The sequence below is a fragment of the Blastocatellia bacterium genome, assembly GCA_016713405.1.
Lineage (GTDB): Bacteria > Acidobacteriota > Blastocatellia > Chloracidobacteriales > JADJPF01 > JADJPF01.
In genome coordinates, this window is record JADJPF010000027.1 from 346029 (window position 1) to 403699 (window position 57671).

Here is a 57671-nt window from a genome sequence, read left to right on the forward strand (position 1 = left end):
TTATTACCTACAGCACTTTTGGTAATTAAAAATGGTCAAGTTATTGCTGAAACACCTAAAGTAGAAACAAAAATACATATCAAAAACTTAACGGAAGAAATAAATTTTACTTTTCTAGCTGAGAAATAAAATTTTTTGAAAAATTAACACGATAGCGTGAACGACCTAAATAACTGGGGTTTGATTCAACTATTGCTCCTAATTCTTTTAATAATTCTGCTGCTTGCTCTTCAGTAAATTTTATTGGTTTTTGACCAAGCATAGCTTTATTTAGACTAGGTAGAATTTTTAGTAATGGAATATGTGTAGATAAATTATTTTCTTTGGCTAAAAAAATTTTTAATCTATTAATAAATATTGTTAATAAAACTTCTCTTTCTTTAGCAAAGTTAGGTTCTTGATGATTTTCTAGAGGAGTTAGATCAAATGGTAGTAAAGGTGTATAAAAATCCCGCTTATGTCTCATAAATGAATACTCCTTTAAAAAATTTTTCTATTTTAAGGCAAGAAAATTATTTGACAGATAAATCAGGGATTGCAAGTAAACTTTTTAAGTCGTAAAATCAAAAAACTACAAATTAAAACACCAAAAACTTAATTCCGCGCACAGGTAAAAACGTGTTGAAGCAAAAAAAGTTTAGGCTGACTAGCTTTCTTTGTATCTTGTTGTTTACTCTGATTGTTAGACTAGGAAACACTGTAGTATTTGCCCAACAGGATACTAACTTAAAAAGCAATGCCGCTAATAGCGTTGCTAATGATATAACAACCTCTCTTGCCCCCTTGGAGAGTAATAAAAAATTAGCTCCTACAGAGCTAGTTGAGCGTACTCGCCAAGCAGTTGATTTGCGTATCAAATGGCGGCTTAGTGAGGCTGAAAGCCTTTGGCATGAAGTATTAAGATATGATAATAATAATTTAGAAGCTTTAATTAGTTTGGCTGAAATTGAACGCACTAAGTTAAACTATAAGCAAGCAATGCTTTACTTAAAACAAGCTAGCCAAATTCCTCCAGAAATGTTTTTTTCTCCATCTCAACTTCTAACTGCTTATGGAACCCTTCACTTAACTTTAGAGGATGCTGATAAAGCCCAAGAATATTTTCTTAATGCTAGAAAATACTCTTCCAATTATTATGGAGCTATTCTTGGTCAAGCAGGTGTTGCTCTCTTAAAGCGTGATTATCTAAAGGCTGAAGAATTATTACAAAACCTAATTAGTAGCGAACCCGATCGCATAGAAGCCAGGGTATTGCTAGCTAGAGTTTACTTAGAACAGAATCGTAATCAATTAGCTGCTCAAGAAGCACAAAAAGTTTTAGATGTTGATAAATACAACGTTGAAGCTATGGCGGCTTTATGTGCTGTTAGAGTTGCAGAAAAAAAACCAGAAGCTGTTCGTAAGCTAGCAAAAAATATTTTAGAACTAAACCCTTATAATAGTGGAGTTCGCCGTCTGCTTTCTCAATATCTTAATAGTCGAAAAGGCGCAATTAGGCTTTCTGCTGAAGGCCAAGCATTAATTACTAGTGCTGATAACCTAAAAGAAGCAGGAAAATATCGAGAAGCTGCTAACCTTTATCAAAAAGTGGTTTTATTAGATTCTAAATCAGTTCGTGCTTTATTAGGTTTAGGTGCTTGTGAGCTTTCATTAGGCAATCATCTAAAAACAGCAAAAATAGCAGCAGAAACTTTAGAGCTAGATCCTGACAATGCTTTAGCTCATTTACAACTTTCACTAGCCTACAATGGTTTGCATGAAAAAGCTCGTATTGAAGTAGGTGCAACAGATTGGCGAGAGTACTATCAAACACCTGCTAGTAGTTTACCTTACCTTGCAGATGTTTTTGTTAACTATAATCGTCTCTCTCGTACTGAACAACAAGTTATTGAACAAGCTGTTTTACCTTTTGCCCATTATTTAGCAGAACTAAAACATAAGGGAGCAAAACATTATTTATTAGCTGTAGATAAAAAACTTTCAGATGTTATTGGTTATGAATCCTTAGATAACCGTATTACTTTTGATGGCCGTTATTATGCTAGTGTTAGGGGTGTAGGTGGATTAGTCACCGTTTCTGGGATTGAGTATTTAGATGTAGCAATGAGAGGTGGCTTTAATACCATTGCACATGAATTTGCTCATCAAGTTCATACTTCGGTTTTGTCTAGTGAAGTTAATGAGCAGATCCGCAAACTTTACCAAACAGCCGTTAAATCAGGAAAAGTTTTAGATTATTATGCGGCTTCTAATGAATGGGAATATTTTGCTCAGGGCTATGAAGCTTATGTATCTGACTTTAAGCGTCCAAATGTTGGTGTAACTGCTAGACATACTCGTAAAGAATTACTAGATTTAGATCCAGATCTATATAATTTCTTAGAAGAATTAATTGGAAAAAAGAACAACTTAAAAATAGCAGCCAGTAATTAAGATTATTGATGAAATTGTCAATTTTCTGTTTGTTAAAATATGGCTTTTGTTAATAGGGCTGTGATATATTTAGCTTGCTTTGCTTGCTTGATAAATTCTATATTCACAAACAAGCTAATTAAAAATTTCTAAATTTAAGATAACTATAAGGTTTGACCCGTTTCTATTGCAGAGAAAAGGAGTTGTAGAGATGATCTGTCCCAGATGTGGAGCGGAAAATCAGCCAAGTGCGAAAATCTGTCGGATGTGTGCCACTCCATTAGAATCTGTTGGTTCAATGGCTAATGCTTCAGCTAAACCTAGTCCTTATATGCCAAATATGGCTATGCCCCCAATGGGCAATGTCAAGGCTGCTGCTCCTGCAACAGGCCAGCACCTGGCCAGGAGAACTACTTTGTCCCACTTGTAAAGCTGTAAATGATGCTACTTGGGCTTACTGCCAGCAATGTGGCTCCCAATTACACAAAATGGGAATGCCTAAAGCCTCTGCTCCTCCTGCTTCACCACCCATGCCAGTAGCACCACCAATGCCACCTATTAGTAACAAACCAGCAGCACCTGTTGTGGGATCACCTGCTGTAGCTGCTCCTAGACCTATGCCAACACCAGCTATAGATGTTGCTCCAAGACCAACACCTGCTAGTAGTGGGATGGTCAATTGCCCTAGTTGTAGTCGTATTAATACACCTGGAAGTAGTTTTTGTGCTACTTGTGGATCGGCTCTAATAGCAGGTGAACAAACAGTACCTATGCAATCTCGTGGTTCCTCTCCAAAACTAAGGCTTATTCAAGAAGGTGGTGGAGATGGCGAAGTTTATAAACTTGATACAGATGAAACTATTATTGGACGTAATAATGGGGATATACGCTTCCCCCACGATGGTTATATGTCTGGTCGTCACGCTCGCATTATTCATCGTGGAGATCGATTTGTTTTAGTAGATGAAAATTCTCGTAATGGAACTTTTAAGCGTATTGATGGAGAAGTAGAGCTTAAAGCAGGCGATATTATTTTAATTGGAAAGCAGCTATTTCGCTTTGAGTTATAATACTTAAGACATTATAAATTTCTCAACCTTTAATAATTTAGGGGGAAAAAGTGGATTTATCAGTTTTACCAGAAGGTATAACTGTTTATGTTTATGCCCGTACAGATGTTGGTATGAAAAGACAGGGCAACGAAGATAGCTTTTTGGTTGCTGATCTGTCTAGTGGGCGTTTGGGTCTTGGGCCTGAGGTTATAGAACATCAGCTTGGATCTCAAGGAAGCCTAATGATAGTGTCTGACGGTTTAGGCGGGGCCGCTGCTGGTGAAGTAGCCTCAGCTATGGCAGTTCAAACGGTCTGTACAGAATTAATGAAAAGTACTAAATCTGTACTCTCTCCTAGTGATCGCTTAAAACGTGCTACAGAACAAGCTAATGAACAAATTTGGGCATGCGCTCAGTCAGATAACTCTCTAAGGGGAATGGGCGCAACTCTTACGGCTGCCTTTGTTTATGGTTCTAGTGTTTATATTGCTCAAGTTGGTGACTCTCGTGCTTATATAGTAAGAGGTGGACGAGTTAAACAAGTAACAGAAGATCAATCCTGGGCTAATGCTGTTAAAAAAGCAGGACTTGAAATTGCTGATGTTCCAAATAATGTAATTTTACAGGCTCTAGGAACTCAACCTAAAGTTCATGTGGAAGTAACCAGTGTAGACTTACTAAATAATGATGTTTTGCTAATGTGTTCTGATGGTCTTTCTAACAAAATAAAAGACCTAGAAATGAGAGAAATCGCTAGTAGTAGCAAGGATTTAGCAGAAAATTGTCGCCACTTAATAGAATTAGCTAATAAACGGGGTGGGGAAGATAATATTACAGTTATTTTAGCCCGTTTTATTGGTAAAAGCTTGTCATTAGGTTTAGAGAGAGATTTAAGTATTACTTCTACTTTTAAGATTGTTGCACCATTAGACTTTGGTGAGTCATTAGATGACAATGAGACTATGAGTTTTCAGGCAGAAGGCCCAGATTCAAATCAAAGTCTTGATCCAATGGCAATGACACAAAGTGCTTTACTAGATGGTATTCCTACAGTTTCTGATCTACCAAAAATTCCAGTAATACCTAATACAGCAAATAATTTAGCTACAACACCCCTAACTAGTCCCTCAAGCAAAGATGAAAATAAAGGAGAGACTACCCCATTTTTATCAAAAGAGGACAACCAAAAAATAGGTAAAAAGCCTAGTTCACCTGAAAAAACTGCTTTTCGTCAAGCCGATACTAAAACAGATTTGCCTGCTGTACCTGTTTTTGATTTAAGTAAAGAACCACCTACTGTAGAAACAAAGATTAGTTCAGAACCAGAAGTTAAAATTGAATTTATACCTACACCAATTAATGAGCCTAAAGTTTCTAGCTCTCCAGTTTTAGAAACACCTAGTAAAAATGCTAAATCTGATGTTGTAGCAATACCACTTAAGCCTATTGAAAATAGAATACCACCTCCAATTGCACCACCTAAATTAGCACCACCTAAATTAGCACCACCTAAACTAGAGATGCCTGTATTAAGTACACCAGGAATAGGAAATACTTCTAAAGTTGATGCCGTACCATTGCCTATTAAAGCTCCACAAACTCCAATTGTGCCACCAAGTTTAGCAAGTTCACCTAGTAAGACTGCATTACAAGAAAATAAAACACCACCAGTTACTACAACCAAACCTTCAGCCCCGGTAGTTCCTGTTTTTGCACCACCACCACTAAAAGCACCAGTTCCAACAATACCAGGCTCTGCTCCTGCTACAAAACCAATGCCACCAGTTATGCCACCAAGCGGAATAATCCCACCTCCATTAGCTCCTTCATTAGTGGGAAGTCCAAATATTCCTGCTGATTTACAAAAGAAACCAGATATTGTGCCACCAGCACTATCAGCTAATTTATTTGCACCACCTCCACCTAAGACCGGTCTAGTAACACCCCCAATAGCACCTCCACTTGATAAGCCAGCAATGGCAAAACCTATGCCTCCACCAGCAACATTACCTACTACACCGCTTAATTTATTTGGAGGTGATAACACTAGTCCATTAGCTCCGCTTCCTGCGCTTCCTGAAGCACCTAAGCCTACAGTACCAAAACCTTTAACTCCAGGAGGATTATTTGCTCCTCCACCTAAGGCTTCTTCACCAAACGCGCCTAAAGTTGATGACTTTTTAGAAAATTCACTTTTTACACCAGCAGATCAACCACCTGCACAATTAAAAGGGGCATTACCCCCCTTAGGCAAAGGACAATTTCCATCTGTTAAACAGACAGGAGAAAATTCTTTAGAAAATTCTTTATTTTCTCCATCACCAAAACCAGGAATTTCTTTAGAAACAGGGGCAAACCCTACAGGGTTAATCTTTGCAGAAAGTTTTAAGGAAAAACTTTCTACCCCTACACCAAAAAAGCTAGATGATGAACCAGAGCCAGTAATGTTAGAAACACTTTCGGTTGCTGCTCCTGTAGAAGAAAATAAAATTCCAACAAATAACTCTTTATTTGCTCCTCCAGCAATTGTGCCACCACAAAATCCTTTTGCACCACCAGCATCAAAAGCAGATGTTAAAGCTCCTTTATCAGCACCATTATTTGCTCCTCCTATTGCTAAGGCACCTGCTCCCACTAGCCCAATATCAAATCCAGTTGCAAAAACAGAAGCTCCAGTAGATACAAAAAACAATAAAACTGGAGTAGAAGTTTTAGCTTCTTTATTTTCTGCACCAGCACCAAATAAACCAACACCAACGTCTAATGCACCAGCAAATATTCCACCACCTCCACTAGTTAAAAGTGATATTGCTAAAGTTGATATAGGAGCAAAAGATTCACTAAAACCAGCACCACCAGCTTTGGTTTTACCTCCATCTCCTAAAAAAGCAGATTTAGCTCCTGTAGTACCGCCATCTCCATTAAAGCCAGCAATGCCACCAATAGCACCACCTCCAAAAACTGTGCCTCCTGCTCCAAATATGCCACCAATAGCACCACCTCCATTAGGGACAGCTAAAGACGAAAAAAATGTTAAATGGGCAACAAAAGAAGATCTAACACCCATAACCCCAAATAAGAAAGAAGAGCCATCAGATCCGAAAAAACCTTTATTTGTACCGCCTCCAGTTCAAAATAAACCTGTTAATTTACCACCGCCTCCAACACAAGCGGTTGGGGCAAAACCACCTGTGCCTGGGCTAGCTGCACCACCCCCAGCTAAATTAGACTTGCCACCAGCACCTAAACCAGCACCTAGCTTTCCACCAACGCCATCAGGCTCTAAGACGGACACACCTTTTCCACCTCCATCAAGTGGAAGTGCTAAAGCTGATTCTTTTGATGAATTTAAGACTAATCCTCCAGTTAATACGGAAAGAAATTTTTCTGAAGTAACTAGTGGAGCAACTAAAAAGGGAAGCCAACTTAATCCTAAACTAATAATTGCATTAGGAGGAGTTATAGTTGTTATAGTTGGAATTGTAGTAGGAATATTTATGTTATCTGGAAAAAATACTCAGGTAGCAACTAATGACCCTGCAAAAAATACACCAATAACAAGTCCTTCACCTATAGAAACACCTGTTCAACAAACACCAGTAGCAACACCTTCACCAGTAGCAACAGCTAGCACAAAACCAGTTGCTAGCCCTACACCTGTACAAACAGAAGTTGTGTTACCAAAAGATACTCCTGGCTTAGTTAAATATGCACTAGAAGAAGTTAGTAAAACTCTAGAAAGAGCGCAAAAAGAACTTCCAGATTCTAACCCTGGTAAAGAACCGCAAATAAAAGGGTTAAAAGCTTATAGAGACCAATTAACAGAATATTCAGCTAAAAATATTGCTACAGAAGAAGCCCGTAGTTATGCAGAAATAGCCATTAATCGGGTTAAATCTCTACGAACACAACTAGATGCTTTACCAAAATCCACAGGTGGTAGAAAAAGATAGGTAATTTATCTGGAAGTTGAAAAATAAACGAAAGTATTTATAATTAAAACCTAGGAAGTCTTGCTTTAGTAGAATATAAGATTTCCTAAGTTTTAATTATGGAAATTGGCTAAAACTTGATGCAAATGCAATAGAACAAGCTTTAAGCAAAAAAGCTATTTTATAAACACTTTTAACTATTAGGATCATAAGTAGTTATAATTTGGGATTTTTCTTTGTGTCTTTCTATTGCTAGTTCAATCAATCGATCAATTAGATTTGGGTAGTTTAAACCGCTTGCTTCCCATAATTTAGGGTACATACTAATAGAAGTAAAGCCTGGCATTGTATTTATTTCATTAAGTAATAGTGTATTAGTATCACGATCTAAAAAAAAATCTACTCTTGCAAGTCCGCTCCCATCAATAGCTTGAAAAGCTTTAATTGCTAGTTGCTGCATTTCTTCTACAAATTCTTGTGAAAGTTTAGCAGGAATTTCAAATTGAGTTTTGTTATCAATATATTTGTCATTGTAGTCATAAAACTCTGCACCTGGTATTACTTCACCGGGCAAACTAGCTATAGGGTTATCATTACCTAAAACGCTAATTTCAAACTCACGAGCATTAACGTTAGCTTCAACAATAATTTTTCTATCATATTTAATAGCTAGATCAATAGCTTGTTCAAGTTGTAGAAGGTTTTTAGCCTTTGAAATACCTACAGAAGAGCCTAAATTAGCAGGTTTAACAAACATTGGAAATTTTAGCTCAGTGTCTAGTTTATCTAAGATTGCTTGTCGGTTTTGCTCCCAATTACGACGCAAAAACCAAGAAAATTTCCCTACAGCTAAATCATTAGCAACAAACAAGTTTTTCATTGCTACTTTGTCCATTCCTGTAGAAGATGCTAAAACCCCGCAACCAACATAAGGAATATCGGCAAGTTCAAATAGCCCTTGGATTGTGCCATCTTCGCCATAAGTTCCGTGTAGAGCAGGAAAGATCACATCTAATTTTTCTCCAACGGCTAAATTATCACCGTTAAGTTTAACAAGCCCTGAGTAAGCAGGCGCACCAACTAGGGCTACGGATTCTGTTTTGGGATTAGACATTATTGCTTCAGGAATTAAACCAAGGGCTGCATTAGCTGTAAGCCAATTTCCTGACTTAGTAATTCCTATTGGAATTGCTTCATATTTATTTTTATCTAAAGCTTGAATTATAGAATGAGCAGAACGCAATGAAACTTCATGTTCTCCTGAACGACCACCAAAAATAACTCCTACTCTAAGTTTAGACACTAGGTTAATCTCCTTAAACTTTTGCAAAATAAAAATATTTTCTTTGATGTTTTACTGATTAGTTATATTGCCAATAGCATTAAAATATCCTGTATAAAAGCTAATTACAATATAAGCAATGTAGAGGGCTACAGCCAGGTAAACCACTATTGGAACGGCTGCAAGTATTGCTTTAAAAGCTTTATCCGCTTCAAATTCATAATATTCTGCTACTTTATGTAGCATTTTATCTATATCTCCGGTTTGTTCTCCAATTGCAAAAGCTTGCACAAAAGCTTCAGGAAAGACATTTGCTGCTTGAAGTCCCTCAGTAATAGTTCTGCCTTCATCTAAGGCTACAGCTATGATTTTGCTACGATTTTCTAAATAGCTGTTAGACATAGATTTAATAGCTAATTTGATACCTCGTCGCAGGTCAATACCAGAAGAAAATAAAACAGCTAAACTACGACCAAAACGCGCTAAGGCTAATTTTTTAAGATTTGTTCCTATTATTGGAATTTGTAAAATTACATAATCTAATGTATCAGGCCCATAAACCTTAAAAGCATAATAACCTGTATAAATAGCAGTTATCGGTATTGCAAGAGTAAAAAGTTTTTTTGTTACAATTGATACATAGGCAGAAAGACCATCTGTAAACCAAGCAACTATAGGAGGCAAAAAGATTGCCGCTCCTAGTAGAAAAGTTGGGTAAGCCATAGCAAATAGAAAAATTTTAATATCTTTATATTGGCGTTCATAAAGTTGTGAAAGATCCAATAGGGTTTGATCCAAACGGCCTTGAGATTCACCTACTTCAATAATTGCTAAATCAAATTCTGGAAAAAGTGTTGGACTTTGAGCAAGACCTTCTGTAAACGTACTACCATTAAGAATATAGCTTTTAGCTCGATCTAAGCTTTGACGGAGTTTGGTATTACTTATATTCATTGATGCTAAGCTTAATGATTCTATAATAGGTAGGCCAGCACGATAGCTTTGAGCCATTTTTTCATAAAATGTTGCAATTTCTTTAGTTTTATTAAACCACATAATTAATTTACTTTAAGTTAGATTTTTACTACTTAGTTTGGATTATAAAACTCTTAATGGCTAAATAAGTTGCAGAAAACTACACTCTATGCTTAAAAGACTTACTAAAGCAACTCGATTAGACCAAAGTTTTTTTGATACTTAATTTCTGTTTTAGGCTGTAATTTAATTTTATGCAGATTGCAAAAATAATAGGTTCTAATTCTCATATTGAATACATTGCGCGTGTGCTAGACACTTTAGACGTTGCCAATCCTCCAAAGACAAATGATTATATTTTTGGTCAATTTGTTAAGGTGGAAATAGAAAATCTTTCTATTATTGGTGTAATTGCTAACACACAATTAATTAATCCTGATTATGGTAGTTTTGCACCAAGACTTTCTTCTGAGTCTGCAAATTTATTATTTGCGCCTGATTATCTTCATCAACAAGGCGTAATCATCAATATTTTGCTTCTAGGTTATTTAGAAAATAATTTTGGTATCCATCAAGTACCGTCAGAAGTTTTACCTGTGCAATCTGTAGTTAAATTGCTATCTCAAAATGAAATACAAACTTTTCATCAAAACCAACAAGGGAAATTACAATTAAACTACTATAGTCAAGTTACAAATAGTGGCGGATTTATGGCTAATTCGTTATTGATAACTATTATTAATAAAATAGAAAAACTTATTTCTGTAGCAGAGAAAAATCGACTTAACTTGCTAAAACAAAACCTTAACTGGCAACAAACTTTAGGTTTTTTACCAAAAAAACGCTAAGAAAGTAGCAAAAATTTTCTTGCGCTAAAATTAAAAAATAGCTTGTAAATTTATTTTTAGACAAAACAAATTTTGGTGGTAATTAGCTCTAAATAAAGGTATTTTAGCACTTGATAAAGATATGGTTATGTTATATTAAATTAAACCATTCTAATGTAATTAACTTTTAACCAAAATTAATTACATATTTATATTCTAATAAAATTAATTAAAAATATATAATTATTAGCTAGTGATTTTGCTATTAGCAATATTAAAAACATGAAAAATTTTTCTAAAATAAAACCTCGTATTGGTGTAACTATTGGAGATCCGGCAGGCATTGGCCCAGAAATTATATTAAGAGCTATTATTGATGAAGAAGTGCTAGATTGTGCAAGCCCAATAATAATTGGTGATGCTCAACACTTATCACATCATGCCCGTAAATTAGACTTAGTTTGTGGATTAGATATTTATAATGCTGGGGAAGAACTACCAAAAACTTTAAATACACCTGTGCTTTATAATGTAAAAAATCTTTCTGCTACTGTAGAAATGGGTAAAGAATCGCCAGAATATGGACAAGCAGCGGGCCAATATGTTGAGGCAGCCGTAGAATTAATTAGGTCAGGTCAGATAGATGCAATGACTAATGGCCCAATTAGTAAACGAGCTTTACAACTAGGGGGCTATCCTTACCCAGGACATAGTGAAATGCTAGGTTATTTAACTAATGTTAAAGACTATGCAATGGCTTTTGTCTCTTCTTCACTTAGAGTAGTTTTGCTTACAACACATCTTCCATTAGCTAAAGCTCTTACTTATGTAAAAAAAGAAAGAGTAGAAAGAACTATTCGTTTGGTTGACCGAGAGCTACGACGTTGGGGAATTAAACGCCCTCGAATTGCTGTTGCAGCAGTAAACCCACACGGGGCGGAAGGTGGGCTTTTTGGTATTGAGGAAGCTTCTGAATTAATTCCAGCAATAGAAGTTTGTAATCGTGATCCAGAGTTTGATGTACGAGGGCCATTTTCTGCTGATACTGTGTTTTTACGTGCTGCACGTGGTGAATTTGATGTAGTTTTGTCTTGCTATCATGATCAAGGAATGATTCCTGTTAAATGTCTTTCTTTTGGTGAAGCAGTAAATGTTACTTTGGGATTGCCTTTTATTCGTACCGCAGTAGATCACGGTACAGCCTTTGATATTGCAGGTAAAGGACAAGCCGATCCACGCAGCATGGTTGAAGCAATAAAGCTTGCTGCACAACTTACTTTGTCTAGCTCAGAAGCAGAAGGTGATCCTATCAGGATATAAAAGTTAATTTGTTATATAAAATATTGGCTTCTTTCGATCTTCTTTATTAATAAGGTTATGTTGATCATACATTATGTAGATTTATTTTAAGTCTGATAAATATGTCATTACTTAATAACACCACATTAGGACTTCAACCACAACTTGATATATTTCAAGATGTAGGCAATTTTTAGATAAAATTGAAATTTTTAGACTAGATGCAGCGCGAAAACTTAACCCAAAACGCCGTTCAGAACTAGGGCAATTTTTTACACCTTTAACCATTGCTCGTTTAATGGCTTCTATGTTTCAGCAACCAAAGCCCTTGATACGCTTACTTGATGCTGGTGCGGGAGTAGGTACTTTATCCGCAGCATTTCTTTCTCAAGCTTTGAAGTGGGGAAGTAAACCTAAAAGTATTTCTATTGCTGCCTATGAAATTGATCCATTATTAGTTGATTATCTAAATGATACAACAAAGGCTTTGGCTTTTGTTTGTGAACAACAGGGTATTAAATTTTCTACTAATGTTTACCAGCAAGATTTTATAAAAGCTGGGGTTGAGTTTTTATCTAAAGGATTATTTTCAACACAGCCACCAACCTTTAACTTTGCCATTTTGAACCCGCCATATTTCAAAATAAAGAGTGATTCAGAAACGCGACGTTTATTACGTTCAGTTGATATTGAAACCACCAATCTTTACACTGCTTTTCTATCAATTGTCATCTGTCTTTTAGAGCCAAAAGGCGAGTTAGTAGCCATTACACCAAGAAGTTTTTGTAACGGCCCGTATTTCAAACCATTTAGAAAATTGCTTCTTAGCAAGATGAATATTCGCCGGATCCATGTTTTTGAATCTAGAAAAACAGCTTTTCAGGATGATGATGTTTTACAAGAAAACGTGATCTTTCATGCTGTCAAAGATATAACTCTATTTCCTAAAGTAACTATAACTACAAGCAATGGGATTAATGATGATATTAGCGTGAGAGAAATAGATTATAACCAAGTAGTAAAACCAGATGATCCAGATTACTTTATTCATATTGTTCAAGATGGCTTACAACATCAAATAGCCAATCAAGCCAATACATTTAATACAATGCTTGCAGAGATAGGGATTGCAGTATCTACTGGCAGAGTAGTTGATTTTAGAGCCAAAGAGTATTTGCGATCTATGTCTGAAGAAAACACTGCACCGCTTATCTATCCTGGACATTTTTACAATGGCTTTATTAAATGGCCGAATGAAAAAATCTCAAAACCTAATGCTATAGCAGTAGCTCCTGGAACAAATAATTTAACCGTACCAGCAGGAGTTTATGTTTTAGTTAAGCGGTTTTCATCAAAAGAGGAACAACGCCGAGTAGTAGCTGCTATTTATGATTCTGATTTAATACCTTCGCCTGTTGTAGGTTTTGAAAATCATCTCAATTATTATCATCAGAATGGCAAAGGCTTGCCGATAAATTTGGCAAAAGGGTTGTGTATTTTTCTAAACTCAACCTTGATTGACTCATATTTTCGTCAATTTAATGGGCATACCCAAGTAAATGCTACTGATCTAAGAAGCCTTAAATATCCGACACGGCAACAGTTAGAGCATCTAGGTAAAACTGTAGGAGATACTTTCCTAAAACAGGATGAAATTGATAATCTTATAAGCACTTACTTCTTTAGTATGACAAATAACGAAACTACCCCAGATCCAATCCAAGCCAAGAAAAAAATCGATGAAGCTTTAAGCATTCTTAAAGATCTTGGTTTTCCGCGAGAGCAACAAAACGAACGGTCAGCTTTAACTTTACTCGCTTTGCTTGATTTGCGGCCTGATATGTTTTGGGCAGAATCTAAAAACCCGCTTTGTGGTATTACGGAAATGATGAATTACTTTACTAAACACTATGGCAAAACATATGCCCCCAATACCCGCGAAACGGTAAGACGGCAAACCGTTCACCAATTTTTAGATGCTGGTTTAGTTTTGCTAAACCCTGACAACCCAAGCCGACCAGTCAATAGTCCTAAAGCAGTTTACCAGGTTGGAGAACCAGCTTTAGCTTTATTGCAAACCTTTGGTACAGAACAATGGGATAGCAACTTAAAATATTTAACCTCTGTTGAGACTCTGCAACAGCGTTATGCTAGAGAAAGAGCAATGATGCGTATTCCAGTTAAAACTTCATCTGGTCAAAGCATCGAACTTTCCCCAGGCAGTCAAAATATTCTTATAAAGCAGATTATAGAGGAATTTTGCCCTTGTTATACACCTAATGGGAAGTTGGTTTATATTGGTGATGCAGATGAAAAATGGGCTTATTTTGACAAGAAACTCTTAGGATCTTTAGGAGTGGTGTTTGATGCACACGGAAAAATGCCTGATGTTGTCGTTTACTATGAAAATAAGGGATGGCTTGTTTTAATAGAAGCCGTTACCAGTCACGGCCCAGTTAATGCCAAAAGACACGCCGAGCTTAAAAAGCTCTTTGAAAAATCAAAGGCAGGATTAGTTTTTGTTTCCGCCTTTCCCAATAGAAGAACAATGGTTAAATATTTGGGTGAAATATCTTGGGAAACGGAAGTGTGGGTAGCGGAAGCCCCAACTCATATGATTCATTTTAATGGAGAACGGTTTTTAGGCCCATATTTATAAAAAATTTGTTCTTATTATGCTAAAAGATAAAAAATAAAATAAATATGAAGAAAGTTTCTTTACAAGATTTAAGACAATATAAACTGCTCGTTAATTTTAGGAGGTAATCTAGTGAACATCAAAGATATGTTTAAGCCAGCTAATTTCCTAAACTGGTTCTTGATATTTATTCCTATTGGAATTGCATTACACTTTATGCATGCTTCTGGAACTTGGGTTTTTATTGCTTCAGCACTTGCAATTGTTCCATTAGCAGGGCTTATGGGACATGCAACAGAAGCTTTGGCTGAGGAAGTAGGCGAAGGCGTAGGAGGACTACTTAATGCTACTTTTGGTAATGCCGCAGAGCTAATTATAGCCTTAATAGCCTTAAAAGCTGGTAAATATGAGGTTGTTAAAGCTTCTTTAACAGGATCTATGATTGGTAATGTTTTATTGGTGCTAGGAGCAAGTATTTTAGCTGGTGGCTTAAAGTTTCCAACTCAAACTTTTAACCGTACCGCCTCTAGTTTAGGCTCAACACTTATGACTTTAAGTGCTGTTGCTTTAATCATTCCTGTGATTTTTCACTCTCTTAATCAAGGACATCCACAAGCTGTTGAGCAAGAATTAAGTTTAGAAATTGCTATTGTTTTATTTATTACCTATGTTTTAAGCTTAATTTTTTCTCTTAAAACCCATAAACACTTATATGATGGCTCTGAGGGTGCAGAAGACAAGGCAGAAGATGCTGGTGGAGCGCATTGGTCAAGAACTACTTCTTTGATTGTTTTAGTAGTTGCTACTGTATTAATTGCTATTATGAGTGAATTCTTAGTAGGTTCTATTGAAGAAACAGCAAAGCAATTTAAGCTTTCTGATGTGTTTATTGGTGTGATTTTAGTAGCAATTATTGGTAATGCTGCTGAACATAGCACAGCAATATTAATGGCAATGAAAAATAAAATGGATTTGTCTATGAATATTGCAATAGGTTCATCACTGCAAATAGCAATGTTTGTTGCTCCAGTTTTGGTTTTTGCTAGTTATTTGTTTGGTAAACCTATGGATCTGCTTTTTACACCAATGGAAGTTATTGCCATAATAATTTCTGTAGTTGTACTAAATGTTGTGTCCTCTGATGGTGAATCTAATTGGATGGAAGGAGTTCAAATGCTAGCTGTTTATATCATTTTAGGAATAGCATTTTACTTCTTACCTGGTTAATTTCTAGTTAAAATTTTTTAAGTAAACTAATTAGTGTGGTAGCTTTGCCAGCGTAAACTAATTTTTTTGCCTTAAACTTAAGCTATCTCAAAAATTTGAGGCAGTTTTTATGAATATTTACTTAAGACGTATAGCAGTATTTTTTAGCTTAATAGTTTCTTTTATTGTTTTAGTTCCATATTATTTTTTAGATTCAAACCTTGGCTATAGAGCTAAAGTAGCTTTTCCTCTAGCAATTTTAGTGGTGATTTTGCTAACTATTAGTAAAATCACTACTAAAAATGAGCAGCAAAAAACAAACCTTTCTAATTTTAAGAAGATATGTTCTTTTATCGCTACTTCAACTTGTTTTGTTAGTGCTTTAGTAGTTTTACTATTTCCCTTTGCAGTACTTCTAAAAAAACAACTTACTCTAAAAGATCATTATTGGCAATATAGCATTAATAAATATACTGGAGGTTTTGGATTAGCAAGCTGGGTAGATCTTTATAATAAAGACCTTGGGCCAACACTTCTTTATCAACCTGTAGTTGTAGAAAATAAGCTGACAGAGTTAAAAGGTAATTATTGGCGGCTTGGAGATGTTTTAGATAGTCGTCAAGAGTGGCTTTTATGCTATTTAGGTTTGAAACTTCAAGGTTTAAGCGATGATCAAATTTTAGATAAAGAACAAGGTAAAAAAATAATTTTAGGGCTAATAGCCGCAGAAATACATCCGCCTGTTTGGTGGTCAGAAGCTAGCTGGTTAAAAGAAAAAATTACTCCTAAGCCTTCACAATACCTTAATTTAGGAGTAATTAGCCCAGAAAAAGCAAAAAGCTTAGTGCAAAAAATATTAAACTCCCAAGATAAACTAGAAAAACAAGAAGCTTTTGCACTTATTTATATCCTAAGTAAATACTATGGTTTAGCTTCTCAGTCTGATAAATCTAATTTACTTATAACTTGGGCTAAAATAACTTCTAAACAAGCAGATTACAGTAATTATAATTACTTTACTACTTTGGGAAATGCTTTAACCGCAAGAGATGAATTTATTGACCTAGCTGATAAAGTGGCTATAAATGGTAAGTTAGGTGTGACTTTAAACTTTCCAAATGATCTTAGTAGCAAGTTTAAAGAATACTACAAAGACGTAATATTTGGGTTTATTTCTCTATGTGGATATACCCCAGTTGTAGGGGATCAACTAACTATTAATGCTACTTTAGAATTAGAGCAGTTTGATGTAATACCAATTACTGAATATATAGTTACAGAAAAACTGTTAGAAGATCACGTACTACTACAGTAGGTAAAACTAGAAGCACAACTTACTATGATGAAAAGGTAAGAGATGTAAAAAGCGAGTATAAAGATATTAGCGAAAAGGCACTTGCATTAGTATTAAATATTAATACTAATGAAGAAAGTGCAAGGCTTGTTGCTCCTCCATGTGGTTTAAGTATTTCTAAAGAAAGTGTTTTGGAGTCACATAAGTATTTTAATTTAGCAAATCTAAATAATAGTGATAAGTTTTCTGTAGAATTTTATCTAAAGAATTATCTTGCTAGCCCTTGGCAATTTGGGGTTATAGACTGGAAGCATGTTGGGCGAGAATAGAAATTTATCAAATAAAAAGGCTGAGTGTTTCTAAAAACAAAAGTCGTCTGTTTTGCTAAAAACTGTTATCATAAAAGTTTGTTTTTCACTCTTTTCTAAGTTTATTTTTCGAGAAATGTTTACTTTTTCTTACGCTAAATTAGTTAAGTTAATTTTGATTATAGCACTTTTAAGTGTTAGTAATTTATCTATCTTAATATCTACGGCTAGAACTTTTGAACCAGCAAAGAAAACTCTATTAAATAAATCAACAAAAGAAATTGCTGAAACAGGTAGGATAGTTTTTCGGTTTTTTGATGATTCTCATGGGATACCTCAAAATACTATAAACACAGTTACTACAGATAAAAAAGGTTATATCTGGGTTGGGACTCAAGATGGGGCAGCTTACTACAATTGTCAAAGCTGGTTGAGCGTTAATATGCCTAATCGAACGCTTTCAAATTGGGTTTACCAAATTTATATTGCTAAAGATGGGAGCGTTCTCTTTTGCACTAATGGTGCTGGGCTATCTTCTTACAAAGATGGGATTTGGAAAACTTATGATACAAAATCGGGGCTGCCTAATGACCAAGTTCGTAGCGTTTTAGAAACTACAAACCTTAATGGTAAAGAAGTTCTTTGGATAGGGACATCAAATGGACTGGCTCGGTTTGAAGAAGGAAAATGGACTGTTTATACCACATCATCAGGTCTTCCTAACAATGTTATAAGACATTTAATTGAAACTACGGACAACAATGGTAAAAAAGCAATCTGGGTAGGCACGGATGGGGGGCTAGCCCGGTTTGAAGAAGAAAAATGGACTGTTTACACCACATCATCAGGTCTTCCGAATAATGTAATTAGAGGACTTAGCAAAAGCCAAAGTAGCATTGGGCATTCGCTTTGGGTAGGAACAGAAGGCGGTGTTGGACATTTTGATAATGGCACTTGGACAATTTATCAAGATAAAGATGGTTTAGCTAGCAATGAAGTAAGATGTGTGCTGGAAACTACTTCTGCTGAAGGAGAGCCTATTCTTTGGGTTGGGACAGGTGGATTTGGACTTTCTCGTTTTGAAAAAGGCCATTGGATAACTTATACCACAAAATCAGGTCTCCCCGATGACTCGGTTTGGAGTTTACTGGAAACTACTTCTACTGCTGGAATTAGGACTCTTTGGATTGGAATGGCAAGCCGAGGAGGGCTAGCAAAATTAGAAACAGGTAAATGGATTTCTTTTAATACAGAATCAGGACTACCTAATAATGCTGTATTTAGCATAATGGAGAGTAAAAATAGTGAAGATTCTAGCTCTTTTTGGATAGGCACAGATGGGGGATTAGGTTATTGGGAAAATGGCACTTGGACAATTTACAATGTTAAATCAGGATTGCCAAATAATACTGTTAGAGCTTTACTAGAAACGAGAGAAACAGATGGTAGAAAAATAATTTGGATAGCGACCGAAGGCGGCCTAGTAAAAATTGATAAAGGTGTTTGGAGGGTCTTTGATGTTAATTCAGGGCTGCCTAGCAACCGAATTTACTGCTTACTCTCTACCATAAATCTAAAAGGGGAATTAGTTCTTTGGGCAGGTACACGCGAAGGTTTAGCCCGTTTTGAAAATGGAATTTGGCACAACTACAACATAACTAATTCCAAACTTCCTAATAACATTGTTAGATCTCTAGCCATAACTTATGACAAAGATGGTAAAGAAAAAATTTGGATTGGTACGGAAAGCGGCCTTGCTTGCTTAAAATCTGGTGAATGGCTTGCTAATAACTTACCTGATCAAAGAATCAGAACATTACTGAAGGTTAAAGACGTAAATAAAGATTGGCTTTGGGTTGGAACAGATGGAGGAGTTTTTTGGACAGAAATAAAAGATAGTTTTTCTGATTGGCAATGGCTTTCTGATTCAACTACTCCTGCTATACCTAATAATACTATTTATCAAGTTATGTCTGATAAGGAAAGTAGAATTTATCTTTCAACAAATAAAGGAGTTGTAAGGTTAACTAAAATAAATCCTAATAAGGCGACTAGGGATAACTACAGTATTTATAATTTTACAATTAAAGATGGACTTCCTAATAATGAGTGCAACAGTGGGGCTTCTTTAGTAGATAGCCTTGGTCGTATCTGGGTAGGAACAATTGGAGGTGCAGCACTTTTTGATCCATCTAAAGAGACATTAGACAATGTTTCTAAACCATTTTATTTGGAAAAATTGCTGGTTGCTGGAAAAGCTCAAAAATTTGATAGCTTAACAACTGATCTTGGTAATCTTTCTTACAACCAAAATAATATATCTTTTGAATATGCACTACTTAGCTATTTTCGGGAATCAGATTCCCGCTATAGATTTCAATTAATTGGGTATGATAAAACTCTTTCTGAATGGACAAACGAGCCAAAAAAAGAGTATCAAAATCTAAGTTCAGGAGAATATACTTTTAATGTTTGGGCAAAAGATTATTTAGGCAATATTTCTGGGCCAATTATAGTTAAATTTTATATAAAACCTGCTCCTTGGCATAGTTGGGAGCTTATTTATTTTATTTAATTGTAATAAGTACAATTATTTACCAGCTTCATAACTACCAGCTAAAAAGACTAGCTAAACAAAATATGTTGTTAGAAGCTAAGGTTGCTGAACGAACAGATCAATTAGGACAAACTAACAAAGAGCTTTTTGTCGCATTAGAACAAATAAAAGTTTCTCAAAAGCAAACTGAAGAAAAAAATCAAGAACTTTTACTAAAAAATCTAGAGCTTGATAAGAAAAATGCTGAATTAGCTGATAAAAATGTTGAATTAATTGAGTCTCATAAACGTGCTGACCGAATATTTTCGGCACTGGCCCAAGCTTTACCTGGAACGGTGCTAGATGAAAAATACAAGTTGGAAGAAAAAATTGGCTCAGGGGGTTTTGGTGCTGTTTATCGTGCTACTCATTTATCGCTTAAAAAAGCTGTTGCAATAAAAATATTTCGTCCTGCGCCAGGAAATGATTCTGTTGAAGCTTTAGAACGCTTTCAGCTTGAAGCTATTTCTTCTTGCCGTATAAATCATCCAAATTCTGTTGCTATACTTGATTCTGGTACTTCAGAAGATGGAATTGCTTATTTAGTTATGGAATTATTAAAAGGGGAAACTCTTAAAGGTGAAATAGTAAGGAAAAGACGGATTCCCCTTAAACGTACTATAGAAATATTACTACCTGTATGTGAGGTTTTAGAAGTAGCACACCAAGCAGGGGTAGTTCATAGAGATATAAAACCTGACAACATTTTTCTTCATAAAGATGAAAAGTGTGAAATTATTAAAGTAGTAGATTTTGGAATTGCCAAAATAGTTGATATGATTGATATTAGTGGAAATTTAACTAATACAGGTGGTTTAATAGGAACACCTGCTTATATGTCTCCTGAAAGACTAACTAGTCAGCTTTATGATGGACGATCTGATGTTTATAGTCTAGGAGTTACATTTTACCAAATGCTTTCTGGACACTTGCCTTTTTCAACACAGGAAAATAACCTTTCAACAATAATCCTAAAACATTTAACAGAAACACCACCCTCATTAGAGAAATTTAATGTAAGAGTACCAAAAACAATCCATGAAATTATTCTTAAAATGTTGGAAAAAGACCAAAATGAGCGTCCAACTGCTCAAGAAGTTGCTCAAGTTCTTAAATCAGTTTTAGAAACGCTTATAGATTCTAGTGAAGATACTTCGGTATTTTTAAGTGAACTTGATGATGATACACCAACAATTAGCCGTTCAATACCTTCTATTGAAGGGGCAAATCCTTCTATTGAAAAAGCAAATTAAGGAAAAATATGTATTTTATTGCAAGTTTTGGAATACTGATGATGTTGCTTAGTACAATAATGGTAATTAATCCATCTTATTTTTCTAAAGGTATAATTTCATTTAGCGAAAAAGGTACTTCCATTTGTTTGAAATTTGTAGCCGAATTATTGCAGGAATAATTTTTGTTATTTATGCAAAAGAAACGCTTTACCCATCAATATTTAATGCTATTGGATATATATTAATAGTTGTAGGAATAGGTTTATCAATTACACCACCTAAATTTGTTGGAGATGTCTTTTTAGTGACTGTAAGGCTGTATAAATTTTTATAACTTTCTTGATATTCATTTAAAAATTTTTCTTGTGTAAAAAGATTTAATGCTCGCTCTTTAGCAAGCTGCCCTAATTTCTGTCGCTCTTCAGGTGATTTTAATAACTGAGTAATAGCTTTTGCTAGTTCTGTTGGTTGGTGAGGTTGTGCAAGTAGTCCAACACCTTCTAAGGCTTCTGGTACACCGCCAACAGCAGTTGAAACAATTGCTGCTCCGCATAACATAGCTTCAATTACTACATAAGGAAAACCTTCTGAAATACTAGCCATAACAACAATATCAGCTTGGCTATAAACTTGGCTAGGTTTGTCCGTAGGCCCAGCAAATATTACAGTGTTTTCTAAGTTATTGATTTTGACTTGGTTTTGGCATTCAGCAAAATAATTTTGATCACTTGCCGAACCATAAAGACGAAATTCTACTTCAGGAACCTCTTTTCTTACTAAATTTGCTGCTGTGATTAAATCTAGCGTTCCTTTTAAGGGAAAAATTAGTCCTATGTTAGCTACGGTTGGCCTAGGATTAGGAGAGCATTCAATAGGGTAAAATTTTTTAGGGTCAACTCCGTTATAAATTACTTTAATTTTATTTTCAGCAACTCCCCACCATTTTTCCAAACGAGTGTTATATTTACAAACTGGGGAAATTTGATCTGCAAAGTGATAATTAACTGCAACTACAGCACCTATTAATTGATAAAGAAACCAGCGAACAAAAAAAGATGGAATATATCGGCTTAGATTTAAGTATTGTTCTCTTAAATAAGTTCCATGTTCTGTTAATAAATATGGTGTACCTCTGGATAATTTAGCAATAACACAAGGCAAACCACAAAAGGCAGCAGCAGCAGAATGAGTAAGATCAGTAGTTGGAATAGGAAAATGTAGCACTAGCAAAAAATGATAAAGTAGTCTTAATGCTTCAGTTAATTCACTAACACTTGGAGCAGGAGTATTACTAAATTTTTCTTCCCATTTGATTGTTGCTATTTCAGAAAAGCTTTGCCAAACAGCACAGGATTTCATTGTTTGATGGTAATCATGGTTTTGGAAATAGTTATGTAATATTAAAAGTGTTTTACCTAGCTTGTTTCGGTCAAACTCAGGGCTAAAAATTAGGTCAAGGAAGTTTTCTAAAATAGGGATAAATTCTTTATAAATCACTTGTTCAACAGTGCTAAATTTAATTTTTATTGCACGGGAAAAAGGGAAGTGCCAAGAATATTCTACAGGGTCGCTAATCCCCCAAAGCGGAACTTTTAATAATTGTTGTACATTGGGTGGTAATTCATAATGTTGCTTTAAGTAAGGGTGCATCATTACTGTTAGCAAAGTAAAATCAATGTTAGGTAAATTGCGTAGTAGAACATCACACCAAGTGCTTACCCCTCCTTTATGAAAAGGATAAGTTCCTTCTGTAGCAAGTAAAACAGAAAAATCAGCCATTATTTTGATAAAAATTTAACTTCTGCAGATTGACCAGCCAATAAGGAATTTGTAGTATTTTCAAATTCTATTTCTACCATATGAGTTAAATTTTCTGCTGGTAAGGGATTGATGGTAATAATTTTACCTGTCACAGTTTGATTATTAATAGGTAATTTAATGGTAGCATTTTGATTTAGTTCTAAAGAATTGATTAATCTAGCACTTACTGGAACAGCAACAATTAATTGGTCAAGCTGTGCTAATCGTCCTAGCGTAGTTCCAACAATAACTTGATCTCCAATTTTTACAGGTATTTCTACAACAATTCCGCTACGAGTAGCTTTGACGGTTGTTTCGCTAGTGCGCTGTTTGGCAAGTTCTAAGTTTTGAATAGCTCTTTGTTGGCGTAATTTCGCGCTTTCTAGCTGATTTTGAAGGTCAACAAGTTGTTGCTGTTGTTCTTTTTTTACTAATTGATTTTGAAGTTCTGATTGGGATTCTTGAGCATTGGACAATTCTTTTGCAGCCGTTTCAGCCGTTTGAGCAACTTTAAGATCTGCTTCAGCAATTTTTAATTGGCTTTTAATTTCATCAAGTTCTTGAGCAGACAATAAGCCTTGACGAAAAAGGTTTTCATTACGTTGAAAACGGGCTAAAGCTTGTTCATAGACAGCCTGAGCGCGTTCTGGAGAGTCTTGGCGTTGTCTTAAAGGAACTTGTTCTGCTCGCCGTTGAGCTAGGGAAAGATTTCCACTAGCGGCTGTAACTTTAGAACGTAGATCGCTAACTTGCTTATTAAGTGATGAAATACTTGAGTTTAGCTGGGCGATTTGCTGGTCTGCTCCCTTTTTTTCAATCTCTGCTTGAGAGAGTGCTAAATTAGCTTCACGATCATCTATTGTCATTAAGGCTTGTCCTTCAGTAACTTTATCTCCTACACGTACTAAAATATCTTGAACAATGGCTGGTGTAGTAGCAGCGATCTTTATTTCGCTTACAGGTTTAATTGTTCCTGTAAAAATAGTGCTGTTTAGGCTCATTACTTGTTCAGCGGCGGAAAGTGCTGGAGGTGGGGCAGTAAAATATTGTCTACCAAAATAAAGACCTGTTGTTGCAGCCGCAGCAATCAATAATATAAGACTTACAACTCGCCAGCTAAGTTCATTGTTTTGTGTTTGTTGGACTATTGGAGGGGCAATAACTTGTTTAGCTGGAAGTGTTGGAATACTTGCCCGTGCAACCTTATAAGATGGACGCACTTCTAGCGCGGTAATAGAAGAGATATCTTCTGACTCTTGGCCTAGTTCAGAGAATTTAACACCCAAAAATAATCTGGATTGTAAAGGTGTATCAGTAAGTTTACTAGTTTTTATATTTTTTTTGTTTTGATGATTAGTTGTTATTTTTGCTATACGATAATTATTCATTTATTAAATAATTTGTACTAAGAATTTTCCTTAGCACCGCCTCCATAAATTTCTATAATTAAACAGGCTCAATTTCTACTAGATTATCATAAAAAGTCGCACCACCACCCATATCCGTAATAGTTTCTGAAGTTGTAAAGTTAGCATTACGTTTATAGGGGCTAAGTTTATGCCACCAAACCGAAGGCGAGACAGCAATCCCAGGCTTTACTTTTTGAGAAATTATAGCTTTAAGTTGTAGTTCTCCACGATCATTAAAAACTTTTACCAACATTTCATTTTCAATTCCTCGACTGGCAGCATCGTCTGGATTAATTTCAATCATTGGCTCACGTTCATTTTTTAGTAGTTTTGGAACATTTGCAAATGTTGAGTTAAGAAAACTATGTGCAGGCGGCGAAATTAAGGCTATAGGATAACGGGCAAATAGTTCTGGGCTAGCTTCAGCACTTTCAATAGGTGGAATATAAGTAGGTAATGGATCTAGTCCAGCTTGTAACATACTTTCAGAATAAAATTCACATTTTCCAGAAGGAGTAAGGAAATTGCCTTCAGCAAAAGGTAGATATGGACTAGGAAGATTAAGTCTTATAGTATTTTCAGACTTTAATCTTTCTAACGTAATTCCTTCTAAAGCTGGATGTGTAGAATTTAGCACCTGCTCAGCCATTTGTTCATCTGAATCAAAAAAGCAATCTTCCTTAAATCCCATTCTTTGGGCTAGCTCTCGAAAAACTGTTGTATTTGATTTAGCTTCGCCAAGAGGGGCAATAGCTGGTTTGTTAAGCATTAGGTAAAAATGTCCGTAAGCTTTATGTAAGTCAAAATGCTCTAATTGAGTGGTAGCTGGCAGTAAAATATCTGCATAATCAGCCGTATCGGTTTGGAATTGTTCATGAACAACTGTAAAAAGGTCTTCTCGCTCAAATCCAGTTATTACGGCTTTGCTATTAGGTGCTACTGCTACGGGATTAGAATTATAAACATAAATTGCTTTTACAGGTGGCTCAAGATTACTAGTTAAAGCTTCACCTAAACGAGACATGTTAATTGTTCTAGTCCCTTTAGGCACTAAATCAGGACGCTCTAAAGCATTGATATTTATTGGGAAAGCTCCACTAGTTGAAAGTAAAATTCCTCCGCCTGTGTGTCGCCAAGCTCCGGTTAAAGCAGGAATGCAGGCTAAATTTCTTACTGCCATTCCACCGCCGCGATGACGTTGGAGTCCGTAACTAATTCGGATTGCTGCTGGTTGCTCAGTTGCCAAGGCGCGAGCAAGTTCAATGATTTTATCTACAGGAATACTTGTAATTTTTGATACTCGATCAGGAGGATATTCTTTTAATCGTTCTTTAAGTTGTTCAAAACCTAGAGTATAGTTATTTACATAATCTTTGTCATAAAGATTTTCATTAATAATAACATTCATTAAACCTAGAGCTAAGGCTCCATCCGTACCAGGTCTAATAGCAATATATTCATCACAAACAGCCGCTGTCCGGTTATAGTAAGGGTCGATTACAATAACTTTTGCGCCTGATTTTCTAGCTTCGGCAATAAAGGGCCACATATGGACATTAGCAGTTAAGATATTGCTACCCATAATTACAATTAATTTTGCAAATTTAATTGCTTCAGGGTCATAGCCTAATGACGCACCTATGCTGTAGCGATAGCCTGTTGCACCAGCAGTTGCACAAATAGTTCGATCTAAAAGAGATGCTCCTAGTCGGTTAAAGAAACGACGATCCATACTTCCATAATTAAGTAGTCCCATTGTTCCAGCATAACTATAAGGAAGGATTGATTGTGGGCCATATTCTTTGGCGATCTGTTGAAAGCGTGTAGTAATTTCTGTTAAAGCTTCATCCCAGCTAATACGGGTAAATTGTCCAGAGCCTTTTTTTCCTACTCTACGTTGTGGATAAAGGACACGGCCTGAATGATAAACACGATCTAAATATTTGGAGACTTTAGAACAAAGAAAACCATCAGTAAATCGGTGATCAGGGTTTCCTGCAATTTTAATTGCTTTGCCGTCTTGGATTGTGACATTCATTGAACAAGTGTCGGGGCAGTCGTGTGGGCAAACAGCATGGATTATTTGTAAGTTATTTTGTGTATTTATCAGATTTTCAGACATGTTTTCCTCTAATTAATATTGGAACAGAAATAAACCTTTAGTCAAATAAGCCTTAATCATAGCAGCAAAAAAGCGGGCCATCTAGCCCGCCTTTTATTTAATTAGAATTTTACTCAATAAAAATTACTTTAATCTATATCGACCTTGGCAAATAATTTCAGATGGCCCGGTTAATGTGACTGTTTCATCTGCACGCCAATTGACTTGTAGATCACCTGAAGAAGTGCTAACTTGAACTTGACGATCTGTTAAGTTATTGATTATTGAAGCAATTGAAGCTGCACAAGCTCCTGTGCCAGATGATGAAGTTTCTCCTACGCCTCTTTCCCAAAACCTAACAGCAATTTCTTGTCTGGATAGAACTTTAATAAATTCAACATTTACTTTATTAGGAAAAAGTGGATGAACAGAAATTTCTGCACCTATTTTGCGCCAATCCAAAGCATCAAAATCATCAACAAAAACTGAGCAATGAGGATTGCCTGTTGATAATGCTGTGATAGAAAGCGTTTGCTCAGATAAAGTTAAAGGGTAGTTAATAACTTGAGATAAATTTTCATCTAGCTGCATTGGAATATCTTTTGAAGAAAATATTGGTTTCCCCATTATTACTTCAAATTCAAAAAGAGACATTGATTGACTACGTAGTTTTAAGGTTTTAATACCTGAGCGAGTACGAATATTTAGTTCTTTATTGTAAATACGGTTGCTATCATACAAAACAGCAGCCGCACAACGAATGCCATTACCAGACATTTCTGCTTCTGTTCCATCGGCATTAAAAAAACGTAAGGAAAAATCAGCTTCATCTCCAGAAACATGAACAATTACTAGCATTCCATCTGCACCAACGCCTGTGTGACGACTGCAAATAGAGGTAGCCAAACTTGCATAATCACGATTTGGGACAGCCGTGGCATCTATGATAATAAAATCATTGGCAAGACCATGTACTTTATGAAAATCTATCATTGACAAGGGAGTTTCCTATTAGCTAAGTTTTTTTTCAAAAACTAATTCATCAAAATGAGTAATTTCTTTGAATTGTCGAAAACGCTCGTTAATTGTTTGATAAGAAAGCTGTTCTAGTCGCTCACAACCAAAAGCTTCTACATTAAAAGAAGCCATAACCGAGCCATAAATCATTGCTCGACGCATAGCAGCTTCATCAATTTGATTAGTAGCTGCTAGATAGCCAACAAAGCCACCTGCAAACGTGTCGCCTGCACCAGTTGGGTCATAAACCTCTTCTTGGGGGAAAGCTGGCATAGCAAAATAAGAATTTTGAGAAAACATTACTGCGCCATACTCACCACGCTTAACAACTATACGTTTTGGCCCCATTTGCAAGATTTTTTTGCTAGCTTTAATTAAATTTGGCTCCTGTGCTAATTCCCTAGCTTCTTCATCATTAATAATTAAGATATCTACTACTTTAAGCACTTCTTTAAGTTCTTGAGGGGATTTTTCAATCCAGTAATTCATTGTATCTAAAGCAACTAATCGAGCATCTACATGCTTACGGACTTCTAATTGTAAATCAGGGCTAATATTACCTAGGAAAAGGAAAGGGCAATAACTAGAACTTTCTGGTAATTTAGGCTTAAAATCTGCAAAAACATTTAGGTGGGTGTAAATAGTTTGACGAGTGTTTAGGTCATAACCATACTCGCCTTTCCAACGAAAAGTTTTTCCTTGTGCTTGTTCCAAACCAGTAATATCAATGTTACGAGTGCGGAAAACATCTTTATAATTTTCTGAAAAATCTTCTCCTACTACAGCAACAATACTAACATTTGTAAAAAAGGAAGCAGCAATGGCAAAGTGGGTGGCTGAACCTCCTAAAATTTCTTCTCTCTCACCAAAGGGTGTTTTTACTGCATCAAAAGCCACAGAACCGACAACTAAAATGGACATTAGCTAAAATTACTCCTTAAAAATATTAATTAGTATCTAAAATTTTGAATTAACCATTCTGCTTAGGCACTTGACCAAGTTCTTCTAATTTTTCTTAGCATCTTTACTATATTCACTATCTGGAAAGTCTTGTACTAATTGTTGATAAAATTTTGCTGCTTCACTTTTTTCATCTAACTTTAGAAAAGAATCTGCCAAAATAAAGAGAACTTCATCTAAGCGAGAAAATTTTGGATAAGTATAAATAATTTCTAATAAACGGTCAGTTACAGCTTTATAGGCTTTTCTTTTTAGGTAAAATTTCGCAACGTCTAAATTATGTTTAGCTTCTTTTTCTAATGCTGGATCACGAGGTAGATCTAATTGTTGTTGTTGTAAACCACCTTGAGCTAAAGTGCTAGAAGGCAATCCACTAATTAGTACTAAAGTAGATAAAAGTAAGAAAATAAATAAGTTACGGTAAAGCATAACTTCCTCTCAAGCAAAAAATCTTTTAGCTAAATTTTAACCTTAGGCAATAGAGCCACGCAAGTAAGATGCTAGAAGAACTAAAGTTTTTTATTTTTAAAAATTAAAAGCTACTATTTTGAAAGATAGAATAAGTTACTTTGCAAATTTAATCAAACCTTCAAAGCTTAAAACAGATAATTATACCCTAGGCTAATGACGTAATAAATTAACAAGGGTTACTCGTAGTTGTTCAATTTCAAAAGGTTTAGAAACAATAGCATCTACTTTATTTTGATTTTCAGGATTAGTGTCAGCACCATAACCAGTCATTAAAACTATTTTAATTTGTTGGAATTTTTGACGGACTTTTTCTGCCAATGCCCAACCATCCATATCAGGCATGGCTAGATCAGTAAAAATAATATCAAAATTTGTTGTTTCTAAAGTATTTAGACCTTCTTGAGCAGAGGCACAACTAACAATTGTATGACCAAATATATCTAAAATATCAGCTAGAACTTCACGAACAGAATCTTCATCATCAACAATCAAAATTTTTGCACAGGGCATAGACTCAGTAGTTGGTAGAGATGATGTAATGGCAGCAGGTTCATTTTCTACTAGTGGTAAGCGAATAAAAAATGTAGTTCCTTTTCCTGGCTCGCTATCAATTTCAATTGTACCATTATGATGAGCAATAATACTTAAAGAAACAGAAAGGCCTAAACCAGTACCAGAAGATCCTTTAGTAGTAAAAAAAGGCTCAAATATTTTATTTTTAATTTCTGATGACATTCCAATGCCATTATCAGATACTTTTATTACTGCATAATTTGAATCTATAGCAGAACTAATATGTAGCTTACCTCCCTTAGGCATTGCATCTACAGCATTAAAAATTAAATTAACAAACACTTCTCTAAGTTCAGAAGCATCGCCTAAAGTTCCAATACTTGGAGTTAAAGAAGTAGTTACTTCAAAATTAATTCCTTTAGCGTGAGCATCACTATTCCAACGAGTAGTAGTAAATTCAAGGGAGTCAGTAATTAGCTGATTAAGATCGATATAATTAAAATCAACATTAGTAGGGTTTAGTCGAGCAAAATTTTGTATCCTACGGGCTGTTGCTGCGCCGTCCAATGCAGCAGTTTCAATGATTTCTAATCCTCGACGGATCTGGTCACTTTCTGCTAGACGTTTTAGTAGCTGAGTCCTACCTAAGATAGTTGCTAGTACATTATTAAAATCATGTGCTACACCTGAAGCCATTTGACCTAATGAATGTAGTTTATCTGTGTGAATTACTTGTTCTGGAGCAGGACGGTTGCTAGTAATATCTCTTAGTACGCAAACCACACCAAAGCTTTCTCCTTGGGTAAATTTAATAGGGTCTGCCTTAAGTAATAAAGAGCGAGGAGGATCACCATAAGTTTGTTCAAATGTTTGTGATTGGTTAGAAGAAATAACTTGGGACAACAAATTTTGTGTATCACGAAAAATAGGGTGTAAATCAGCAGAATCTGAACCCATAATTTCTAAAAGAGGTTTTCCTAAAAGTTGGCTAGCAGCCTTATTTGCTCGGTGTAGAAACTTTACACGGTCAAGAATAAAAATAGCATCAGATATAGCATCAAAAGTGCTTGTCCATTCTTGATTAGTTCTAGCTATGGTTGCAAAAAGTTCTGCTTGTCTGATTGCGATTGTTAGTTGATCTGCTATGGTTTCTACTAATGAAATATCTTCGCTTGTCCAATCACGTTTGCTTTGTTCTGTTAAATAAAGCACACCCCAAAACTTATTATTAATAAAAATTGCTTGTGTTAAACACGCCATAACTTTAGCACGAGATTTTAACCATTTAGGATTTGATCCTAAAGAACTACTTAATAGTTCTGCTTCAATATTAGAGACAGCAAAAGTAGCTTTATTTTCAATAGAGGGTTTAATTAAAGGATTTTCAGTAGAAATAAGTAAGTCATGTACTTGGCTATTAGATTTTTGGCGAATAAATTCATGTTCTAAAGTAAGAAGTTTTTCACTAGTAGCTCGATAAACAGCTAAATGAGCAACACCAAGCATTTGACTTAATTCATAAGCTACAGATTTAATAATTTCTGATAACTCTAAACTGCTGTTAATTGCTCGGTTAATAGTGTTTATGCTTATTTCTCTTTTTGTTTGTGCTTCAGCGGCTAGTAGTCGATTTACGGTTTTAATAGGGTTAGCCGAGACTTCAGCTAATGTATTATCACTAAGTAAACAGGCATCTATACCACTAGATAAATGTAAATAAAAGGTAGACCAATAATTTTGAGGTAGTTCTTTAGCTAGGAGTGAAAAGACAGAATTACGTAAGTTTGAGAGTGCTGGCCCTAGGCCTGGCAAACAAATTTGTTCATCATTACGAGTAAGTTCTATTAATTTATGACCAAATAAGCCTTCATTAACTGTTGGGATTTGTTCAATTACTAAATCTAAAATATGTTGAATTAGTATAGTTAAATTAGCATCAGCCACAGATGGTTTATCTGTTTTATTATAATTAGCACTGGCTAAGATTTGCTCTTGCAACAGATTACGATGAGTTGTTAGTACTTGTGATAGGGTTTTTCCCATGACTTATGCCCAAATATGTTAGATGCTCAAGCCCCTTATCATAGCATAAGCTTTTCTAGTCAAGGTAAAAAAGATTAAATTAATAATCTATTTAATGAAAGTTTAGTCTAAAATAATAATTTGCTACTAGGGTGACTAACTATATATTTAACAAGAAATTATTTGATAAAAAATAAATTTTGAAACTAAAATTAGCTATCTAAAATTGCTATATAAATTTCTAGTTTTTCTTTATTAAAGATTTTATCTAAGTTAAAGAAGAAAACTTTTTTGCTAGCAATGGCTTTCATTGCTCATTATTAATTGTTGTGATAAACTCTGACTGCCAGTCAAGTGATATTATTTATCAATAAAATTTTTATTAACAAAATTTTTACTTTATATTTTGTTTATTCTAAAAAATTGGGAGCCAACTTCTGCAAAGATGGAAAAAAAAGATACAAAAGCTTTTGGAGATCAAACAATAGAATTCCAAATGTCTGAATGGACAAGCTTTGCTGGTTCAGAAGGTTTCTATTTTACGGTTATTGAAGGCACAGATTTTGGGCGTGTTTTTTTGTTAGAAAAGTCTGAAACGGTTTTAGGTCGTAGCGATGAGGCAGACATCCAAGTAGATGATGAAAAAGTTTCTCGTAAACATCTAAAACTTTGTATGGTTAAAAATCATAAAGGTGAATCACGAGCTAAAGTTGTAGACCTAAATAGCAAAAATGGTATCTTTGTTAATGGTATTCGTACTTATGAAGAGGACTTAAGAAGCGGTGATAAAATAAAAGTTGGTGACACAATCTTAAAGTTTGAAATTAAAGATCGCTTAGATGTTTCTTATCACGATAAACTTTATCAACAAGCAACACGTGACCCGCTTACAGGACTTTCAAACCGCAACTATTTTCGTAATGAACTAAAAAAATTTGTTTCTTTATCTGCTCGTTATAATCGAGCATTATCAGTGATAATGCTTGATATAGATTTCTTTAAGAAAATTAATGATACATATGGACATGATGTTGGAGATAATGTCTTAAAAAGTGTAGCAGAAATTTTAATGCGACATGTACGAACACATGATGTTGCTGCCCGTTTTGGTGGAGAAGAATTTGTAATGCTACTGCCTGAAACTAGTTTGGGTGGTGCTGTTGTGGTTGCTGAACGTATAAGAACGGCGGTTGAAAATGTTGATTTTAACTCAGCAGGTTGTCGCCATAATGTTACTATAAGTATTGGTGTTGCTGAATATTTAGGTGATGGTACTGATGTTGAGGAAGTAATTAAAAAAGCTGATGAAGCACTTTATAAAGCTAAATCTTCTGGTCGTAACCGAGTTTGTATGAGTGAGTAAATATTTTACGATTTAATTATTAAGCTAATTCTCAATCTTCTCTTATTTCAATATTGAATTTATAATTTGCTCAATACTACTCTTTAATTCTTTAATGGATTTATCTAAAACGATTCCAACACAACTTATTGATACACTACTATTTTTAATATAAATTATATTATTTTCTTTTTCCCAATTAGGATAAATCAATATTCCTTGACAACTTTGATAAGCAAGACAATAAGCCAAAATTTGATAATAATTATTATTAACTTCGTGTATCTGATATTTAGTATCTATTATTGCTAATACTTGATCTGCTCGCCTTAAAATTAAATCAGGAATAATTTTAAGTTGTTGGTTAATATCAGATAATTGCTTGTCTGATAATCTAGTTGTAGATCATGTTGACAAAAACCTTTTAATTCTTCTGCTATGTAACGTTCAAACAGCTTATTCATATCAATAAGAAAAGTTGGAAATTGTTTAAGGCCATCTTTTAAGTTAGGCGAAGAGAATTCTAAAATCATTTTAGCTAAAGCTAAAGGTAATTTGTAATGAGCGTTTAGACGATTAAAAATTAATTGCTCAAAATTAATTTTAGTAAAACTAATTGACTTTACTAAATTAAAATATGGATAAATTTGGCTAAATAAGTTGATAAGTTCTTTTTCTTGCTTACAAATAGCAGAAATTTCTGTTAATGCTAATTTCAATACCTGGTTTTCTAAACTGTCTATGGAAATTTCTGTATATTAACAAGAATGTTGAATTAAATGAACTGGATTTTCCTTAAATTGATTAGCAAAATCAATTCGTCCTCTTATGGTTTGAGAACTATTTTTTATTTCCTGATAATTTTGGTTAAGACCTTGATTAATTAAAACTTTTAGCGAGTCCAAAAAAGCTAGTAAAACTAATAGGCTTAGTTCTTTAATACTGCTACAACTACTTATCTTATTTTGCCAATCAATCAACTTGTAAACAGTTGATAAAATATAAGATAAATTATTAGTAGTTGTTTTTGGCTCAATAATAATTTCTGTTTCGCTAAGTCTAATAATTCCTACATATTGATGGGAGCGCAAATTATATTGACTAGGCGAATATATATTAGTAGTAACATCTAGTTTTCCAATAAATGAAGATAATAATATTCTTAAATCTTCGTCTGATAAGTCTATAGATAATAAGTCGCTATGTTCTGGAAGTTGATAAAAGTTTTTCATTAACTAAACCTCTAGTTAATTCTGCCAGTGAATATTTTGCTAATAGTTCTGGCTGATTAAAAAAATATTCTTCAATTGTAGGAAGGATGGAAAAATCCCAGATTAAGCGCAACTCATTAAAATTAATTGAACGTGACATAAAATGGCTATGACCAATATGGTATTGTTGATTAATTCCATGCTTAGTTAATTGCTGGTTAAGTCTTGCTAATAATTCACCTATCCATAGGTAATCAGGGCAATATTCTGCCAGGAATTTGCTTAATATTTCTATGCTAGGATTAAAAGAAACAAAGTGAAATCGTCGGCGCAAGGCGTGGTCTAAAAGAGCCGTAGAACGATCAGCCGTGTTCATTGTGCCAATAATATAAAGATTAGAAGGAATATTAAAAGGTTTTTTAGAGTAGGGAAGCTCTATTGTACTATTTCTATACTCAAGTAAATAAAGTAGTTCTCCAAAAATTCTTGTTAAATTACCTCGGTTAATTTCATCAATAATTAGTAGAAAAATACTATCTTTGCTTGCATTTTGAGCTTGCTCACAAAATTTCTTAAAAATCCCATCTTGAACTTGATAAGACAGTGTAGGCTGTCCACTATTATTAAGTAAAGTTTCTGGTCTGATCCCTTCAATAAAATCTTCATAAGAATAAGATGGATGAAACTGTATGATTTTACTTTCACCTTTACCATTAATGAAATAATTTGCAAAACGTTTGGCTAGAAAGGTTTTTCCTGTTCCTGAAGGGCCAGAAAAAATAATTTGTTTTTTATGTATAAGTAAACTATGTATTTGTTTAATAAATTCTGTTGTAAGGTAAGTTTCTTGTTTTAAGTCTTCAATATCATAGTTTATTTCTATTTCATCATCTCCAATAAAATCAATTACTTGGTCAATTTCTAATTCTTCAGCTTTTTCTAAAATAGCTTGTTGGTAAAGTGGCAACAACATATCAAACGTTTCTTCTATTTCTATAAGTAATTTAGAAGAATATATTGAAGAATCAGTAAGAGTAAATTCACGCAGTATTGCTAAACAGTTTCCTTGATTAACTTGTGCTAAATCTTTCTGAATGTTAATAGTTAGAGGTTCTAATAATTCTTCTTTGTTATAGATTTTTATTGGGAACCTTAAACTTGTTAGCAAAGTTAAAAATCTTAGTTGGTTATTGTTAATATAATTTCTTAGATTATCAAGTATATTTTTGGCACGATATGAGCAATAAAGCCCTACTTGAAGGCCATTTGCAGAAATACCTAAAAATAATTGTAGATCAGTTTGTTTGGTAAAAGATTTTCGATAAAACGCTGCCCAGTAGCAAGTATTATAAAGACCTTTTTTTGGACGACCAAAAATATTTTTATTAATTCTTGACAAGGTTTTATTTGTTTTAGCGGCTGTTTCTAAATCTGGCGAACGAGCAATCAAAAATGGTGTAAGCTCTGTAATTAAAGCACGTAAGGGTTTATCTAGGTATTTAATAAAAGTTGATCGGTTGTTAGTAAACCAATCTTTATTGTTATTGTTGGCTAGTTCTTTAAGAAATAAAAATGTTTTTTGGTTAAATCCTGAAAAAAGCATGTTTATTAAGGTTTAGGCATTAGCCAAAGAGGAATGCCTTGTAATTGATTGCTTAGTTGCCAAGAATCAACAACTTGTGCAACTTGTGAAAATGAGCCAAATATAATTTCTCGCCAACTTTTTTCTGGTTCAAGATGTACTAATTTAGGTTCTCCTTCAATACCTGCTAATTGTTTTGCTACATTAATTGCAGTTTGAAGATCGCCTAATTCATCAACTAACTTAAAGTTTTTTGCTTGACGACCTGAAAATATTCTTCCATCAGCAAATTGTTTTACTTGCTCAATAGAAAGCCCTCGTCCTTCTGCAACAGCCTCAACAAATTGTAAATAAGTATCGTCAATGGTTTCTTGTAAAAGCTCGCGTTCTTCAGGAGTTAAAGAACGATAACTAGCTAAAATATCTTTATATTCACCTGATTTTATTACTTCAGCACTTACACCTATTTTGCTATATAATTCTGTCAAATTATTGGATTTAATAATAACGCCAATAGATCCAGTAATTGTACCTGGGTTAGATATTATCTTATTAGCTGCCATTGCTACATAAACCCCACCAGAAGCCGCCACATCACCAAAAGAAGCTATTACAGGGATTCCTTTTTCCCTGACTTTTTTAAGTGCTTGATAGATCTCCTGTGATGCTCCAACTGTACCGCCAGGGCTATTAATCCTTACAATTAAGGCTTTAACTTCATAGTCTTCAGCCATTTTTATAGACTCTATAACTTCTTCACGGCTAGAAGAAGCCGCTGAACCATCGGCAATAATGCCTTCTATTTTAGTAATAGCAATATGTTGTCTTTTTTTCTTCTTAAACCAAGGTATTCTCATAAATTAATAACTTAAAAAGTTTTTTCCTAGTATTCTTTAGTATTCTAAAGGACAAGCCTCTTTGCAGATATCGGTAAATGATGTTAATTTTCTATGTTTAGAAATTTTACAAATCGGTAAAACTTATACATAAGCAGCAAAATTTTTCTGACTTTCCTTTTGCTTCTTGCGTCTAAGTTTGAAACTCACACGAATATTTTTATTCTTCAATGTATTTTAATTTTTAATTAGCCACTAGCTTTTAATATATCTTATATCTTGATTGCTAGTAACCAACTTTTTCGGGGGTAAAGCATGGGCAAAAGAAAAATAAAATTAATAGCTTTATTTTCTATTCTTTTATGTTGGGTAAGCTTAGTTTACGCCTTTTCTTCTGGGCCGCCGCCCTCTAATACTGGCGCACCAGGAGAGTCTAATTGTAGTAGCTGTCATCGTGGATCAAACCCTACGGGGAATGTAAGAATTGAAGGTCTTCCACAAGCATATGTAGCAGGAACTCGTTATAACTTAACGGTTACTGTTTCTGAAACAGGTAAACAACGCTGGGGATTTCAAATTACAGCTATTAGAGATGATGGTTCTGCCGCAGGTACATTTATGATTACTGATTCTAGTATGACACAAATGTCTAGCGGGTCGCCTGGTGGTAGAAGCAGAATGTATATACAACACAGTCCTAATGGAACTCAACGAGGCAAACGCGATACAGCAAGCTTTAAGTTTGATTGGGTTGCTCCTACTAGTGATGTAGGCCGAATTACTTTCTTTGTTGCTGGAAATGCTGCAAATAATGATGGTTCATCTGGCAATGATAATATTTATTTAGCTAATGTTGCAATTATGGCAGGTAGCAATGTCCCTGCACCTACTTTGACTAGCCTTAATCCTATTAGTGGCCCGGCTGCTGGTGGTACAGAAATAACTTTAACAGGTACTAACTTTGTTACAGGCGCAACTGTTACTATTGATACTACTAGAGTTAATGCTACATTTGATAATGCTAGAAATTTAAGAGTAGTAACTCCACCACATGCACCCGGTACAGTAGATATAACAGTTACTAATCCAGATGGTCAAGTTGCAAGACTACGTAATAGTTTTACTTATGAAGCTGTTCAACTTCCTGCACCTTCTATTTCTAATATTAGTCCAAATATGGGGCCAACCTCTGGCGGCACTATGGTGACAATAATGGGTACTAACTTTGCGGCTGGTGCTAGTGTAGTTGTTGGGTCGCGTCAAGCTACAATGGTTAATATTACTGAAACTCAAATTACTGCTATTACTCAACCAAATAACCCTGGAACAGTAAATGTTGTTGTTACTAACCCAGATGGTCAAGTTAGCACTCTACCAGGTGGCTTTACCTTTGTTGGAGAACCTGTAGGTGGAATGGTGCAACTACTTAGTCCAAATGGAGGAGAAGTTCTTAGTTCTGGTGGCGCAGCATTTACAATTAATTGGATGGTGATGAGTGGTGCAAGTGCTACACAACGATTAGAGCTTTCTACTGATGGTGGACAAACATTTAGCACAATGATTATGGATAATTTAGATGCTACAGAAACATCTTTTGAGTTTGCTGTCCCACCAGGTATTAATACAACTAATGCACGTATCCGAATTAGTGTAATAGAAAATGGTGCTGTTACATCTGATACAAGCGACGGGAATTTCCGTATCTTACCTGCTCCAACTATTACTAATGTTGCTCCAACTGTAACAAGCAGTATCAAGCTAAAAATTACTGGTACAATGTTCCAATCAGGTGCAGTGATTGAAGTTAATGGTGCAGCTATTCCTAGCACTAAATTTAAGTCTGCTACTAGTTTAATAGGTAAAAAAGTAGATAGAAATTTAGCAGGACAACAAATAAAAGTAAGGGTACGTAATCCTGATGGTACTATTTCATTGGAAAGATTAATAACACCTTAAACTAATTATCTAGTTAAATAATTAAGCTAAAAAGGCGCAAAAACAAATTTTGCGCCTTTTGTGTATTTGTTGCGAAGTATAACCATGGAAACAATTGCAGATAAAAAGGACATCTAATGGTTGAATTATTAGAAAAAGTAATTCAAGGTGACTGCTTAAGTATATTAGATAAAGTTGATAAATCTTCTGTTGATATGGTTTATCTGGATCCTCCATTTTTTACTAATAAAAAACATTCCTCAATTAATCGTGATAGGACAAAAAAGTTTAGTTTTGCTGATGTTTGGGCGGGATTTGAAGAATATGCTGAGTTTATGGAAAAGAGGCTTTATAAACTTTATCAGGTTCTTAAAGATACTGGCTCAATCTTTGTTCATTGTGATACAAGTGCAAATTTTATAATTAGGGCATTGTTAGATAATATTTTTGCGACAGAACAATTTAGATCAGAAATTATATGGACATACAAACGCTGGTCAAATTCTGCAAAAGGCTTAATGCCTGCACACCAAACTATCTTTTTTTACTCAAAAACAAAGAATTTTAAGTTTAATCAGGTCTATAATTCTTACTCTGAAACAACAAATATTGATCAAATCTTACAACTTCGTGCTAGAGACAAGTATGGAGTATCTAAATATGCTACTGATGATGATGGAAATATAGTATTTTCATCAGAAAAAAAAGGAGTTCCCTTAAGTGATGTTTGGGAGATACCTTTCCTAAATCCAAAAGCTAAAGAGCGTGTAGGTTATCCAACACAAAAGCCTATTTTATTACTTGAACGAATTATTGAAATATCAACGGATTCTTCAGACTTAGTTCTTGATCCTTTTTGTGGTAGTGGTACTACGCTTGTAGCCGCTAAGCTATTAGGAAGACAAGCTTTAGGAATAGATATTTCACCAGAAGCAATTGCTTTGTCTAAAAAAAGATTAGCTTCTCCAACTAAAACAGAATCTGCGCTTTTACAAAAAGGACGGGATTCATATTTGAATGTTAGTAAAGATGCTTTATCTATTTTATCAGGTTTAGAAGTTATTCCAGTTCAAAGAAATAACGGTATTGATGCTTTTATAAAAAATAACTTTGGTTTTTTAGTACCTATAAGAGTTCAAAAGGCAGATGAGACTATTTTTGATGCTGCAAATAAACTGGCTAAAGCTGCTACATCAAAAAAAGCTTATATTGCTATATTAGTTCGCACTCAAACAGATAACGTATTGTTTCCAATAGATAAATTTCCAGATATTGTAAAAATAGTTGATTCAACAAGTTTAAGTGTAAGTAATGCTATTTCTAACTTATTATCTGAAAATAATTGTAAAACACATTAAAAAAATCTTTCAACAAGTATATTAAAGATTTTTTAAGATAATTCTATTCTGCTCTTAGTGCAACTATTGGATCAAGCTTTGCTGCACGCCAGGCTGGGTAAGCACCAGAAATTATTCCTATTCCATCAGAAACTACTAAAGCTGTAAAATTAGCAAAGAAGGGTAAAGATGTAGGAATAGGAGTAAATGTAGAAACTAATTTACTTAAAGTATAAGCAATTAAAACTCCAATTGCACCACCAAACAAAGATAAAATAGTGGATTCTGCTAAGAACTGTTTCATAATATCAACACGACGTGCGCCTAAGCTTTTACGAATACCTATTTCGCGGGTTCGTTCTGTTACAGAAACAAGCATTATGTTCATAATCACAATGCCACCAACTACTAAAGCAATAGATGTAACTCCAACAGCAGCAACTTGAATTGTACCAAAAATTTTTTCTCGTAAGTTATTAACGGCTGAAGGGGTTAACACACCAAAATTGTCTGGCTCATTTGGTGATAGCTTTCTACGAATACGCATAGCAACACGTGCTTCATCAATTGCTGCTTGATAGTTTGACTCTGTAGTAGAAGTAACACTTATTAGAATAGATCGTCTTGAGCCATAAATATTCATAAAAGTTGTTAGTGGAATGGAAACAAATTTGTCTCTTGATTGACCAAAAACTGATCCAAGTGTTTTAGCTATTCCAATAACTCTAAAAGGACGGCCATCAACTTTAATGGATTGTTCTAATGGATTAGTGGTAGGAAAAAGCTTACTAGCCACATCAGCCCCTATAAAACAAACATATTGTCCACGGCCTTCTTCACTTTGAGTAAAATAACGACCTTGAGCTACATCTATTCGGTCAATGTCTATTAAATTAGCTGTTACACCTGTCACTAATACTTCATAAAGGGAATTAGCTTCATGTTTAACTTCTGCTTGATTATAAACTTTTGCACCTACTTGTTTTATTGAGCCTTTTAACTCGCGTAGAGCATCAAGATCTTCCATAGAAATGCGTTTATTACGTCTTAATGCGTCTTCATAAGATTTTACACTAGAAAAATCATCAATAGAAAATCTCTGGATACGAAAAGCATTAGTTCCAATATCAGCAATCTTTTCATCAATATATTTATTAAAACCTTCTATTAGCGAAACTACTATAATTACTGTAGCGACTCCAAAAATTACACCTAATAAAGTTAGAAAAGAACGTAGCTTATTAGCCCAAATTGCGTCAAATGCGAGTTTGTTTGCTTCTATTAAGTTCACGGGTTTTACCTTTATTTGATAAATCTTATTTTGATTTATAGATTAACAAAAAATAAATTCTAAACTATTAAACTAACAAAATAGAGTAATTCAGCCGAAATAACCACTACGTTTGTAAATAGTGACTAGTTCACTTGGCAAAGCAGGTAAAATAGCCACTATATTTGATGGATTTACCTTACTAATATGCTTTATCTTTCTTCTTAATTGATAAAAGACAGTATTTTAATGGGGTAAAAAGTGAAGTTTTTTTCAAAATCTAAGCTTATTGTCTTAGTTTTATTAGTTGGATTACTAACATCAGGTTTTATTTATTATAAGTACATCACTCTTATTACAAAAAAAGATATGGCGGAATATGTTCCTAATTCTGCTGCTGCTTTTTTAGAAGTAAATAGCTTATCAAACTTATTTACGGAACTTACTAAAACAAAAGCTTGGCAACAATTTGCTCATAATTTCAGTATTTCTAATCAGGTAGAATATCTAGCTGATGCAGCCAACATTGTTAGTTTTACTGGCTTAGGTCTTAATGAAGCTACATTGTTAGCTCGCGCTCAATATGTAGTTGTATTAGATGGATTAAAAATAGAAACCAAATTAGTAAATACGTCTGATAAAAAACAAGTTTTGGAAGAGTCAAAGGAATCAAAGGAATCAGAAACAGGAGAATTAGAAGTTATCCCTCAACTAGCTTTAGTAATTGAAACACACTCCAATAAGGTAGAAGAATATTTATCTAATCGGGTTAATTTACTTGCTAAACGTATTTATGGAGACAATATAACAAGTAGAGAAGAAACTTTTCAAAATATAAAAATTAAAATTTTTCAAGTTCCAAATACAGAACGCCAAATTGTTACGGCTCAAAAGGGAAGTGTAATGATTATAGGCAACTCCAAAAATACGGTTGAGAATTGCTTAGCTGTTTTATTAGGTCAAAAAGCTAGTTTTAAGCAAGACCCTTATCTAAAGTTAGCTAGAGAAAAACTAAGTAAGGATTCAGCTATATTTGGTTTTGTTACAGGAAAAACTGTAGCAAGTATTTTACAAATTAGTACAAATATCCTTCCAGAATCCTTAGTAAAAAATAATGAACAAGGGTTACCAAGTATAATTTCTGAACAGCTTATAGATGGTATTGCTTATAGTGTTAGTTTTGATAATAAAGAAGTTGTAGAAAAATATTTTACTTTAGTAAAACCTGATTTAGCTTCAAAAATTAGCTCTATTGTTAAACCGATAGCTAATCAAGATTTAACTTTAACTAATAAATTGATGCCAAAATCTTTAGATTTTACAGTTTTTTTTCTACAAGAGCCTGCTCAACTTATAGAAGAGTTAATTACAGCTATTTCAGCACATACAAATGTTGTAGTAAGTTTTGCTCTACGACAGTTAGTAATAAATTTGGGTAAGCAATATGGTATTGAACCAACTGAGCCTATTGGTAATTTAATTTCTAATGAAAACGCTCTAATTAAATTACCAAACAATGATAAATTTCTTTTTTTATTAAAGGTTAAAGATAAACTTAAATTACTTCCTACAGTGGGGCGGTATTTGCGAAAAGGAAGCACTGAAAAAGTAAATAGTGAAGAATATAAATCACTGGAAATTGTTACTAGCCCAGATAAAGAAATGCAAGCAATAGCTTTTTTAGAAGAATATTTAGTTGTTGGTACTCGTTCCCAACTAATAAAATTTATCGATATTTGGCAACAAGAACAGAAAACACAGGCATATAATTTAGAATTAGTAAAAAATAATCCTAGCGCAATATTCCTATCACATAAATTAGAAAATCAGAAAGTAGGAGAATTTTTTCTTAATCTTTCTCGTTTACTTCGTACAACTGATGGAGCAAGAGAAATTTTAAGCACAGAACCTATAAAATCTTTATTAGCTCAAACACCTGCAAGTATTAGTGTTGGTTATTTTTTAGATGAAGGGTTAATGATTGAAAAAAGATCTCCTTTAGGTGTATTTACTTGGTTGTCAAATTTAATTAGCCCTACAGAAGAATTAAAAGAGTCAGAAACTTTCAAACAATAAGGAGCAAAAATGTTAGTAGCAGAAATTATAGCTATAGGTTCAGAGTTATTAACCCCTTTTCATACAGATACTAATTCTCTTTGGTTAACAGAAAAACTTAACAGTGTTGGTATAGAAGTAAAATTAAAAACTATAGTTGGGGATGATGAGTCTCGTATGGAGGAGGTGCTTAAAGATGCTTTACAACGGTCACAAATTGTTATTTCTACTGGTGGCTTAGGCCCAACAGAAGATGATATAACCCGGAAAATATTTTCTCGTGTATTAAAAAGACCTTTAATCTTAAGATGAAGATATTCTTGCCAACATTAGAAAGCTTTTTGAGACTCGTGGATTACAAATGTCTCTAAATAATGAACGTCAAGCTTTAATTTTGCAGGATGCCCAAGTTTTACATAATGCTAATGGAACAGCACCAGGTATGCTTGTAACATTAGATAATGATCGTAGAATTGTTATGTTACCCGGGCCACCAAGGGAAATGAAACCTATTTTTGAGCAGCAAGTTTTACCTAATCTACAAAAACTTTCTCATGGTTTACGAGTACATAGAAAAGTTATTAAGGTTTCTGGATTAGGAGAATCTGCTGTAGATGGACAAATAGCTCCAATTTACTCTAAGTATAAAAATCCAACTACAACAATACTTTTTAACCGGGCAGAAGTGCAAATTCATTTAACTGCTACTGCTTCTACAGATATAGAAGCAGAAAAATTACTAGAAGAATTATCTGAAAAAATAGAAGAAAAATTAGGTATTAATGTTTTTTCTGTTCAAGGTGAATCTATGGAAGAAATTGTTGGGCGTTGGCTAACAGTAAAAAATTATACTATTGCTACAGCAGAAAGCTGCACAGGTGGCTTGATAGCTACACGTTTAACAGATGTTGCAGGGAGTTCAAAATATTTTTTGCAAGGACTTGTAACTTATAGTAGTCAAGCAAAAGTAGATTTACTAGATATTCCTATGGAGCTTATTGTAGAAAAAAATGTTGTTAGTGCTGAAGTTGCAGAAGCTATGGCAATAGGGATAAAAAAGAAATCTGGTGCTACCATAGGAGTTAGTGTTACAGGATTGGCTGGGCCAGATGGTGCAACCCCAGAAAGACCTGTTGGACTAGTTTATATTGGGCTTGCTAGTGATGTGGAAGTAACACATAGAAAACTGCAACTCCCAGGTGATAGAGAAAGAGTTCGTTGGTTAGCTAGTAATGCAGCTTTAGATTTGGTAAGACGACGTTATTTAATTTGATTAAAATGCAAATTCTTCTTCAAGCAAAAGCTGGGCCTTGCGTAGTTCAAAGCGCGCACGGCCTACATTTCCATTTGGCCCAAGGGCTACTAAAAGAAAATATTCAGGGTTAATAAGCTTAATTACCAGCGTTAAATTACCTGAAATTACGGTCATTTCTTGAAGTGATCCTACACCAACATCTGAAGAAGTACGCATAGAATTGCGTAGTAAAGTAGCATAGGCAGCCGCAATAATTGAAAGCTGCCCATCATAATTAGCGGTGTTTTCTATTTGTTGTTCAATAGCAATGCCGTCGAGGCCCATAATTAGAACCCCGACAGCACCTTCAACTTTATTAACTATCTGCTTAAGTAACTCAGAAAAAACCATTATTTAGCGTTCTCCTCCGCCTTGTGGCAGAACTTGAGGTTGTGCTTGTGGAGCGGCAACTGGTTGAGCAGGTTGAGCAGGTGCTGGAGGATTGGCTTGTGCGCCAAAGCTTTCTGGTCGATAAATACGTGGAGTTACAAAGAATAACAATTCTTGACTATTACGGTCTAATTGTCGTCTCTTAAATAACTCACCTAAGAATGGAACACGAGCAACACCAGGTGTGCGGGTAGAAACACTAGCCTCTGTGTCTATGTTAATACCACCTAATATAGTAGTTCCACCATCTGGTACAAGAACTAAAGTTTCGGCTCTTTGAGTGCTAATAGATGGTGTACCACCAGTTGTTCTAAGTGATCTATCAACACTGTTGTTTTCCACAACTATACGCATTAAAACGTTACCTTCGTCAGCAATTTGAGGAATAACATTTAGTCTAAGTGCTGCTGTAATAAAAGTTGTGGTAATGGTGTTGTTTACTTCTGTTTGTACAGCTATTTGTGTACCGCTAGTGATATCTGCTGGTGTATTGTTTTGAACTGTAATTCTAGGATTAGAAATAGTTTTAGCAATACCTTTTTGTTCAGAAGCTGTAATTGCAGTTGATAATAGAGAAGTGCCTATAACACCAGTAGTTAAGCTTAAGATAGATGCTCCAGCACCGGCTAATGTGCCATTAGCTACAGGGCCAATAAAACCACCAGAGCCTAAATTATTTCCATTTGCAGTACCAGCACCACCTGCTAGATCTGTTCTAATAGGAGTGTTGATAACTTGTGGAGAAGTTTGGAAAATAGCTCCTAGCCCTTGGATAACTTTTCTTGAACCATCAGGATTAAGAATAGTTTTAGTTTGAGTTGTTGCCAAGGCTAATTGATTACCAATAGTACGTGAAAAACTACGGTTTGCTAATACTACACGAGCTTCTATTTCTACTTGAGGTTCTGGTACATCTAGTTTTCTAATGATGTCTTCTATTTGAGCTACGTTTTGTGGGATATCTGTAACAAGAATTTGGTTAGTACGGAAATCAGCATCTACTTGGCCTACTTTAGATAGGGACTTTAAGATAATACCTATTAATCCTGTAGCACCTATTCCAGCAGTGTTACCACCTTGTGAACCTAAATTGCTACCTACTGCACCACCTTGACCACCACCTAAATTACCAGCAGCACCAGAAATTTGTCCTGTTGAACCTAAGCGAATGTATTTTAAGCGGAAAAACTTAGTTTGTTTAGGTAGGTTATTAATTTTTTCTTCTTCAATTGCTCTTTGTTTTGCTTGTTCTTCAGCCAATGCTGTTAAAGTTGCTACACGAACAATAGCATTTTCTCTTATAGAACTTAATTGATTAGCTTTAAATATGGATTCAACTACTTGGTTCCAAGGAACGTCGTTTACTTTTAGAGTAACGTTAACTTGTCCTACAGATTTATCTAAAATAAAGTTTTCACCATAATTATCAGAGATAAAACGTAGAACATCGTTTATATCTACCCCAGCAATGTCAATACTAATAGGATCTCCTATAAAACCAGGTTCACCAAAACGAATTTTGGGGCCTTGTGGGTCAGTATCATTACTAGTTGAGGTAGGGGTTGTAGTTGTGTTTAAAGAACTAGCAGGACGGGCAGCAGCAGAACGAGAAATACCAGGGCGTATACTGGGGCCTTTTACACTAGGCAAGTTAGCAGAGGAGCGACCTTCACCTTCTTTACTTGCTTTTGTAGAGTTATTTTTCTCTTCTCTACCAGCAGAAAGACCCGTTGTATCTGGAGGAGCTACTGGAGGAGCGATAACTTCTTTTGCCACAGACTTTTTAGCTACCGTAGATTTAGTATTTTCTTTAGCAATTTGAGGTTGAAAATCTGTAAAGTATATTGCCAAACCATTATTTAGAGCTTGAACTTGATAGGAACACTTTTCTTTTATGTCAAAAACAATACGTAAATCATTAGTAGATTGAGTTCCAACACGAATATTGGTAATTTTATCTGAACTAGTATTAATATCTTTTTTAATTGCATTAACCGCGCCAGAAATATCTAGCACTACACGTTCAGGTGAATGTAGTGTAAATACTTTATAGCTAAGTTGGCCGTCAGCTTGAATAATTGCAGCTACACGTCCGTTTTCGGTTTTTGTAGTAATGCTGTTAATTGTAGTTAAAGAAACCGCGCTTTTGGCCTTCGTTTCATATGCAAAGGTGCCATTAAGCGTACCCATAAAAAGAAGCATTGCGAGTACTACGGCTACTCTAACTCGGTAATCCCTAGGCATAAGAATACCTCCTCCTCAAATGTTTTTCTGATAGTTTAAAAAGAAAATTTAGTATAAAAGACCCTACTATTTTCCTCTAGTAAAGGGAATAGATTGTATTTCTGATTTTTTCTTACCATTAATAAAAACTGTTATTACTTCTACTTCAATTTTATCTTTAGTAATACTTTTTATTTGACCGTTCCAAAACTTATCACCAACCATTGCAAAAATAGTTGTACTAGATGTAATGCTAGGTTTAAGGAAAACTCCTTGACCTTCTGCCTTTTGATAAATACCTAATACTTTAACTTCATCAACTAGGTATTTTTCTGTTGCTAATGGACTAGGCTGCATTTTGTTGTTTGCTTCTAATCGACGAGCTTTCCAAGCAGCATCTCTTTCTTCAAAACTAGGTAAAGTAACAGCAACATTAACACTAGGTTCGGTAATAACTCTATCGTTATCTTTTACTATTACCCGTTTTTCATCTAAGAAAGGATCCTTTTTGGCTTCACGATAATTGGCAGAAACTTTATCTACAAATGGGCCATCACTTGGGTCTTGGGCCGCTTCTACAAGAGTTATTTTAGAGTTAATAAATGAAAAACTTAACACTAAGACTAAAGCAAAAGTTGATAGGTAAAATTTTCTTGCCATTTTATCTTCTCCTTTTATTTACCTCTAGTGAAAGCTCGAAACTCGGTTTTAGTCTCAATCTTTTCTACTTTTGTATTACTAAGTTTAGTTCTAATCTCAAACTCAACTTTATCTTTTTCAATTCTAGTAATTTTACCATTCCAAAATTCTTGTCCTACACCAGCAAAGATCATTGTGCTAGCTGTAGCACTTGGTTTAAGGAAAACTCCTTGACCATCAGGTTTTCGGTAAATTCCTAGAATCTTAACTTCATCAACTAGATATTTTTCTGATGCTTGTGGCTCAGGTCTGCCACCTTCGCGGGCTTGTTGGCGTTTTTGTTTCCAAGCAGCATCCCGCTCTTCAAAACTAGGTGGAGGAACAGGAGCAAAAACTAGCGGAGTGTTACGAGTTACAGTTTCTACTTCTTTTTCAGGAAACAACTTTTCATCATAAAATGCTCTACCTTTAGGCTCACGGTAAGTAGTAGAAATAGTGGACTCCTCAGGCCCGGTTCTTACAGGCGGTGTAGTTTGCCCTGGAACTGTTTGGGGCGTTTGAGCAAAACTATAAGATATTGCTGATAAGGAAATACTTAATGCTAACCCAATTAGAACATATCGATTTATCTTCCATGTTAACATTGTTATTTAACGCCTCCCTTATCATCTTTTTTAGCATCCTTACTTTCTTCACCTTCAGATACATTACTAATGTCTTGTTCACTAGCTACATAAGCTGTTACAGTAAAACTAGCATCAATATCATGAGTATTGCTTTGGGGGTTTGCTTTCTTTATTTCTACATCAGAAACACTAACAATTCTTCTGTAAGTAGCAATTTGTTGAAAGAATCTTCCTAAGTTGTTGTAAAGTCCTGTTACTTGGATATTTATGGGTTTTTCTTTGTAAAATTCTTTCTTTAGTTGATCTTTAGGGGTAAAAATTTTTAAGTTTAACTTTTGTTCAATGGTTTGTTGTTGAATATTCTCTAATATTCTGGAAAGCTCAACATCTTCAGGTAAAAGTTCTTTAAGATTTTGTAATTCACCTTGAAGATCATCATAAGTTTTTTGATAGGATTTTAAGTTATCTCTTACAATTGCACCTTTACGGTTATCTTCTCTTAATTTGTCTAATTCTTCTTGCTTCTTTCTGGTTTCTTCAATTTTATCAGCAAAGAGGAAATTTGAACCAGCATAGGCAATAACCACACCTATTATGATTATCCCTATAAATTGAACAAACCAAGGAATTCCAGCTAAAAAATTAGCACCACCGCCTTTTACTGCTGTGTCTGCCATAAAATTTCTCCTTTACTGAATACTTGCCGTTTGCCCATCGGTTGGTTTTGGTGTTGCTACAGGAGGATTATAAACACAACGAATGGTAAATTTAGTTAATGGTTCTGTAGTTGTTGCAGTAATTGGAAGCTGCTCTGTTTGTACTTCAACCCCAGTGAAAAGCCCATTAGAAAACTCTAAATCCTTAGCAAAGCTGGTAATTAATGCTTCTGTTGCAGTATTACCAGCTATTGTCATAGCGGTACCACGTTGAGTAATTGTATCTAGATTTACTCCTAATGGAATACGCTCATTTATATTTGACAAAACTGCTACAGGGCCACGTTGTTCAGCACGAAGTTGTTTAATTACTTTGACCCGATTTTGTACTAATACAATTTGCTTTTGTAATTTATCGGCATCTTCTTTTAGTTTAGCTAATTCTGCGGCAACTTTTTGTTCATTAGCTAGATTCTCTTTGACACGTTTGTTTTCTAAATCTGTGGTGTACCAAACGTAACTAATCCAAGCTAGTACCCCTAGAGCGACTACAACAATCATTGCAATAAGTTGACCAGTTTGCGCACTAATTGGACTAGATTTTGAAGACCCTGAATCTGGTGTAGCTTGCTGTAATAAATTTATCTTTAGCATAACTAATCTCCACTTCTGAGAGCTAAACCAATGGCAACTGCCATATTAGGGGAAAGCTCACGAATATAGCCTTCATCAAAATTTTTAGAGTTATATTTAATTGTTCTAAATGAATCAAATTTTTCTACAGGCACTCCAAAGCGTTCTGCTAAGTAGGCTGTTAGACCTGGCACTTTAGAACTACCTCCAGAAACCAACATCCGATCAACTTTACTTGAATCTGACATTGAACTTGTTGCACGGAAAAAGTCTAAAGTTTTTTGTACTTCTAAAGCTAAAATTTCTGATACAGATTGAATTAAAGGTTGTGCATCTTCTGGCTTAACTCCAGATTCAGTTGGCATACCTTTTTTAAGGTTTTCTGCTTCATCAAAAGTTAAATTTAGCTCTTTTTGTAATAAATCAGTGTACTGATTACCACCTACAGAAATATCACGAGTAAAGATTGATTGTGAGCCTCGAACAACATTAATATTCATTACACTAGCCCCAATATCTAGTAGTGCTACTGTAGTTGTAGGTTGTGGTTTATAGTTAATATCATAGGCAGCTTGTACTGCAAAAGAATCAACATCCACAAAATGAAGTTGTTTACCAGCTTGATTAATTACCTGAGTATATTGAGCAATCTTATCTTTTTTACAAGCTACTAACAAAACGTCCATACCATTGCCAGAAGCATCATTGCCCAAAATTTCATAGCTTAAATTAACTTCATCTAAAGCAAATGGAATGTATTGTTCTGCTTCCCAATGTATTTGTTCGCCAAGCTCTTCAGGACTCATTATTGGGAGATTAATTTTCTTTACAATTACAGAGTGACCAGAAACAGAAGTCCCAACTAAATTAGTTTTAATATTTTGTTCTTGAAATATTCGGTTAATTACATCAGAAACATGATTTAGATCAATAATATGTCCGTCTACAATAGTATCAGATAATAGTTGCACATGACCAATACTTACTAATTCATAATTGCCACGAGACCCTTTTAACTCTACAGCTTTTACTGCACTTGAACCTATGTCTAATCCTATTACACTCTTTTTTTTGCCAAAGTCAAACCAGCCCATAATATATCCTCACTACTTAGCACTAGAGTTTTTGCTTCTAAAAAACACATTAAACTATTGTTAATACAAAGTTTATAAGAAAATCTTAAATTATTATCTAATTTTGATTAATCACTAGTTTAGAAAAAGACACCTTAGTTTTTGTCCTTGAAAATCAAAAATTAAGTTTTAGCGATTAATTATTTAATGGCAACCTTTTGATAACTTTTGAAAGTTGTTATCGGCAAAAGATTTAGGTCGCCACTAAGGTTAACTATTACCTTTGCTGGCGGCCCGGCGGACATAGATCAAAAAATCTTTAGTCCCGTAGCTCTGCGTCTTTCAGTTTCCTGAAATTTGCTCTGAGCAGTAAAGGTTCCTACTCCAAGTTTTTGATAGAATTATCACTCTTATACTTTGGAGTCAACTGTTTTTTTCCAACACTAACAACAAGATAAAACTATACTTTAACTAAAAAATGCTAAATAAACTATAGTAACGAGTTACTTGATAATTTAACTTAACAAGGGCTTTGTTAATAAAAGATTTTTACCTGAAAAATATTTCTTATTTTAAACTTCTTTATTTAGACTTTCCAATAGATTTTTCAATTTATTTGCTAGTCTGACAAAGAATTAATCAGTTTTTCTGTAAGTATCTGGGGCATTAGGCTTTAGTAAAACACTTTTAGCCGGTATTCCAACATTAACATGGTAAGGCTTAACATCTCTTGTAGCTAGTCCCATTGCTCCTACCATACCATTTTCACCAACGGTTATACCTGCTAAAACCGTTGAATGATAAGTCAGTCTTACATTGTCGTGTATTATTGTTGGTTTGCAAGATACATCATGAATATCTATTACACTGTGAGAATGTGAATAAAGATTAGCATAGTCAGAAATGCTGACATTATTACCTATTATTATTTCTCCCCGATCGTCTAGTAGCACATTTCTATGAATTACTACATTATCGCCAATTGATAAATTATAACCAAAGCTCCACTCAACAAAGTGAAAACACTTAAAGTTTTTACCTACTTTGTGAAATATATAAGGAGCTAACATTCGGCGAAACTTAAATGCTAAAAGCAGGTTTCCACCTAATGGAGAGCGATCAAACATTTGCCATAACCAGATCAAAGGTTTACGAGATTGGTATCTATCAATATCAATATCAGAATAATATTCTGGCTCCATTGTAACGTTACGCGGATCAAAAGATGCCATTACAGCACGGGCAGCTATAGGATATTTATGGTTATAAAGGTTTTTAACATTTGCCCTTTGACCAAAATACATTTCATACAATGTATCACGTACAACATCATTACGATCTAAACTAGCATCATTAATTTTTTCTTCTAAACGTGCTAAAAAATCGTCAAAAATGGTTTCTGCGGTTTCAGTTGCTTGCAGACTTCTATATGACATGAAGATAGATGGCCTTTCTCGTTAAACTGAAAATACTTTGAAATAACTAATTTTGGATTAGATTTTTGTTAGGAAAGCTTAAGTATACAAATAATAATATGACTAAATGGTTGATTAAACCAAGCTAAAGAGCCAGAAAAACTTAACTTTTCTGATATTTCGTTAATAAAGCCACACTTTTAAGCAAATTCTTATAGAAAAATAAGTTAATTTACCTAGATTATTTAGCTTATAACAGTTGTCTTTTTAGCTCTGCTAAATGACGTAAGGCTTCTTCAGGAGATATCTGTTCTAAAGGTAGCTCTCTAAGAATTTGTAAAACGCTTTCATTAGCTAAATCAAAAAGACTTGGTTGTTGTTTCCAGTTATTACCCCGTGAGGGAAGGTGTCTAGCAAGTTTTGGTTTACCAGTTACATCCAGTTCATTAGCTTCTAAATTACCTAAAATCTCCCTAGCTCTTTCAATTACTTGTGTAGGAAGCCCTGCAATTCTAGCTACTTCTATGCCATAAGATTTACTAGTGGATCCTTCAATCAAGCGGCGTAAAAAGACAATTTGCCCACCTTGCTCTTTTAATGCCATTTGGAAATTACGTACACCAGGCAGCAGTTTAGCAAGCTCTGTCATTTCATGATAATGTGTGGCAAAAATGGTTTTTGCTGCGTGTTTAGCATTATCATGTAGATACTCAGCAATGGCCCAAGCTAATGAAAGTCCATCAAAAGTTGCTGTTCCTCGTCCAATTTCGTCTAGTAAAATTAAGCTTCGTGGAGTTGCAGTATTAAGAATATACGCAGTTTCTGTCATCTCAACCATAAAAGTTGATCTTCCTCGTGCTAGATTGTCAGATGCTCCAACTCTAGTAAAGACGCGATCAACAATTGCAAGTTGTGCTTCTGTTGCAGGGACAAAACAGCCTATTTGAGCCATAATTGAAATTAATGCTGTTTGACGTAAATAAACTGATTTGCCTCCCATATTGGGCCCAGTAATTATTAATAATCTATGAGTAGTATTATTAATATATAAATCATTAGGAATAAAACGTTCTCCTTGAGTTTCTACAACAGGATGACGACTATCTTTAAGAATAATTTCATCGGCTTCATTTAAGGTTGGACGACAATAATTTTTCTTAGCTGCAACTTCAGCAAAATTAAATAACACATCGATTATCGCTAAAATATGGGCTGTACGTTGGATTCTGGTTGTTTGACTAGCGATTTGTTGGCGTAGTTGTTGAAAAAGATCTTGCTCAATTCTAAGTATTTCTTCTTCTGCACCTAAAACTTTTGTTTCTAACTCTTTTAATTCTGGGGTTGTAAAGCGTTCAGCATTAACAAGGGTTTGTTTTCTTTCATATTCAGCAGGAACAAGCTTGAGGTTAGTTTTACTTACTTCAATAAAATAACCAAATACATTATTAAATCTTACTTTTAAAGAACTTATTCCTATACGTTCACGCTCACGTATTTCTATTGCAGCAATAAAACTTTGAGCATTTTGTCTAATTGAGCGAAGTTCATCTAATTCTTTATGATAGCCTTCTCTAAAGACTCCTCCATCGCTTAAATTAGCAGGAGGCTCATCTGTAATAGCTTCTTTAATTAAATTGCTAATATCACTTAATTCATCTAAATCTTCACGTAAAACTTCTAGCAGGGAACTAGTAGCTTGTTCAAGTAAGAGTTTGACCTCAGGAATTATTTCTAAGCTACTTTTTAAGGAAAGTAAATCTCTAGGGTTAGCAGTACCAAGAGAAATACGGCCTAATAGTCTTTCTAAATCTTGAATTTTGCCAAGTTGCTGACGGACTCGATCTCTCATTATTGTATTACGGCGCACTTCAGCAACTGCATCCAAACGGGTATTAAGCTCACCTAGTTTAATTGATGGTCTAAGCAACCATTGTTTAAGAAGCCTTGCTCCCATACTGGTTTCAGTTTGATCTAGTACTCCTAATAAAGTATTGCTTTTTGAGCCTTCAATTGCTGCAACAAGTTCAAGATTACGGATTGTTGCGCCATCTAAAATCATATAATCGGCTGGCTCAAAATAAGCAATATTATTAATATGTGCAGCAGCTTCTTTTTGGGTATCTCTTACATAATTTAGTATTGCTCCTGACGCGCTGATAGCAACAGATTTTTTTTGGAGTGTTTTGACTACTATTTGTTGTTCCAAAAAGGGAAGACAAACTCTGAGGATAAATAATTTCTTTAGGCGAACAACTTTCGATTTCTTCTACTAAACGTGACCATGAGTTTTCTCCACTTGTTTGTGTAGTGATAAATTCTCCTGTTGAAACATCCACAAATGCTACTGCTAAAGTGTCTTTATTACCTGTAATTGCAGCTAAATAACAGTTCTCTTTGCTTTCTAGCAACTGTGAATCAACAGTTGTTCCAGGAGTAATAATACGAACAACATCACGTTTAACTAACTTTATACCTTTACTAGCTGTTTCCAACTGATCACAAATTGCTACTCTATAGCCTTTACGTACTAATTTTGAGATATAATTGCTAGCTGAATGATAAGGTACACCACACATTGGAACAGGTGTTCCACGTTCTTTATTACGAGCAGTTAGGGTAATTTCAAGCTCTCTTGCTCCAATGATTGCATCTTCATAAAACATTTCATAAAAATCACCTAAACGAAAAAATAGTAAAGTTCCTGGGTGTTGGTGCTTAATCTCATTATATTGCTTAAGCATTGGAGTTGTATTTTCCATTCCTGCAAGCCTACCTTATGTAAGTATTAATATTAATAAGTGGAAAAATAAAATTTAATTTAAGAATTGAGAATATAGACTGAAATAATAGGATTTTGTAGTAATTGAGGCGGGAGAAAGAAATAGCAAATCAAGAGAGCCAGGATAAAACATTATAGTAAATAATAATTTATCTTAGCTTTCTTGAGTTATAAGCTAAAATCTTACTTAATGGAAGATACATTACTAAATCTTAGTGATACTAATATCATCCATATTTTCTTTTGGTTTAGTTAAAAACCATCCTCCACCACATACCATTGCAAGAACAAGGCATGCTAATGAACCTATTAAATAACTAAATCCAGCATCTACACCAAATTTGGTATATCTGGAAAACAAGAAAAGTGCGCCAACTAACAAAACAACGGCTCCAACAAGTAAAGCAGGTCTCATGGTAATAACCTCTTAATTAAATTTTTAACAATGGTTACTTGCATTCACCTGGCACTTACCAGGCACTATAATTTTTGAGTATTTAATTAGCAACTGCCCTAGTTAGCAACAACTAGAAATTTTGATTTTTGACTTGAAAGTTTTTTGCGGTAAATCACCTAGATTATTGCACAACTTTTTTTTTAATAGAAGATTTTTTTATCAACACCTGGAATCATTGCTTTAATTCAAGCATTTTCCCAAAAGTTTCTTCATCAACAATAGCAACTCCTAAACTTTGAGCGCGATCTAGTTTTGAGCCTGCTTCAAGCCCTGCTACAACAAAATCTGTTTTTTTGCTAACAGAGCTATTTACACGTCCACCGCGTTCTTCAATTAATTTTTGCGCTTGTTCACGAGTAAAATTAACTAATTTTCCTGTTAAGACAAACTGTTTTCCAGTAAAAATTTTTGCTACTGTGCTAGAACCTGATTGTTGAAAATTGACATCCACACTACGTAGTTTTTCAATTAGTTTTCTATTACTTTCTAAGTTAAACCAATTATAGATTGCCATAGCAACAACATTGCCAATCTCAAAAATATTAGTTAATTCTTCTTTAGTTGCAACCATTAATTGATCTAATGTGCCAAAATGATTTGCCAGCACTTTAGCTTTACGCTCACCAACATGACGAATACCAAGACCAGTAAGTAATTGAGCTAGATCACGTTTTTTGCTTTGTTCTAGCTGATTTAATAAGTTTTGGGCTGATTTTTTCCCATTCTTTCTAGTTTTAGCAAATCTTCTAGTTTTAGGTAGTAAAGATCTGCCAGGTCGGAAACAAGTTTGTTGTCCACTAATTGTTCTGCAAGCCTATCGCCTAGTTCCTCAATTTGCATTGCATCACGAGAAGAAAAATGTAGCAGGGCTTCTTTAAGTTTTGCTAAACAATTGTCATTTGTGCAACGAATTACTGCTTCGCCTGCTAAACGAATTACTTCACCACCACAAACAGGGCAGGAATTTGGCATAACAAAATCTTGGAGTTGCTCGCTAATTTCTTTTCTTTTTTCTATAAGAACTTTTACAACTTTTGGGATAATCTCGCCGCATTTTTCTACCATCACCCAATCGCCTATTTTTAAGTCTAAACGCTTGATTTCATCCTCATTATGAAGTGAAGCACGAGCAACCGTAGTTCCTGCTAAAAGAACGGGTTGAAGTTCTGCAACAGGAGTTAGCGCACCTGTACGGCCAACTTGTATTGTAATTGCATTTACTCTGGTTTGTGCTTGGCGTGGAGGATACTTAAAAGCTACGGCCCAACGAGGGGATTTTGTTGTGCTACCAAAATCTTCTTGTAAGTCAATTTGATTAATTTTTATTACTACACCATCAGTTTCATAATCTAGCGAGTTTCGTTTTTCATCCCACTCGCGACAAAATGTTATTACATCATCAATAGTTTCACATAAACGGCTATGCTCATTAACCTTAAAGCCTGCTCCGCGTAGCCATTCAAGCGCGTTCCAGTGAGTTTGAAAAGGTTTATTTCCATCAAAATAAAGGTCATAAGCAAAACAATCTAGTTTTCTTGCTGCAACTGCTTGAGGGTCAAGAAGTTTCATCGTCCCAGAAGCAAGATTACGCGGGTTAGCATAACGAGAAAGCCCTTTTTCTTGCTGTTCTTCATTTATTCTTTCAAACATTTTATTGGATAAATAAACTTCACCTCTAACTTCTATTTCTGTTATACCTTGGGGCCAAAGTTCGCTATTTTCTGAAGACTCAGAAGCCACATCAAGTAAAGGTAAGTCACTGTTGGATAGCAAGTTAGAGGAAGTTTTTTGAAAAGAAAAAGGAAAAAAAGGGTTTTCAGGAAGTCTTAAAGGAATTGCTCTAATTGTGCGGACATTTTCTGTAACATTGTCTCCTACTTCACCATCTCCACGAGTTACACCACGAACTAAAACCGAAGTTTCATACATTGCAGAAATACTTAAACCATCAATTTTTAGTTCAGCAACAAAGTTATAAGCACGTCCAGCCGCAAGTTTTTCACAACGCTTATGCCAGTCTAATAAATCGTCTTCTGAGTAAGTGTTATCAAGCGATAACATTTGCCGTCTAAATTTATAAGGCTCAAAACCTGAAACAGGACGACCTCCAACACGTTGAGAAGGGCTATCAGGTGTAAGTAGTTCTGGATGAGCATCTTCTAGCTGACGAAGGCGAAATAGCAATTGGTCATATTCATAATCGGAAATCTCTGGCGAACTTAAAACATAATATCTTTCATTATGATAATTTATTTCTTTACGTAATTTTTCTATTTCTGCTTTAACGTCGGCTTGGGCCATACTTAAAACTCCTAGTTTTTATTTTTCTTTTTTTCTTCTTTGATGGGGACAAGTTCTTGGGCGCGAGCAGCAACCAAACCTTCATCAGTAACTAAGAATAGATTCTCTGCTTCTAAAGTAGGTGCAGCAATAATTACATTAGTATTATCTATTTTGTATTGTCCTAGAGGTTTTCCATTAGTAGCTAGAAGGAAAATTTTATCGCTACCAAGAGGAGTAACCAACATTTGTTGATTGTTGAGAATTGGATCAAATGTTAAACGGCCAG

General features: G+C 34.7%; 44 protein-coding genes, 2 pseudogenes and 1 riboswitch (2 of these 47 cut by a window edge). Of the genes and pseudogenes, 18 read left to right on the forward strand and 28 right to left on the reverse strand.

The genetic code is table 11. The features are described 5' to 3' along the window. Positions 1-129: the final stretch of a cytosine deaminase gene (gene codA / locus IPK14_27245; GenBank protein ID MBK7996932.1), read on the forward strand. 1152 nt of this gene lie to the left of the window's left edge; 129 of the gene's 1281 nt are visible here — the last part of the coding sequence; its start codon lies off the left edge, out of view; it ends in the stop codon at positions 127-129. Here the strand turns inward: codA and IPK14_27250 are convergent. After that, positions 107-466: a hypothetical protein gene (locus IPK14_27250; GenBank protein ID MBK7996933.1), complete on the reverse strand. Its 360-nt coding sequence runs from the start codon at positions 464-466 to the stop codon at positions 107-109. The genes codA and IPK14_27250 overlap by 23 nt on opposite strands. Before the next feature lie 197 nt (positions 467-663). Between IPK14_27250 and IPK14_27255 the strand changes: the two genes are divergently transcribed. From IPK14_27255 to IPK14_27270, 4 genes are all read left to right on the forward strand, one after another. Further along, entirely contained in the window at positions 664-2433 is a 1770-nt protein-coding gene (locus tag IPK14_27255; GenBank protein ID MBK7996934.1) for a tetratricopeptide repeat protein, read from the forward strand. 190 nt (positions 2434-2623) lie between these two features. Then, entirely contained in the window at positions 2624-2842 is a 219-nt protein-coding gene (locus IPK14_27260) for a zinc ribbon domain-containing protein (protein MBK7996935.1), read from the forward strand. Continuing rightward, a complete protein-coding gene (locus IPK14_27265; GenBank protein MBK7996936.1) occupies positions 2775-3482 on the forward strand; it encodes a zinc ribbon domain-containing protein in 708 nt (235 codons plus the stop codon). Before IPK14_27260 ends, IPK14_27265 begins: the two co-directional genes overlap by 68 nt. A gap of 50 nt (positions 3483-3532) precedes the next feature. After that, positions 3533-7417 (forward strand): protein phosphatase 2C domain-containing protein, encoded by a 3885-nt coding sequence (locus IPK14_27270; protein ID MBK7996937.1) that lies wholly within the window; start codon positions 3533-3535, stop codon positions 7415-7417. Positions 7418-7589: 172 nt separating this feature from the next. On the opposite strand, the gene IPK14_27275 is transcribed toward IPK14_27270, so the two are convergent. Both IPK14_27275 and IPK14_27280 read right to left on the reverse strand, forming a co-directional pair. Next, positions 7590-8699, reverse strand: coding sequence for a D-alanine--D-alanine ligase (locus tag IPK14_27275; protein MBK7996938.1), 1110 nt, complete (start codon positions 8697-8699; stop codon positions 7590-7592). 51 nt (positions 8700-8750) lie between these two features. After that, positions 8751-9734: a type II secretion system F family protein gene (locus IPK14_27280; protein ID MBK7996939.1), complete on the reverse strand. Its 984-nt coding sequence runs from the start codon at positions 9732-9734 to the stop codon at positions 8751-8753. Between the two features lie 173 nt (positions 9735-9907). On the opposite strand from IPK14_27280, the gene IPK14_27285 reads away from it, so the two are divergent. From IPK14_27285 to IPK14_27315, 7 genes are all read left to right on the forward strand, one after another. Beyond that, a complete protein-coding gene (locus IPK14_27285) occupies positions 9908-10501 on the forward strand; it encodes a hypothetical protein (protein MBK7996940.1) in 594 nt (197 codons plus the stop codon). A 279-nt stretch (positions 10502-10780) separates the two neighbouring features. Further along, positions 10781-11800 (forward strand): 4-hydroxythreonine-4-phosphate dehydrogenase PdxA, encoded by a 1020-nt coding sequence (gene pdxA / locus IPK14_27290; GenBank protein MBK7996941.1) that lies wholly within the window; start codon positions 10781-10783, stop codon positions 11798-11800. Between the two features lie 151 nt (positions 11801-11951). Further along, positions 11952-14438 (forward strand): Eco57I restriction-modification methylase domain-containing protein, encoded by a 2487-nt coding sequence (locus tag IPK14_27295; protein ID MBK7996942.1) that lies wholly within the window; start codon positions 11952-11954, stop codon positions 14436-14438. A gap of 126 nt (positions 14439-14564) precedes the next feature. Further along, positions 14565-15644: a calcium/proton exchanger gene (cax, locus tag IPK14_27300; protein ID MBK7996943.1), complete on the forward strand. Its 1080-nt coding sequence runs from the start codon at positions 14565-14567 to the stop codon at positions 15642-15644. A 109-nt stretch (positions 15645-15753) separates the two neighbouring features. Next, positions 15754-16938 carry a hypothetical protein gene (locus IPK14_27305; GenBank protein ID MBK7996944.1) on the forward strand — a complete coding sequence of 395 codons (1185 nt, stop codon included), beginning with the start codon at positions 15754-15756 and terminating at the stop codon, positions 16936-16938. Positions 16939-17400: 462 nt separating this feature from the next. Further along, positions 17401-19800, forward strand: a complete 2400-nt coding sequence (locus tag IPK14_27310) for a hypothetical protein (GenBank protein MBK7996945.1) — start codon at positions 17401-17403, stop codon at positions 19798-19800. A gap of 65 nt (positions 19801-19865) precedes the next feature. After that, positions 19866-21074 (forward strand): serine/threonine protein kinase, encoded by a 1209-nt coding sequence (locus IPK14_27315; protein ID MBK7996946.1) that lies wholly within the window; start codon positions 19866-19868, stop codon positions 21072-21074. A gap of 189 nt (positions 21075-21263) precedes the next feature. Here the strand turns inward: IPK14_27315 and pelF are convergent, their stop codons facing one another. The 7 genes from pelF to IPK14_27350 all read right to left on the reverse strand — a co-directional run bounded on the left by pelF (position 21264) and on the right by IPK14_27350 (position 31370). Then, positions 21264-22835 (reverse strand): GT4 family glycosyltransferase PelF, encoded by a 1572-nt coding sequence (gene pelF / locus IPK14_27320; protein ID MBK7996947.1) that lies wholly within the window; start codon positions 22833-22835, stop codon positions 21264-21266. Continuing rightward, positions 22835-24244, reverse strand: coding sequence for an efflux RND transporter periplasmic adaptor subunit (locus IPK14_27325; GenBank protein ID MBK7996948.1), 1410 nt, complete (start codon positions 24242-24244; stop codon positions 22835-22837). The genes pelF and IPK14_27325 overlap by 1 nt, the downstream gene beginning before the upstream one ends. Positions 24245-24302: 58 nt before the next feature. Next, positions 24303-26387 (reverse strand): molybdopterin oxidoreductase family protein, encoded by a 2085-nt coding sequence (locus tag IPK14_27330; GenBank protein ID MBK7996949.1) that lies wholly within the window; start codon positions 26385-26387, stop codon positions 24303-24305. 123 nt (positions 26388-26510) lie between these two features. Further along, positions 26511-27359, reverse strand: coding sequence for a diaminopimelate epimerase (locus tag IPK14_27335; protein MBK7996950.1), 849 nt, complete (start codon positions 27357-27359; stop codon positions 26511-26513). Between the two features lie 18 nt (positions 27360-27377). Then, on the reverse strand, positions 27378-28304 hold the full coding sequence (locus tag IPK14_27340; GenBank protein MBK7996951.1) for a bifunctional hydroxymethylpyrimidine kinase/phosphomethylpyrimidine kinase: 927 nt from the start codon (positions 28302-28304) through the stop codon (positions 27378-27380). 84 nt (positions 28305-28388) lie between these two features. Further along, positions 28389-28772 carry an outer membrane protein assembly factor BamD gene (gene bamD / locus IPK14_27345; GenBank protein MBK7996952.1) on the reverse strand — a complete coding sequence of 128 codons (384 nt, stop codon included), beginning with the start codon at positions 28770-28772 and terminating at the stop codon, positions 28389-28391. 192 nt (positions 28773-28964) lie between these two features. After that, positions 28965-31370: a response regulator gene (locus IPK14_27350; protein ID MBK7996953.1), complete on the reverse strand. Its 2406-nt coding sequence runs from the start codon at positions 31368-31370 to the stop codon at positions 28965-28967. 424 nt (positions 31371-31794) lie between these two features. Between IPK14_27350 and IPK14_27355 the strand changes: the two genes are divergently transcribed. Beyond that, a complete protein-coding gene (locus IPK14_27355) occupies positions 31795-32712 on the forward strand; it encodes a GGDEF domain-containing protein (GenBank protein MBK7996954.1) in 918 nt (305 codons plus the stop codon). 42 nt (positions 32713-32754) lie between these two features. Here the strand turns inward: IPK14_27355 and IPK14_27360 are convergent, their stop codons facing one another. From IPK14_27360 to sppA, 5 genes are read right to left on the reverse strand one after another with little or no spacing between them, the layout of a single operon-like run. Continuing rightward, complete coding sequence (locus IPK14_27360) at positions 32755-33060, reverse strand: hypothetical protein (protein MBK7996955.1); 306 nt, start codon at positions 33058-33060, stop codon at positions 32755-32757. Continuing rightward, positions 33027-33410: a hypothetical protein gene (locus IPK14_27365; protein MBK7996956.1), complete on the reverse strand. Its 384-nt coding sequence runs from the start codon at positions 33408-33410 to the stop codon at positions 33027-33029. The genes IPK14_27360 and IPK14_27365 overlap by 34 nt, the downstream gene beginning before the upstream one ends. A gap of 39 nt (positions 33411-33449) precedes the next feature. Continuing rightward, positions 33450-33923 (reverse strand): hypothetical protein, encoded by a 474-nt coding sequence (locus IPK14_27370; protein ID MBK7996957.1) that lies wholly within the window; start codon positions 33921-33923, stop codon positions 33450-33452. Continuing rightward, complete coding sequence (locus IPK14_27375; protein ID MBK7996958.1) at positions 33892-35505, reverse strand: DUF2461 family protein; 1614 nt, start codon at positions 35503-35505, stop codon at positions 33892-33894. The genes IPK14_27370 and IPK14_27375 overlap by 32 nt, the downstream gene beginning before the upstream one ends. Before the next feature lie 5 nt (positions 35506-35510). Further along, positions 35511-36341 (reverse strand): signal peptide peptidase SppA, encoded by an 831-nt coding sequence (gene sppA, locus IPK14_27380; protein MBK7996959.1) that lies wholly within the window; start codon positions 36339-36341, stop codon positions 35511-35513. A 294-nt stretch (positions 36342-36635) separates the two neighbouring features. Between sppA and IPK14_27385 the strand changes: the two genes are divergently transcribed. Beyond that, positions 36636-38276 carry an IPT/TIG domain-containing protein gene (locus IPK14_27385; protein ID MBK7996960.1) on the forward strand — a complete coding sequence of 547 codons (1641 nt, stop codon included), beginning with the start codon at positions 36636-36638 and terminating at the stop codon, positions 38274-38276. 116 nt (positions 38277-38392) lie between these two features. Next, positions 38393-39613, forward strand: a complete 1221-nt coding sequence (locus IPK14_27390) for a site-specific DNA-methyltransferase (GenBank protein MBK7996961.1) — start codon at positions 38393-38395, stop codon at positions 39611-39613. Positions 39614-39656: 43 nt separating this feature from the next. Here IPK14_27390 and IPK14_27395 read toward each other — a convergent pair whose 3' ends face one another. Beyond that, positions 39657-40883, reverse strand: coding sequence for an ABC transporter permease (locus IPK14_27395; GenBank protein MBK7996962.1), 1227 nt, complete (start codon positions 40881-40883; stop codon positions 39657-39659). A 240-nt stretch (positions 40884-41123) separates the two neighbouring features. Between IPK14_27395 and IPK14_27400 the strand changes: the two genes are divergently transcribed. The 3 genes from IPK14_27400 to IPK14_27410 are packed head-to-tail and all read left to right on the forward strand — an operon-like array spanning position 41124 to position 44190. Continuing rightward, entirely contained in the window at positions 41124-42938 is a 1815-nt protein-coding gene (locus tag IPK14_27400) for a hypothetical protein (protein MBK7996963.1), read from the forward strand. A gap of 9 nt (positions 42939-42947) precedes the next feature. Continuing rightward, a complete protein-coding gene (locus IPK14_27405; protein ID MBK7996964.1) occupies positions 42948-43229 on the forward strand; it encodes a hypothetical protein in 282 nt (93 codons plus the stop codon). 49 nt (positions 43230-43278) lie between these two features. Further along, positions 43279-44190, forward strand: a complete 912-nt coding sequence (locus IPK14_27410; protein ID MBK7996965.1) for a nicotinamide-nucleotide amidohydrolase family protein — start codon at positions 43279-43281, stop codon at positions 44188-44190. Here the strand turns inward: IPK14_27410 and IPK14_27415 are convergent, their stop codons facing one another. The 12 genes and pseudogenes from IPK14_27415 to IPK14_27470 all read right to left on the reverse strand — a co-directional run. Beyond that, positions 44191-44562, reverse strand: coding sequence for a roadblock/LC7 domain-containing protein (locus IPK14_27415; protein ID MBK7996966.1), 372 nt, complete (start codon positions 44560-44562; stop codon positions 44191-44193). It lies immediately after the preceding gene. Positions 44563-44565: 3 nt separating this feature from the next. Next, on the reverse strand, positions 44566-46845 hold the full coding sequence (locus IPK14_27420) for an AMIN domain-containing protein (GenBank protein MBK7996967.1): 2280 nt from the start codon (positions 46843-46845) through the stop codon (positions 44566-44568). A gap of 66 nt (positions 46846-46911) precedes the next feature. Beyond that, positions 46912-47484, reverse strand: coding sequence for a hypothetical protein (locus IPK14_27425; GenBank protein MBK7996968.1), 573 nt, complete (start codon positions 47482-47484; stop codon positions 46912-46914). A 14-nt stretch (positions 47485-47498) separates the two neighbouring features. Further along, positions 47499-48107 (reverse strand): hypothetical protein, encoded by a 609-nt coding sequence (locus tag IPK14_27430; GenBank protein MBK7996969.1) that lies wholly within the window; start codon positions 48105-48107, stop codon positions 47499-47501. A gap of 2 nt (positions 48108-48109) precedes the next feature. Next, entirely contained in the window at positions 48110-48766 is a 657-nt protein-coding gene (gene pilO, locus IPK14_27435; protein ID MBK7996970.1) for a type 4a pilus biogenesis protein PilO, read from the reverse strand. Positions 48767-48778: 12 nt separating this feature from the next. Continuing rightward, entirely contained in the window at positions 48779-49399 is a 621-nt protein-coding gene (locus IPK14_27440) for a PilN domain-containing protein (protein MBK7996971.1), read from the reverse strand. Between the two features lie 2 nt (positions 49400-49401). After that, positions 49402-50472 (reverse strand): type IV pilus assembly protein PilM, encoded by a 1071-nt coding sequence (gene pilM / locus IPK14_27445; GenBank protein MBK7996972.1) that lies wholly within the window; start codon positions 50470-50472, stop codon positions 49402-49404. 264 nt (positions 50473-50736) lie between these two features. Next, positions 50737-50823: riboswitch (cyclic di-GMP riboswitch) on the reverse strand. 263 nt (positions 50824-51086) lie between these two features. Next, positions 51087-51887 (reverse strand): acyltransferase, encoded by an 801-nt coding sequence (locus IPK14_27450; GenBank protein ID MBK7996973.1) that lies wholly within the window; start codon positions 51885-51887, stop codon positions 51087-51089. Between the two features lie 229 nt (positions 51888-52116). Continuing rightward, positions 52117-54625: pseudogene (gene mutS / locus IPK14_27455) on the reverse strand (DNA mismatch repair protein MutS). Between the two features lie 225 nt (positions 54626-54850). Continuing rightward, entirely contained in the window at positions 54851-55060 is a 210-nt protein-coding gene (locus tag IPK14_27460; protein ID MBK7996974.1) for a hypothetical protein, read from the reverse strand. A gap of 214 nt (positions 55061-55274) precedes the next feature. After that, positions 55275-57403 (reverse strand): annotated as a pseudogene (ligA, locus tag IPK14_27465) (NAD-dependent DNA ligase LigA). 11 nt (positions 57404-57414) lie between these two features. Beyond that, positions 57415-57671: the 3' portion of a PQQ-binding-like beta-propeller repeat protein gene (locus tag IPK14_27470; protein MBK7996975.1), read on the reverse strand. 955 nt of this gene lie beyond the right edge of the window; only the last 257 of its 1212 coding nucleotides appear in the window; its start codon lies off the right edge, out of view; the stop codon is at positions 57415-57417.

Bases quoted from the DNA above. Each gene is read 5' to 3' on its own strand.
- IPK14_27340 (MBK7996951.1), bottom strand. From the start codon at position 28,304: ATGTCCATTTTAGTTGTCGGTTCTGTGGCTTTTGATGCAGTAAAAACA.
- IPK14_27425 (MBK7996968.1), bottom strand. From the start codon at position 47,484: ATGGCAAGAAAATTTTACCTATCAACTTTTGCTTTAGTCTTAGTGTTA.
- IPK14_27370 (MBK7996957.1), bottom strand. From the start codon at position 33,923: ATGAAAAACTTTTATCAACTTCCAGAACATAGCGACTTATTATCTATA.
- IPK14_27420 (MBK7996967.1), bottom strand. From the start codon at position 46,845: ATGCCTAGGGATTACCGAGTTAGAGTAGCCGTAGTACTCGCAATGCTT.
- IPK14_27280 (MBK7996939.1), bottom strand. From the start codon at position 9,734: ATGTGGTTTAATAAAACTAAAGAAATTGCAACATTTTATGAAAAAATG.
- IPK14_27330 (MBK7996949.1), bottom strand. From the start codon at position 26,387: ATGTCTGAAAATCTGATAAATACACAAAATAACTTACAAATAATCCAT.
- IPK14_27450 (MBK7996973.1), bottom strand. From the start codon at position 51,887: ATGTCATATAGAAGTCTGCAAGCAACTGAAACCGCAGAAACCATTTTT.
- IPK14_27385 (MBK7996960.1), top strand. From the start codon at position 36,636: ATGGGCAAAAGAAAAATAAAATTAATAGCTTTATTTTCTATTCTTTTA.
- cax (MBK7996943.1), top strand. From the start codon at position 14,565: ATGTTTAAGCCAGCTAATTTCCTAAACTGGTTCTTGATATTTATTCCT.
- IPK14_27305 (MBK7996944.1), top strand. From the start codon at position 15,754: ATGAATATTTACTTAAGACGTATAGCAGTATTTTTTAGCTTAATAGTT.
- IPK14_27325 (MBK7996948.1), bottom strand. From the start codon at position 24,244: ATGAATAATTATCGTATAGCAAAAATAACAACTAATCATCAAAACAAA.
- IPK14_27350 (MBK7996953.1), bottom strand. From the start codon at position 31,370: ATGGGAAAAACCCTATCACAAGTACTAACAACTCATCGTAATCTGTTG.
- IPK14_27285 (MBK7996940.1), top strand. From the start codon at position 9,908: ATGCAGATTGCAAAAATAATAGGTTCTAATTCTCATATTGAATACATT.
- IPK14_27265 (MBK7996936.1), top strand. From the start codon at position 2,775: ATGTCAAGGCTGCTGCTCCTGCAACAGGCCAGCACCTGGCCAGGAGAA.
- IPK14_27260 (MBK7996935.1), top strand. From the start codon at position 2,624: ATGATCTGTCCCAGATGTGGAGCGGAAAATCAGCCAAGTGCGAAAATC.
- IPK14_27415 (MBK7996966.1), bottom strand. From the start codon at position 44,562: ATGGTTTTTTCTGAGTTACTTAAGCAGATAGTTAATAAAGTTGAAGGT.
- sppA (MBK7996959.1), bottom strand. From the start codon at position 36,341: ATGAGAATACCTTGGTTTAAGAAGAAAAAAAGACAACATATTGCTATT.
- IPK14_27405 (MBK7996964.1), top strand. From the start codon at position 42,948: ATGTTAGTAGCAGAAATTATAGCTATAGGTTCAGAGTTATTAACCCCT.
- IPK14_27390 (MBK7996961.1), top strand. From the start codon at position 38,393: ATGGTTGAATTATTAGAAAAAGTAATTCAAGGTGACTGCTTAAGTATA.
- IPK14_27315 (MBK7996946.1), top strand. From the start codon at position 19,866: ATGTTGTTAGAAGCTAAGGTTGCTGAACGAACAGATCAATTAGGACAA.
- IPK14_27355 (MBK7996954.1), top strand. From the start codon at position 31,795: ATGGAAAAAAAAGATACAAAAGCTTTTGGAGATCAAACAATAGAATTC.
- IPK14_27460 (MBK7996974.1), bottom strand. From the start codon at position 55,060: ATGAGACCTGCTTTACTTGTTGGAGCCGTTGTTTTGTTAGTTGGCGCA.
- pilO (MBK7996970.1), bottom strand. From the start codon at position 48,766: ATGGCAGACACAGCAGTAAAAGGCGGTGGTGCTAATTTTTTAGCTGGA.
- IPK14_27410 (MBK7996965.1), top strand. From the start codon at position 43,279: ATGTCTCTAAATAATGAACGTCAAGCTTTAATTTTGCAGGATGCCCAA.
- IPK14_27335 (MBK7996950.1), bottom strand. From the start codon at position 27,359: ATGATAGATTTTCATAAAGTACATGGTCTTGCCAATGATTTTATTATC.
- IPK14_27430 (MBK7996969.1), bottom strand. From the start codon at position 48,107: ATGTTAACATGGAAGATAAATCGATATGTTCTAATTGGGTTAGCATTA.
- bamD (MBK7996952.1), bottom strand. From the start codon at position 28,772: ATGCTTTACCGTAACTTATTTATTTTCTTACTTTTATCTACTTTAGTA.
- pilM (MBK7996972.1), bottom strand. From the start codon at position 50,472: ATGGGCTGGTTTGACTTTGGCAAAAAAAAGAGTGTAATAGGATTAGAC.
- IPK14_27250 (MBK7996933.1), bottom strand. From the start codon at position 466: ATGAGACATAAGCGGGATTTTTATACACCTTTACTACCATTTGATCTA.
- IPK14_27440 (MBK7996971.1), bottom strand. From the start codon at position 49,399: ATGCTAAAGATAAATTTATTACAGCAAGCTACACCAGATTCAGGGTCT.
- IPK14_27375 (MBK7996958.1), bottom strand. From the start codon at position 35,505: ATGCTTTTTTCAGGATTTAACCAAAAAACATTTTTATTTCTTAAAGAA.
- pelF (MBK7996947.1), bottom strand. From the start codon at position 22,835: ATGGCTGATTTTTCTGTTTTACTTGCTACAGAAGGAACTTATCCTTTT.